Raw genomic sequence first — 54,473 nt, forward strand, 5'->3', positions numbered from 1 at the left:
CCCTTTAAATGAAACCCATTGAGTTAACTAGCTATAGAGCTAAGGCTATCAACCAACTTCAATTAGCAAAAAGGGCGCTCTAGCGCCCTATCGTTTTCTAAATATCCGGTGCTCAACCATCACACCGATGATCTCGATGTGCTGCCGGTCGGAGTGCATGGGCGGGTAATCGTCATTGAGCGGTACCAGCTCAAACACCTCTTGCCCATTCTCATCAATGCCGCGGGGCCGGTACTTCTTGAAGGTGGCCTCTTCACCACCGTTCTTGGCCACGACATAGTCGCCAGGGCGAGGTGACTCATCAGGGTCAACGATGATCAGGTCCCCCTCATTGAAGAACGGGGTCATGGAATTGCCGCGCAACCAAAGGCCAAACCCGCAAGGGCCAACGTCGACACTGGCAGACACATACTCAACATTGCCATCGAAAGTTGTGGCCTGCTCACACACCTCCCGCCAATTACCAGCCTGGACATAACTCAGGATCGGTACCCGATTTCCTTGAGGGATCACTGCTGGTTCGACGTTTGAAAGCTCGGGCGAGCCTTTCCCCGTTGAAAGCCAGTGAGGGGATACCCCAAACACTTTCGCAAGTGCAATCAGATAATCCCCGCTGGGTGAATGCTCACCACTTTCCCATTGCGATACCGAAGCCCTGCTAGCTCCAACAAGCTCACCCAGCTTTTGCTGGGTAAGTCCTTGTTTCTTCCTTAGTTCTTTGATGCGTTCACTTTTCATGTTTAGCACTCTAAACAAAACAATGTCAAAAGTGCTTGCGCCAAATGTTAAGCGGTCTTACCATCGCAAAACGTAAGTAGTTTTGACACTGTTAAGCAGTCTGACACTGGAGGTTCTGTGAAAAAGAATGATGTCCTTGAGTATTTCGGTGGTGTGAGCAAAGCAGCCAATGCACTTGGGATCACCAGGTCCGCAGTATCCCAATGGGACGAAATTATCCCGGAAAGTAGCGCTTACAAGCTCGAGTCACTGACCGGTGGCAAGTTGAAAGCCGCCCCCTCCCAACCTCGCACAGCACAATAAGGCACCCATGCCACCTCGACATATCAACCCTGCCGTGTCGTCAGCACCTGCGGCAACCGTCAGCGCGATCAATCTGGTGATCTCCCCCGACACCCCGCCACTGATGCCCATCGCCAAGTTTGCCGAGTGGGTGGGGGTTTCTGTCGATACCGCCCGCCACTGGGTCAAGACCGGCCGCCTCGATGTGATGGAAAAGACACGCGGCAACGAGCTGGTGATGGTCAAGGTGCATGTGTTCATCGCTAAGCAGATGGCGGGGTCCGTGTTGGCCCCCCAGTTCAAACGCGTGGGTTAACCATAGCGACCTTTTGAGGGAAATCAGAGTGTCAAACAAGCACCATTTTTCACACCGCCACTTTGCCGCCGCCTGCGATGCCTTCAAGGATGCGCACAACATCAGCCAACTGGAGCGAGAGCTCGGTATGAAAAGCGGTGTGTTGCACAACAAGTTCAATCCCGCGTGCACAAGCCACAAGTTAACTGCTGTTGATCTGATCGCCCTCTATCGCGCTACCAGTGATGACGGGCTGTTTGATGGCTTGATGTTTGACTGTCACCTGACGGCCGTTCGCCTGCCTGCCGCTGCCTCCGCCGCCCCAGAGGCTCGCGCCCAGCAGGCTCTCAATGCCGGCGCCCAGATCATGGGCGTCACCGCCCAAGCGACCACCATTCTTGCCGGTGACCGCGTCACCAAATCCAACAGAAACACCGTCGTCGGCGGCTTGTGGGCTGGCATTGAGCACCTGGTGCTGCTGGCAACCGAGGTCGAAGACCGCTTTCACGCCGTCCCTGGTCTTGCGTGTGCTGCCGACATGGCCCGCGCAGCCCTCGGCGCATAGGAGACCAGACCATGAGATTTCCGTGCCCGCATTGCGGATCACGAAGTGCCATACGCAGCACCAACCGCATGAGCCCCCTCACCGGGATCCTGCGCTGCCGCTGCAACAACGACGATTGCGGTTTTGTGTTCCAGGTCGGCGTGGAAGTGACGGGGTATTACGTCGCCAGCGCCCTCCCAAACCCAGCTATCAATCTGCCCAAGCTCAGCGGCGTCGGCCGCCACTGGGAACCGGGGGTGAACTTCAAGGACGTTGCCCCGCTGCGCTCAACCATCCACCCGTTCAAGGCAGTGAATGCAGCACGTAGCCAGCTCCAGCCGGGGGCAAAGGATAAGGAGAAAGAAGAGGCTTAGACAACACATGAGGGGGGAGCTCTCCCCCTCGTTTTTACACCATGACCATGCAAGGGGGACACATGCAACAGCAACAAATCAACCACGACGAACGCAATCTGGCTGGCCTGACGCCAACCGAACAAGTGGCCATGAATACGGCGGGCTGCCTGCTGCTGCGCGAACTGTTCGGCAAAACGCGCTCCAGTCTGGATACCGACTGGCTGGCCATGAGCCAGGCCAAAAAAGCGGCCATCTGTGCCATCGCCCGCCAGCCACGGGGCGAGCTGATGACCGCAACCCTATCAGCCCTGCCCCATGCACAACGCGAGGCAGTCAGGATGGCGGTGATCGCGCTCGAGTACCAGGGGGAGTTTCGCTGCGGCTGTGACGCCAAGGTGTGGCACCCGGCGCCGACCACCAGAGCCATCGGGGATATCGAGAGAGAGAAGAAGGAGAGAGCCGCGCAGCTGCGCATGAAACGGGCCGTCATGGCCGCCAGCCAGATAACCCAGAACGGCCCGCGAGCAATCGGGCAATAAAAAGCCCGCTTAACGGAGCAGCAACTCCAAGCGGGCCTTCAATCATCAACTAGGAAAATTGACATGCCAACTTTAGCGATCCCTTGCGCTATGCGCAACCTTCGAATCCAACAACGCAAGCTTGCGGGCCGTTATGGCTCCCGTCTTAGCCAACATCCGAACGGTGTGGCGCTTATCGAGCGCTCCACGGCGCTGGCGTGGGCCTCCCTGTTCAGTTGCATCACCCCCTGCACCACTTCACAAGGAGCCTGACCATGACCGCACAGCCGAGCCAAATCAATCTGTTGAACCACCATGCTGCCAAGCGCCTGCGTCAGTTGCGGGAGCAGTTAGCCCTGAGCCGCCCCAAGTTTGCCGATCTGCTGGGCATTCCGCCCACCACGCTCAAGAACTACGAGCTGGGATACCGCGAGATCGGCGGCTACCTGTTCCTGCTGATCGCCAACCATCCGGCGCTGGCCCAGCACGGCCAGTGGTTGCTGACCGGCACCAATGCCAACCAACAGCAGGGGGCATAACCATGGCCGCCGTTATCACTCGTCACACCGAACCGAGCATCAAGGCCGCCAGCGCCTACCTGGTGCAGCAGGGTTACACCAACTGCGGTACCACCTGGCTACGCGGCCAGAACGGGTACGCCCGCATGGAGCGTCTGACCTCTGGCTTTATCCGCATCATCGAGGGGGTTGCATGAGCATCGACGCCATTCATATCGCCAGGCGCGCCGAACAGGCCGTACTGCCGCTGCTGACCGAGCTGCTGGCCAGCACTGAGCAGTCAAACCGCATCGCTCTGGGCGAGCTCTATTCAGGGGATGAGTACATCCAGGTGCAGCTGGTCGTGACCAGCCGCCCTGCAGATCTGCTCGATGACGACTCAGTGATGGGGGATGAGGAATGACAGACCTGTTTGAACTGGAAGCCCCGCAGGATGCCCAGAACACCACCGAGGCGGGCCCCGCCCACATGCAGCCGCCTGCACAGGTCAGTCAACTGACCAAGCACTGGGAAGCAGCAAGGGACGAATTTGGAAATTCGCGCCATGTCATAACCAGATCCAGCGTCGGGGAACTGTTGGCACTCGGTGCCATCCGCGCCGTGTACTGGCTGGCCGTCGGCAGCGCCGAGCTGGCACTAGCAAGGGAGATCTCCGAGTGGTGGGCTAGTCACAATCCAATACACAGGCTGGGGGAGACCATCAAATGAGCCACCGCCTGATCTCCGAACTGCAAACCCGTGTGGATAGATGGTTCGACACCCTGATGGGCGATGAGGCCCGTTTGCGCTCGTATCAGCGCCGCCTGCTGGAAATGCGCCAGCTATCCCCTCGCCCACGCTGCACGGTCTACCTGACCCTGCGCCAGTGTGTCGCAGCCAGAAAGATGGCGAGGCATGCCCGCCATACGCTGGCCTCATGCCGGAACAATATCAGGGAGTTGTCTGCACATGAGTAACTTCAACCTCTTCAACGAGATCGTGGTGGACAACTTCGCCGGTGGCGGCGGCGCTTCAACTGGAATCGAGATGGCGCTGGGCCGCAGCCCGGAGATTGCCATCAACCACGACCAAGACGCGATCTCCATGCACACCGTCAACCACCCGACCACAGAGCACTATTGTGAGTCTGTGTGGGATATCGTGCCGCGAGATGTGGTGGCAGGCCGCCCTGTTGGTCTGGTCTGGCTATCTCCCGACTGCAAGCACTTCTCCAAGGCCAAGGGCTCGACCCCGGTCAGCAAGAAGATCCGAGGCTTGGCGTGGGTCACCCTACGCTGGGCTGCGACTGTTCGCCCCCGGGTGATCATGCTGGAGAACGTCGAGGAATTTCAGACCTGGGGGCCGCTGCTGATCGACTCTGAGGGCAACGCCCGCCCGGACCCGGCCAAGAAGGGCCGCACCTTCAACAGTTTCATCAACGCACTACGTCGCCAAGGCTACAAGGTGGAATGGCGTGAGCTCCGCGCCTGCGACTATGGCACCCCCACCATCCGCAAGCGCCTGTTCCTGATCGCTCGCCGTGACGGTGCCCCTATTGTTTGGCCCAAACCAACCTATGGTGACCCGCATAGCAAGGAAGTGAAGGCCGGCAAGCTGAAACCATGGCGTACCGCCGCCGACATCATCGACTGGTCAATCCCATGCCACAGTATTTTCCTCACCCAGGAAGAGGCCAAAGCCCAGGGGCTCAACGTTAAGCGCCCCTTGGCAGAAGCCACGATGCGCCGGATTGCCAAAGGGGTGGAGCGGTTCGTCATCGACGCCGCCGAGCCGTTCATCGTGAAGTGCAATCACACCAGCAACCGCACTGTCTACGACGCTTTCCGTGGTCAAGGGCTCCATGAGCCTCTACAGACAGTCACCGCAGCCACGGGGTTTGCTCTGGTGCAACCACAACTTGCCCCCTTCATCACTGAGCATGCCAACGCCAGTCATCAGCGCAATATGCCTGCGGATGAGCCGCTGCGTACCATCTGCGCCGAAGTGAAAGGCGGCCATTTCGCTCTGGTGGCGCCGGTCATCGCTCGCCAGTTCGGCAACTCGGTCGGCCAATCCGTAGAAGATCCGCTGGGCACAGTTATGGCCAAGGCAGACAAAAGCCAGCTGGTGACCGCCTTCCTGGCCAAACACTACACCGGCGTCGTGGGTGCAGAGCTGACCCAGCCACTGCCGACTGTGACCACGGTTGACCACAATGCGCTGGTCACCAGCCACCTGGTAAAACTGCACGGTACCTGCCAGCACGGCCAGCCGGTAACTGAGCCCATGCCCACCGTCACCGCCGGCGGGCTGCATATCGGCGAGGTTCGGGCCTTCCTGCTCAAGTATTACGGCACCGACTCAACCATCCCCTGTTCTGAGCCGCTGCATACCGTGACAACACGGGACCGCTTCGGACTGGTCACCGTGCGCGGTGAAGATTACCAGATCGTCGATATAGGGATGCGCATGCTGGAGCCGCACGAGCTGTTTGCCGCCCAAGGTTTCCCGGCTGACTACGTGATCAACCACGACGCCTCCGGCAAGAAGTTCACCAAAACAGCGCAGGTGGCTCGCTGCGGCAATGCCGTATGCCCGCCACTGGCTGCGGCTCTGGTGCGCGCCAACCTGCCAGAGATGTGCGCAGATGCGCAGGAGGCGGCGGCATGAAAAGAAGCCACATCAAGTTGCAAGGTCACGATCGCCAATGAATCACCAGAACAACACAGGGCCAGCCGCCGAGGCTGGCCAATTTGGTTTTGCCATCAGCCGTCTGCCGACGCCAAAACCGAACCAGCTTCCGCTGTCAAAAAGAACACTCAAGGCCCGCATCGACGCCCTCGCCAACGCCATGCCGGGTACCAAGCTGGAGGCCGCCTTTGTGGGCGCCCCTGGTGAATCCGATCTGGTCTGGGCGGTGCAACTGCTCGACGGCCTTTCCATGCAGTTCACCCAGGTGCTGTTCAAGCAGTACGTGCGCCGCCGCAAAGATGGCACCGCTCGCAACTGCCGCAGCGCAAACATCTGGCTGCGGGAGCGGGTTAAGTGGGTCCGCTCCCTGGTGATGACGCTGCCGGTCGATGCCCAGCACCTGCGCGACGAAGAAGGCCGCAAGCGGGTCGCCCACCAGTTCGCCAACCAGACCGCCGCCATCTGGAAAAACATCGAGCAGAACACCACAGCCGGTGAACTGGATCTGATGGAGACATGGGAATCCATCAAGCAGCCAGCCAACCAATGGGCATTCATCGGCAAGATGCCGAAATTCAAAACCAAAGAGGCAAGGGAGAACTGGATCCTGAGCGTGATGGTGCGCCTGCTATCTGCCAAGTGGTGGGAGAAGCGCATCAACCGCTGCTGGGACAGGCTGCAGGAGCACATCGCCATTCTGCTGGGCAAGGTGCGCAAGGGCGTCTCTGCCTACATCTCTAACGCCACCATGAAGGTGGTGCGCGAGCGCAAGCGGGCCATGATGCGCTGGCTGGCCGAGTCGGAGGTGATGAACGAGCAGCACGACTTGGTTGTCTCGATGAAGGACTGCTGGGAAGCGAGCAATGCCAACCCGGTCAACCGCCGAGCCGAGATGATGACCCGCATGCGCGGCTTTGAAGACTACGCCGAGGAGCAGGGCCATGTCGGGGTGTTCTTCACCTGGACAGCCCCGAGCCGCTTTCACGCTTGGAAGACGGGCCGCAACGGCAAGACCATCGAAAATGACAAGTACCAGGGAGCAACCCCGCGCGACACCTGCGCCTATCTGGGCCAGCTCTGGAGCCGGGCCCGCTCATATCTGAAACGATGGGGCGTGCCTGTCTATGGCTTCCGCGTCTGCGAACCTCATCACGACGGTACGCCGCACTGGCACATGCTTTTGTTTATGCGCCCCAGCGACCGGAATGAGGTGATCAGCACCCTTCAGCGTTACGCCCTGACCGATGACCTGTTGGAGCTGGAGCGCAACAACCTGGGCATTCCCTTCACCGACTTTACCCCACGCTTCGACTGGAAGGAGATCGACCCGTCCAAGGGCGATGCCACCGGCTACATCGCTGCCTATATCGCCAAGAACATCGACGGCGAACACGTTGATGGTGATGACGAGGCAGGTACCAAAGCTGACCAGGGCGCCCAGCATGCCTGCGCCTGGGCCAGTTGGTGGGGGATCCGCACCTTCCAGCAGATCGGCGGCGCCCCGGTCGGGGTGTGGCGGGAGCTGCGCCGTATCAGCAACGCCAAGAAGCATGGCGACCTGGTGGGGCCACCCAAGCCGGTGCTGCAAGACCCGCGCTTTGAGGCGGCCCGTTTCGCAGCCGATCACGGAATCTTCCGCTGCTACCTGGAAGCCATGGGCGGCGCCATGGCCACCCGTGCCGATCACCCCATCAAGCTGGCCCACCTCATCGAGGAACAGGCCAACAGCTATGGCGAAGGCATCAAGCGCTTGATGGGGCTGCACACCGCCCGCCTAGGTATCAAGACCCGCCTGCAGGGGTGGGAAGTGGTACCAGCAGGCACCTATGAGGCCGCCAAGGCCGCCGGGGGTTCGGTTGGGGGTGTTGGGGTTAAGTCGGGCGGCAGCCCGGCTCCTTGGAGCTCTGACAATAACTGTACGCAGCCGGATCCAGCGGCGTTCGCGGATCAGTTGATGGCAGAGCAGTGGGGTTTATCTCCCTTCTCTATCAGCCGGTTACGAGCCGGATCCAGCGTGAGCGCAGACGGTTACACCCTCTGGCTGGAGAACGGCCAGTTGCAGTCCAGCCGCCACGGTCGTCCGGACGATGACGAGGCCAAACTGGCGCAGGAGTGGCAACGAGAAGGGGCCGAGCAGCCCACCATGCAGGGCCAACCAGATGAATACGCCATCCCCGCAGACGATCAGGACTGGCCGACGCTGATCAAGCTCTGCGGCGATGTGTATCAGGTGCAGGGCCATGCCGGCGCGCACCGCTGGATCGAGATGCTGCCGGAGCCTTACCGCAGTGAGATGTGGCGGGTGCTGGAGGGGCTGGACGTACCGGAGTGGCTGCAGGAACAGGACGACTACAGCGAACAAGAAGAGTGGGAGGCATAACGTGAACCACAATAGCCAAGGCGCCAGCGCCCAGACCGTCAGCAGGGACGAATACCGCCGCCTGGATAACCGGGTGACCTGCATCCTCCAGCAGCGCTGGCCTGCCAAGGAGATCAGCCAGTGGGTGGCCATGCTGCAGGGCAAGCAGCAGGCCGTGGCCTGCGCCATCCTGATCCGCCGCCATCCACGCCCCGCGCTGCTGGCCCTGCCGGCCATCGCCGTCGAAGTTCCGAACCACTTTCAGGCCAAGGACAGCCTCCCCACCGTGACGGTGCTCTCTGCTGATGGCCAGTACGTTGGCAAGCGCCACGTGGTAGAGGGCCGCACTCCGGTCGCCATCGACCAGAGCGGTACCATCCGCTGCGCCAGAACGGCCCGCACACTCTGGATAGCCCCGGGCAGCAGCATAGATCGCGCCAACCCGGGCGCAGCCGCACAACTCAATCCAACCTACCAGCCAGCACTGCACCAAGTAGTGACTGACCATCGCAAGGAGACAGCATGAACCCAGCCACCAAACGCAAGCAGGAGCAACGGGCCAGGCGGGCTGCACTCGGTATCAAGCGGGTGGAGGTGGAGCTCTCAGAACGAGAGCGCCAGCAGCTGGACCACCTACGCATCGCCCGGGCGGGAGCCGGTGAGCCTTACACTGCCGATGAGTACATCAGCACCCTGATCCGGCGTGACTGGGAGCGCTGGTTGGAGCAACAAGCAGAGCTGGCCTCGCAGATTTGTCCCAACTGCGAGTACGCCCTACCGGAGGGTTGCAGCGGCACCTTCAAGGGCGAGGTGGCATGCTGGCACACAAATGGGGATAAAGCCTTGGCTCTGTGACCGGTCACAAGCATCAAGGCACAACCGATCTCTACGCCTAAGCGTGACCGGACAGATTGCTCCAATTACCATGGCGACACAGAGCAGTCATCGATTGATGTCTGCTCTGTAGATTTACCCTCATTTGGAGATAGCAAAGTGCCCAATATTCCTGATCTTGCATGCGCATTCATCGACAACTTGACTCTGATTTCTCCCCCTCCCAGTGCAATTTGGCTTATAGGCTCATACGCCAATGATCGTGCCACTCTCAATTCAGATGTTGACCTGTTGGTTTTCGGGTCAGAGGCATTCCTCAACAGCCTAAAGCACCAAATTCCGGAATCACGAGATATAGACTGCTTTGTCGTCTTTAACGGTGTCGATTTTCGTAACCCCTGGCGACAGGATAGACAGGGCTCACTTAACAGATGGGAGTGGAAATGCGAGTCTGAGCGACTCAGCACATACAAAGGAACCTCATTTACTAAAAGTGATGATGAAGATGAGGCATACGTGGAAGAACGCATTGAACGTGCCGTTCTACTTTGGCCCATCTGAACCTTTAGATGCAATAAAGTTCAATGTCTTGTTCTTACTTCACCACCGGCAGCTCGCCGAGCTCGGTGGTATAGCGGGGGCTTAACTGCTCCCGCTTCATCATCCACTCCTTGGTGTCTCGTCCGCGGGCCGCGAAGTAGACCTTCCCCAACCGCCCCTGGTTGATCTTGTCGATGACCTGCATCAGCGCCTCGCTGCGCGGGGATTGCTGCTGTGCGGCGAACAGGTCGCCCTGCTGCATGCTGGCGGGGGTGAAGTCGGCCAGCATGACGCCCCCTTTCTGGTAACGCTGCTCGGCGCGCCAAATGCGGGGGAGCAATTCCGGGATCAAGGCCAGCAAGGCCCGAGTGTCATGAGTGGGCATCGCCAACTTGGTGCTCACCTGGTTGCCGTAATAGGGCTCCCGGTCGCTGAACGGGCTGGTGCGAATGAACAGAGTCACATGCCGGCAGCACATCCCCTCCCCCCGCAGCTTCTCGGCGGCGCGCTCCATGTAGCCGGCCAGCGCCTGGTGCATGGGGCCGATCTGGGTGATGCGCTCCCCGAAGGAGCGTGAGCAGATAATCTGCTGCTTGGCCTGGGCCTCTTGCTCCAGTTCGGCGCAGGGGATCCCTCGTAACTCCTGCACGGTGCGCTCGACCACCACGCCATACCGACGCCGCAAGCTCTTGGGATCGGCCGCCACCAGGTCGGCCACTGTCTTGATGCCCTGAGCCTCCAGCTTGGCGGTGAGCCGCCGGCCAATACCCCATATCTCGTCCACCGAGGTGATGGCCATCAGCTTGGCGCGGCGCCCTTCGTCCCGCAGATCGACCACCCCACCGGTGGCTGGCCACTTCTTGGCGGCGTAGTTGGCGAGCTTGGCCAGGGTCTTGGTCGGGGCGATGCCCACCCCGACGGTGAGCCCTGTCCACTGCTGCACCCGCTCGCGGACTTGGCGGCCATAGGCCACCAGATCACCGGCCCAGGACTCGCTCAGTTCGATAAAGGCCTCGTCAATGCTGTAGACCTCCACCGCCGGGGCCATCCCTTCCAGAATGCTCATCACCCGGTTCGACATGTCGCCATAGAGGGCGTAGTTGCTGGAGAACCAGATCCCGCCCATGGCCTCGAAGAACTGGCGGATCTGGAAGTACGGCACCCCCATCTTGATGCCTAGCGCCTTGGCCTCCACCGAACGGGCCACCACGCAGCCATCGTTGTTTGAGAGCACCACGATGGGCCTCCCCTTGAGGTCGGGCCGAAACAGCCGCTCGCAACTGGCGTAGAAGTTGTTCACGTCGACCAGGGCGACGGTGCAGTGCTTGTTCATGGGGTTGCCATCTTATGCACGACAAACGCCACTACCCCGAAAATCTCCAGCTCCTGCCCCTCACTGAAATGGATGGGCCGATAGGTCGGGTTACCCGGGAGCAGCGCCACCGTGGGTTCAAGCTGCAGCTTCTTCACCGTGAACTCGCCATCCACCGCGGCAACCACCACGCAGCCATGCAGCGCCTTGCGGCTGCGGTCCACGACCAGCAGGTCGCCATCGCGGATCCCGTGGTCGACCATGCTGTCACCGGCCGCCCGCACGAAGTAGGTAGCCGCCGGGTGGGCAACACACAGCTGGTTGAGATCGATAGTCTGCTCGGTGTAGTCCTGCGCAGGCGACGGAAAACCGCAGGCTACCGGGGAGAGGAACAGGGGCAGCTCCAACAAGGGAGCATCTGGGGTGGGTTGAGCAAACATACGGGGCATCTCGATTAACTGTATAAAAACACAGTATAGCAACCAACCCAGAGAGGATCACCGTTTAGCGTTTGGCTCCATCGACCACTCACACAACCAACATTTACAGAAAGAAAAATATTACAAGAATTTAAATACCATATAAGATAGATTAATTCATGACCACATATTGAACAGTGCATTTAGGTTTGATATGAGAGTAAAATCAACTCTTCTTACTTAAAATTGAAATATAAAACTTAATTGAAAATAACAAAAAACATATTTTTTATTTGGGTGAAATATGAAAAAATATCTTTATCTTAGTGAGAAATGGTACTGTGAAGCGTGGGTAAATGGTGGTGAGATCCCAATAAAACTTGCAAGCACATATTTAAGTGATGAGCGTAATGGAATCCTAACTCCAGATGAGAACCTAATTCATAAAAGTGAATATCCGGTACCTAGCCTGATGCAATATGGAATTTTAATCCAAGGGGTTAAAAACTTTACAATAACGAACTCATACCATGGAACCCAGAGAATCCCTGATATTATTGGCGCTGATTATTATAAAGAAGATGGATTGATACTATCTTTTTGTAATGTATTTAACCCTGAGATAGCAAAACGAATGGGAAAAGTTGCATGCGTTGAAATACTCGACATAAACACATTAAAGGATATTATAAGCAAGCAATTATCTTGCGATGTAATTGCGGATGATTGCAAATATACTAAAAACCACGAAAGAAATCACTTTCTCAAGTCAGTCAATGATGAATGGCAACATGAATATAGGTTGTTTTGGAAATTACTAGAAAATAAAAATGTAACATTACCACCTGATATAGCTAGAGTTGTGCCGTTGCCAGAAAAGTAAAGCACTGACAGAGAGACTACTAGGAGTGCGTGAAAGGAACTGACAGAAAGTGAAGGATCGGAAAGAGGATCTGAGGCTCGGCTCGCGGCCAGTGCTGGTGCAGGGCGCCATCGTCTGTCACCAATCTTTCAAGTGCATGGAAATCGACACATAAAGTGGGCAGGCGAGGCGGGGTCCCGATTGCGCGCCAGCGGTGCTGGCAGGGGTCGGCAGGCGGCGCCTGCCGCTCTGGGACGATGCTCGAGAATCAGTGAGTATGCTGGGCGCTGTTAGCGGGTAGATGCGGTAGCGGAGCACTCAAGCCGCCAGATGAGATACAAAACTAAGCCCCCTCAGATGAGGGGGCTTTTCTTACGCCATACGACGCACACAAACTCCAAGCGCTTGGTGTAACTCTAGCCTCGCCTATTCCGCCTGTACTGTCAGATCTGACAGTCGGTAGGGGTTGAAGCGGATAATCTCTTCCCCTGCCCAGTCATTGAGCGCCAGCAGGCTGGCCTTGATGCTGTCGATCTCGTTGATGTCGAACACCTGGGCGGCCTTGGTCACATCGCCGAAGCCGCCGGTACTGTTCGGCATCACCCCCATCAGCTGGGGCGGTACCCGGTGAGTCGCCAGCTGGTCATCCCGGCTCACGTTCTTGATGCTGAGAAAATCATCCTTGGCTGCCACCTCGGCCACCGGGATCAGCTTCACCCCGTCCTTGCTGCCGCCCGGGGTGTAGAGCAGCAGGTTGCGGAAGTTGCCGGGGCCCTTACTCTGGCGCAGCGCTTCTTTCAGCTTGGCGATATCCCCCTCGTTCTGCACCGCATCGGTGATGTGCATGATGAAGCCGGCATGGCTGCCGTTCTCGTAGTAGCGGCGGCGAAACAGGGTGGCCGACTCGTTGAGCAGGGTGGAGTTGAGCCCGCCGACATAGTCAGGGATGCCGTAGATCTCCTGGTTGATGTCGGCCTCCAATACATGGCCCACACGCCCCGCGGGCAGGGCCTGCTCCTGCCCTGGCTGGGCAATCCACCAATAGGCATCCAGATCCAGTCCGCGCCGAGTGTACTTGGCGCGCAGATGGTCATAGCGCAGCACCCCACCGATCCGGTTCTGCACCGCCTGCAGGTAGCCGTTGCCGAAGATCAGATAGTCCAGCGCCAGCCCGGTGAAACTGGCCAGGTTCAGCTTCGGATGGGGGATGAAGCACGAACGCAGGATGTTGCGTTTCACCTGGATGGCCGAGGCATGGTGCACCCCGGCCCGATAGACCCGCGATAAACCATTGAGCGAGAGCGGCGGCTCATACCAACGGCCGTTGTGCATCGCCTCCAGATAGTCGAACACCTCCCGCTGGGAGAGCACCGGTACCGGCTCACCAAAGCTGAACGCCTCGATGGCCTCGGCTCCGGGTTGTTGGGTCGCCGTCACCGGCGAGGTATGGCGCTGCTGGCGGCGCTTTGTCATGCGAAAATCTCCATCATGCTGGTATTAGCACCGGTGGCACCTGCCAGCGGCTCATGTAACAGGGCCTGCATCGTCGCCCAAGCGATGTCTGCGTGGCTGGTTTCTTCGGAGCGGCTGGCCTCAAAGGTCGGCATCTTGCCGCCTGCGGTCACGGCGCGGCGGATACTCATAAAGGCGGCCGCCAGATCGGTCCAGCCGCTGTCGAACTCCAGCCGCCCCTTGTTCATCACATCCTGCGCCTTCATCACCATCTGGATTTTCACGCTCGGGTTGTACTGGATGGCCGTCACCGCCGGATAGAACTGCTTCACCAGCTGATAAACCCCCTCCCCGATGCCAGTGGTATCGATACCGATGTACCCCACGTTGTAGCGATCGCACATGGCCCGGATGGCTCGCGCCTGGGCGTCGAAGTCCATACCGCTCCAGCGGTGGCGCTCGAGCACCCGGAACTTGCCACCAGGTACTGCCGGCGGGGCCAGTACGACACACCCTGCGCTGTCACTACCGACAGCGCCTTTGGCGGGGTCATAACCGATCCACACCGACCTGTTGCCCAGCGGGCGCAGGGCAAAGGGCTTGTAGTCGTCCCACAACTCCCAGCTGTCCACCATGCAGCGCTGCAAAGTCGCGAGCGGGAACACGCTGGACGTATCGTCCATGAACTCGCACATCAACAGGTTGCGATATTCCTCCTCGGAGTACTCGCCACGTAGCTGATCCAGGTCAAACAGGTCGCAGCCGCCGCGCACCGCATCCTCGACCGTGACGATCTGCCTCCACTGGCCATCGGCGCACAGCTTGCCGCCAGACAAATTGGCGTGGCTGAGGTCAATCTCGACCCGGTCAGCCTTGGGCTTGCCACGGTTGAAATTTTCCCCTGACCAGAACTTATAAGCGGGATGGGAGAGGCTGGACGGGGTGGAGATGTAGGTCTGGCGCCACTTCTTGTGCATCGCCATGCCCGACGCCACCTTGCGAAAATCCTGAAAACCATGGATCCAGAAATACTCATCCATGTAGATGTTGCCGTGATAGCCCTGAGCGGTGCGCGTATTGGTACCGAGAAAATACATGTGAGCCCCGTTCGGCAGCACCATGGGGTCGCCCTTGAGATCAACTCCCTCCTCTTTGGCAAACTGGATGATGTATTGCTTGAACATGTGGGCCTGCGCCTTGCTGGCCGACAGAAATATCTGATTGCGTCCAGTGACCAAGGCATCGATGAACGCCTCGAAGGCAAAATAAAACGTCGCCCCGATCTGGCGCGACTTGAGCAGGTCGCGGATCCGGTGCAGCTTGCCCGCCTCGTACCAGGTGCGTTGATAGCCAAACATGGTCGACTCGAATCGCTCGATTAACCGTTCCTGCTGCTCGGGCTCGACCACATTGCGCTCGGGCGTCTTCTTTGGCCCCTTGTTGCGGTTCGCCACCTTGGGATTGAGGTCGGCCTCATTGCCGCCATTGCTGTACTTGTTGACCCGGGCAATCCGCTCAAGCTGGCGGCCCAGCAGGTCAATCTCCTTGAAGTCGCCGCCGCTTTTCACATCCTTGGCAATCAACTGGCACATCCGCGATTCGATGGCGAAGTCGACCCGGTCAATGGGTTTGATGTCATCCCAGCCGTCGCGCTTCTTCCAGGTCGAGACTGTCCCCTCCGGCGTTTGCAGCAATTCAGCAATGGCGCGGAGCTGGTAGCCCTGAAAGAACAGGTGCATGGCCTGCCGTCTGGGTTCGATATGGGGGAAAACTAAGGGTGTTGTCGTCATGGCGCCAGTCTACCGACCCAAGCAAACCCTCTGACGCCCGCGCCAGTGTATCCGCCGTAGATACACTGGCCGCTGATTGCGCGATCCCGCCTGTCACCCAGACCATAACCGCGACATCACCATCCAATCACCAAAGGGATCCCAGCTCATGGCTAAGTCCAAATTTTTCCGTGTTGCCGTCGAAGGGGGCACGACCGATGGCCGCACCATCACCCGCGAATGGATTGAACAGATGGCCAAGCGCTACAGCCAGTCCACCTACGGCGCCCGGGTCAATATGGAACACATTCGAGGCTTCGACCCCAACGGTCAGTTCAAGATGTACGGCGACATCACCGCAGCCAAGACCGAAGAGGTCGACATGGAAGGTGAGAAGCGCCTGGCCCTGTTCGTACAGATCGACCCGACCCCTGAATTGGTCGAACTGAACAAGAAGCGCCAGAAGGTGTTCACCTCTGTCGAAATCCACCCGAACCTGAACGAGAAAGGCGCCTACCTGATGGGGCTGGCCGTCACCGACAGCCCGGCCAGCCTCGGCACCGAAATGCTCCAATTCTGCAGCAAGGCCTCGACCAACCCGCTGGCCGAGCGCAAACAGCACAAGGAGTGCCTGTTCACCGCGGCGCTGGAAACCGTCATCGAATTCGAAAACGAAGCCGACAAAGGCCCCGGCCTGCTGGAACGGGTCACCGCGCTGTTTTCCACCCACACGAAGCAATCCACCGCGGACTTAAGCGATGTGCATCAGGCCGTCGAGGCCGTGGCCAAAGAAGTGACCGCCATCGATAACGACCTGCAGAAGAAGTTCAGCGAGCAGGCCCTGACCATCACCGCACTGACCAGCCAACAGGAAGCCACTGCCAAGGCACTGGCCAACCTCACAGCCCAGCTGGAAGACCAGGAAGATTTCAGCCACAAACGCCAGCCCGCCACTGGCGCCCAAGGCACCACCATCGAAACCGATTGCTAAGGACCCCATCCATGCGTAATGAAACCCGCCAGAAGTTCAACGAGTTCACCGGCAAGGTAGCCAAACTCAACGCCATCACCAGCGCCATGGTGCAATTCAACGTGCAGCCCAGTGTCCAACAGACCCTGGAAACCAAGATGCAGGAGTCGGTCGCCTTCCTCGCCATGATCAACATGGTGCCGGTGGATGAACTCAAGGGGCAGAAAGTCGGCATCGGTATCAGCAGCACCATCGCGGGCCGAACCAATACCGATACCAAAGACCGCCAGCCCAACAACCCGGCCGCCCTGTATGACCACAACTACGAGTGCGCCCAGACCAACTACGACACCATGATCGGCTATGCCCAGCTCGATTCGTGGGCCAAGTTCCCTGACTTCCAGACCCGTATCCGCGACGCCATCATCACCCGCCAGGGACTGGATCGCATCATGATTGGCTGGCACGGCACCAGTGCGGCACCAGACACTGATCGCAATGCCAACCCCTTGCTGCAAGACGTCAACATCGGCTGGCTGCAGCACATTCGCACGGATGCCCCGGCCCAGGTCATGAGCGAAGGCATTGATGGCAGCGGCAAGATCTACGTGGATGCCGCCGACGGCGACTACAAGAACCTCGACGCCCTGGTGTTCGACGCCGTCAACGAGCTGATCAAACCCTGGTTCCAGGACGACACCGAACTGGTGGTCATCTGCGGCCGTAAGCTGCTGTCCGACAAGTATTTCCCCATCATCAACGACGCCAGCGACAACCAGAACAAGCTGGCCGGTCAGGTGCTCGTGAGCCAGAAGCAGATCGGCGGCCTCAAGGCCGTGCGCGTCCCCTTCTTCCCCGACAACGCCCTGCTGATCACCAAGCTCAGCAACCTCTCCATCTACTGGCAAGACGGTGCCCGCCGCCGCCACATTGAGGAAGAACCCAAGCGCAACCGTATCGTCAACTACGAAAGCTCCAACGACGCCTACGTGGTGGTGGATTACGACTGTGTCGCTCTGGTCGAAAACATCGTCATGGGGCCGAACCCGGCCCCCGGCGCATAAGGGGGTGACATGACTCCCGCTCGTCGACACCGCGAAAAAGCACTGGCCGCCCTGCAAGGGGCGGCCTCTCCTCAATTCGACCAGGTACGCGCCAACGCCTATGAACTCCAGCTGATGCAGTTGGCCGAACACCGCCGCACCCTCAAGGGCATCCAGAGCATCGAGCGCAAGATAGACGCCAAGCGCCCCATGCTGACCGTCTACAAACCTTGGATTGATGGCCTGTTGGCCGCCGACCGAGGCGGACAAGATGACGTCCTGGTCACCGTCATGCTCTGGCACCTCGACACTGGCGATCTCGAAGGGGCTTTCCCTATGGCCGACTACGTGATCCGCCATGGCCTCAGCACCCCGGACCGCTACGAGCGCACCGCCGCCACCATGATTGCCGAAGAGGTGGCCGACACAGCCATCAAGCTGCAAGAGGCAGGCAATGGCCCCATCTGCGGGTTGCTCTATACGTACCTCGGCCTGCTTGAACCCTGCGACATCTTCGACCAGGTGCGCGCCAAGCTGCACAAGGCCGTGGGCCGCGCCGCGCTGGCCGAAGGGCACAAGCCGCAAGCCGCCGAGCACTACCGCCGCGCCATCGAACTGCACGACAAGGTGGGCATCAAGAAGGAGCTCGAAGTGCTCGAGCGCGAGCTGAAAAAAGAACAAGGAGAGAGCCATGCCGCGCTATCGCAATAAACCGGTTGAGATCGAAGCCCTGCAATGGACGGGTCACAACCTCACAGAGATCCAAAGGCTCGTGAAGCCATGTCACCTGTTCTTTGACCAAGAGGGCATGAAGTTCCGCACTGCGATAGGAACGATACCAGCCAATATTGGCGACTTCATTGTCAAGGCAGTGGACGGTAGTTGTTGCCCTTGCCCTCCGAAATTATTCGCCGCCGTCTATGAGCGAGTCACACCAGAACAGCAGCCCGACGCCCAAGGCGGCGGCAGCTAACCGAGCGAACCCCGCACCCTGGGCGGCTCGGGCCTGACGAATGCGTTTCGCATACCAGACGGCCCGACCACCGCCCAACAAGCGGAGAAGGAACAACATGAGCACCGGATTCATTGCCAATGCACCAACTGCACCAGCCGAAGGAGAGATAACCTCCAACCCTTTCTGGCCGGCGATCTCGCTGTCTGATCTACGCGAAACCGTCCGGCTCGATGGCACCGTCACCACCGCACGCCTCACCCATGCAGTGATCGACGCCATCACCAGCGTCAACCGGGATCTGGCTGATTGGCGCACTGCCCGCCAGGACGAAGGCCACACCACTCTGGCCGCCGTGCCGAGCGAGCGCATCAACAACGAATCGGTGTACCTGCACAGCTACCGGCGCGCCGTCTATGCCATGGCCCGCGCCAACCTGCTGGAACGCTACACCGACTACAGCGCCACCGGTGACGGCGTCAAAGGGGCCGATGCCAAGATCGTGAGCTCTGACGACCTCTACCGGGATGCCCGTTTTGCCATCCGCGACATCCTCGGCACCACCCACAACACGGTGGAGCTGATCTGATGCAACTGCGCAGCCAACAGGGCGACACCCTCGATCTCATCCTGTTCCGGCACTACGGCTACACCGCAGGCATCACTGAGCAAGTGCTCAACCTCAACCCCGGTTTGGCCGCGCTCGGCCCCATCATCCCGACCGGGACCCTTATCACAATGCCAGCGGCCCCCACCCAGGCCGAGCAACCGCTGATCCAGCTATGGGACTGACCCATGAGAACACCGACATGAGCCGCCTCGACGACGAACTCGAACGACTGGCCGACATCAGCGAACAGAAAATCGCTGCCCGCATTCATGCCGCCCGCATCAGTGGCACCGGCCCTCACTACTGCATCGACTGCGAAAACCCCATCCCGCAGGCCCGCCGTGAAGCGATCCGGGGCTGCGAACGCTGTGCCGAGTGCCAGACCATCCATGAATTCCAAACCGCTCGCCATTACGGCGGCAAACGATAACAACAGGAGAGCACGATGCCAGAACCGATCTCATCCAGTGCAGCAACCAGCACCCTCACCGGTCTGGCGCTGCTGTCACTGTTCCCCGGCCTTGATATCGAAGTGGTACTGGCAGCATTCGCCGGAGCCATGGTATTCATCGCCACCACCACCGAACTCGGCAATCTGCGCAAAGCAGGGCTGTTTGTCGCGGCCTTCATCATCGGGATCCTCTTTGCCGATCAGGTAGCCGCCATCATGACAACCGTTCTACCTGCCAAGGCTGCCGGCAGCCCGCGTGCTATCGGTGCCTTGCTGGCATCGGCGATGGCCGTCCATTTGTTGCAATGGGCCTTGCGCAAAGCGCCGGAAGACCTGTTCAAACTCCGCAAAGGGGGCTGACATGCTGACCATCCTCTACGCCATGATCTGCGCCGCCATCGCCCTGCGACTGGCTACCTTCAACCGCAACGGGGGCGACTACCGCCCCCTGCCTGCCATGCTGGCATGGGTCATCACTGTGGCCGCCGGCTCCGTGCCACTGCGCGCCATGCTGGGTGCCTTGCCATCACCGGATCCCGCCGCTGTCCTGTTGGCCGCCGTGCTGCTCACTGCCCTGATCGGTTCTCGCGGCTCCGTCATGCGCCTGCTGCCACGCCGTCGCCAGCAACCGACCACCGCCAGCCACCTGAACGGGAGGTATCAACCATGAGTCTGAAAAAAGGGGATACCGGCACCACCGTAGCCGATCTGCAGCGTCGCCTGACCAAAGCCGGCTATCCGGTCGAGCCGGACGGCTGGTTTGGCGATGCCACCGAGCTCGCCCTGCTCGCCTTCCAGCGGGACTACATGATCACCGCCATCGGCCAGGCAGGCCCGCGCACCCTGGCCGCCCTGCTCGGCAGCGAGCGCGGCAACCAGCTGACCGTCAACCATATGCAGGCCGGTGCCGATCTGCTGGCCGTGCCACTGGCCATCATGGCCAGCGTCGCCCAGGTCGAGAGCATCGGCGAAGGTTTCACCGACGCCACGCGCCCCGTAGTGCTGTTCGAGCGGCATGTGTTCTACAAGCAACTCACCAAGCACCAGGGCAAGGCCACCGCTGACCAGATGGCCGCCAATTACCCCAACCTGGTCAACCCCAGGCGCGGCGGCTATGCCGGCGGCGCGGCAGAATGGGAACGGCTGCAACTGGCCCTCAGTCTGTGTCGGGTTGCCGCCATCGAGTCGGCCAGCTGGGGCATGTTTCAGATCATGGGCTACCACTGGCAGGCGCTGGGCTTTACCTCGGCCAGCGACTGGATGGGTGCCATGCAGCGAAGCGAGGTCGAACACCTCACAGCTCTGTGCCGCTTCATCCAACAAGACGCAGTCATGCACAAGGCGCTGCAGGGGCGAAAATGGGCCGACTTCGCCCGCCGCTACAACGGTCCCGCTTACAAAGACAACGACTACGACACCAAGCTGGCCAAGGCATACGACCACTTTGCCAAGGTTTACCAGGTGAAGGAGGTGGCAGATGCCTCGGCCTAAGTGCGGTCACTTGTCAGGGAAAACCTGCATCAAGCTGGGTGCGAAATGTCTGGAGTTGCGCTGGTTTGGTGGCTGCGTGGTCTGTCCGTTCAGAGGATGTGGCCAGAAAAAGCCGCAGCCAACCCCCCCCCCCGAGGAAACCGTAATGACATTACTGCGCTCCCCCATCACCTGGTTGCTGATCGCTCTGGCCATCGCCTTGGGCGGCTGGGGCTGGTCGGCCACCTCGGCCGCCACTGCAGCGGGCCAGGTCACCACCCTGCAAGCGGACCTCAAGGCAGCCGACGACAAGGCCAAAGAGGCCGAACATCGTGAAAAGCTCAAAGACGGGACTATCAGCACCCTCACCAGTGAGCTGGACACCCAGGCAACCGCTGCCGCACAGCTGCAGCGCCAGCTTGGCGATCTGACCATCACGGCCGCGACTCGCGCCGACACAATCAAGAGGCTCAAACGTGAAAATGCCGAGCTCCAAGCCTGGGCTGATAGCCCTCTGCCTGATCCTGTTGTCAGGCTGCTCCAGCGCCCCGCCCTCACCGGCGCCGCAGATTATCAGGCTTACCTGTCAAAGCCTGACACCCTGCCAACTGCCACCGGCCAACCCGGCCAATAACGGCGATCTACTCGACCAGCTGACCCAGACCGAGGCCGCCTGGGCCAGCTGCGCCGCCCAGGTCGACAGCCTTATCGCCTGCCAACAACGAAACCCGAACGGGAGGGAATATGGAAAAACCAAAACAGATCCGTGAGGTGCTGACCCGCTGCGTGCCGCACCTCAAGACCAATCCGGACAAGCTGCACATCTTCATCGCCCCGGGCAATGTCGAAAGCACCGGCGCCCGCTCGCTCTCGTTCGAGTGGCAATACCCGCTCACCATCGGCATCGAGGACTTTGCCGGTCACCCGGATCAGATCATGGTGCCGCTGCTGGCCTGGCTGCGCCAACACCAGCCCGAACTGATGACCAACGACGAGCTGCGCAAGGATGGCATCACCTTCGAGGCCGAATACCTCGCGAGCGACCTAATGGACCTCATCATCACCGTCAAGCTGACCGAGCGGGTTCGCGTGTGGCAGAACGAACAGGGGATTGGCTGGGAGCACCTGCCGGAGCCGCCAGAAGACCCCTACGACGGCATCACCTGGGAATTGTTCCAGCACGAGGACAACTGACGATGGCCGCCGACGACCTGAGCCGCCTGACCAGCTGGGCCGATGGCCTGCTGGTCAGCATGGAACCCGCCGCCCGCCGCCAATTAGCCGAGGACATGGCGCGCAAGCTGCGAGACAGCCAAGCCAGTCGGATCCGGGCCAACATCCTGCCAGATGGATCCCCCATGGCCCCCCGCAAGCCTCAGCCCAAGTTGAAGAAAGGCCGGGGAAGATTGCGCCACAAGATGTTCTTCAAAATCAGCAATAAAACCTGGCTCAAGGCCCGAGCCAGTGAACATCAAGCTGTGGTCGAGTTTGTCGGCACGGCCAATCGCATTGCCACCATTCACCAATATGGCCTCAAAGACCGTATCAAGGGTCGTGAGATTTCATACCCGGTGCGGGGGCTGCTTGGCATTACAGCACAAGAGTACGACCAGCTCGAAACCACCTTGCTCGCTCACCTCACCAACGGGTTGTAATCATCGCGGCCAGTGTATCCACCGTGGATACACTGGCCGCAACTCGCCTTGCCTGCCATTGCCCAAAACAATGGCCCCATGCAACCGACCCCGACTGAACTCCAACGCCTGATAGACAACCTGATCCGCATCGGCACCGTCACCGCCGTGCGCTCCGGGGAATGTCGCGTCAAGACCGGCGACCTTGAAACCAACTGGCGGCCCTACGCAGCAGCGCGGGCCGGGAAGAATCGCACCCGCAGTCGCCTCTCCATCAACGAGCAGGTACTGCTGCTGTCGGTCAGCGGCGATCTGCGTAATGCCTACATTGTCGGCCCCATCAATTGCGCCGCCTTCCCCGAACCGCTGGCGAATGATGACAACCCGGATCTCGACCGCACCGAATACAGCGACGGCGCAGTGATCGAATACAACCCGCAAACCGGCGAGCTCAATGCCAACGGCATCATGGCGGCCAGGATCAAGGCCAGCGTCAGCGTGACCTTCGACGCCCCCAAGGTCATCTGCACCAACCTGCTGCAGGCCAAGCGGGTGATGAGTGAAACCGCCAAAGTCGGTGCAGTCGAGGTCACCACCCACGGCCATGAAAATGTACAACCAGGCAGTGGCCAGTCAGGGGGCCCGATATGAACTGGCTCGGCATGAACGCTGCCAGCGGGCGCACCATCAGCGCCACCGACCACATCATCCAGTCGGTGCGCGACATCCTCATCACCCCGGTGGGCTCCCGCGTCATGCGCCGCGACTACGGCAGCGAGCTGTTTTACCTCATCGACCATCCCCAGCATCAGGCGACCCGCCTGCGCCTGATGGCTGCCACCGTGCAGGCCCTCATCAACTGGGAACCCCGCATTACTATCACCCGAGTCGATGTGCTAGGCGGCGACATGAATGGCGCCCTCACCGTCGAACTCACCTGGCAGCGCAAAGATGGCGGCGCGCCGGAATCTGCCAGCTTCACCATCCCAACCGGAGCCGTCCAGTGAGCACCATCACCCTCTCCCAACTGCCCCAACCCGATGTGATCGAGCTGCTGGATTACGAAGCCATCTTGGCCGAGCGCAAGGCGTATCTCATCAGCCTCTATCCGACAGACCAACAAGCCAGCATCACCGCCACCCTGGCGCTCGAGTCCGAGCCCATCACCAAGCTGCTGCAAGAGAATGCCTACCGGGAGCTGATCCTGCGCCAACGCATCAACGATGCGGCAGTGGCCAACATGCTGGCGTGGGCCAAGGGGAGCGACCTCGACAACCTGGTGGCCAACTGGAATGTGCAGCGCCTCATCATCCAACCGGGTGACCCCATCGCCAGCCCGCCGGTACCGGAAATCAAAGAAGATGACGAAGCCCTGATCCTGCGCGCGCTGATGGCGTGGGATGGCCTCAGCGTAGCGGGCCCGACGGGCGCCTATGAATATTTTGCCCTCTCGGCAGACGGCAAGGTGGCTGACGCCAAAGGATCCAGTCCAGCCCCTGCAGAGGCACTGGTCACCATCCTCAGCACTGAAGGGGACGGCAGCGCCGACGCAGCGCTGATCACCAAGGTCACCCAAGCCCTGAGCCATGAAGACAAGCGCCCTGTAGCCGACCGGCTCACCGTGCAGAGCGCCGGCATCATCCACTACACCATCACCGCCAAGCTGCACATCAGCAGCCAGGGGGCAGAGGGTGACGTGATCCTGCTGGCAGCCCGTGACAAGCTCGCCGCCTTTATCAACCCGCGTCGCCGCATCGGGGTAGAGGTGCCGCGCTCTGCCATTGATGCCGCCCTGCACGTGCAGGGGGTAAGCAAGGTTGACCTGATAGGCTGGGACGACATCATCCCCAGCGCCACCCAAGCCGCCTACTGCACCGGCTTCACGGTTGGGCGAGCCCTATGAATACTCTGCTGCCGCCCAGCACCACCCGCACCGAACGCAACCTGGCCACGGCGGGCGCAGCCGCCCAGCTGTTGCCGATCCCGTTTCGCACGCTCTGGTCACCCTGGACTTGTCCCGCTCACCTGCTGCCCTATCTGGCTGCCAGCTGGAGCGTCGATCGCTGGGATGACAAATGGCCAGAAGCCACCAAACGCCAGGTCATCGCCAACAGCTACTTTGTGCATAGCCGCAAGGGCACCATCGGAGCCATTCGTCGGGTGGTGGAACCCCTCGGCTTTCTGATCAAGGTGCTGGAGTGGTGGCAAGAAACCCCACATGCCACGCCAGGCACTTTCAAGCTCGACATCGGCGTACTCGACACCGGTATTACCGAAGCCATGTACCAGGAGCTGGAGCGGCTGATTGCCGACGCCAAACCCATGACCCGCCACCTGACCGGCCTTGCCATCAGCATGGAGACCCGCGGCCCGCTCTATCTTGGGGCCGCTTGTTACCTCGGCGACGAGCTGACCATCTACCCCTACAGCCCCGAAGCCATCGAGATCCACGGCCAGCAGTGGCACGGCGGCATCCTGCACACCATCGACACCCTCACCATTCAACCGCAACCGACAGGAGGTGCCGCTTGAGCGCCATCTATTTCGCCATCCCCACCCAGGCGGGGCAGGCCAAAATCGCCAACGCCATCGCGCTGGGGATCCCGCTGAAAATCACCCACATGGCGGTGGGCGACGGCAACGGCCAGCCGGTCACCCCCAACCCGGCACAGAACACCCTGGTGCGCGAGCAACGCCGCGCCCCACTCAACACCCTGTTTCAAGACCCGCTCAACCCGGCGCAACTGGTGGCCGAGCAGATCATCCCTGAGACCGTTGGCGGGTGGTGGATCCGTGAAGTGGGCCTGTTCGATGACAGCGGCACCCTGATTGCCATTGCCAACAGCCCGGACACCTACAAGCCTCAGCTGTCGGAAGGTTCAGGCCGCACCCAGACCATCCGCATGGTGCTGATCGTCAGCGACACCAGCGCGGTAGAGCTCAAGATTGACCCGTCCGTGGTGCTGGCCACCCGCAAATATGTCGATGATGTGATGAAGCTGCACCGAGAGGGTCGAGATCATCCTGCGAGCACTAAAACGGAAAAGGGCATGCTTCGGCTGGCCACTGAGGCAGAAGCCATCGCCGGTGAACGGGAAGATTGCGCCGTGGCCCCCAAGCAGATGCGGGCCGCTATGGAAGCCCTGCTCGATGCTGTTTTACCCATCGGCCAGTTCATTTACTACGATGGTCCGACCGTACCGAACGACCGATTCATTGTCTGGAAAGCGCAAGCCTTTGACATGTTGATGTACCCCAAGCTGGCCGCCAAATACCCATCGGGTCGTTTGCCCGCAGACCTGCGTGGCGAGTTCATTCGCGGTGCCGACGAGGGCAGAGGCATTGTGAATGGGCTGCTCCCACTGATGAGCAAACCGGATCAGACTCGCGCCCATACTCACCAGTTTCAAAACCGTTTCGGGGCAAACCAGATTGCCCTGACATCCATTGATGGGCGCATAGGCACAACGGCCCTGCAGCCCGTCGATAACGACTCGGTGCACGTTGCCACCGTACCGATGGCCGGTGCGGCCTCGTTTTCCATTGCCGTTGCCGCGTCTGGTGGGTCAGAAACGACGCCACGCTATGTCGCTGCCCTGATCCTGTGCCGAGCCAAGTAAGGAGCCACCATGATTGAAATTGACGAAAAGGGGTTTGCCACATCATCAGGTGTCATGACAGTGCATCGTATCAGTGATACGACCCGCGAATGGTTGGGCCCCCATGATGAATACATGAGCATTGGCACCGGCTTGGCACGAGGTAGCTACCTGACTGGGCCAGATGAACTTGTTGCACTCGGCTGCGTGTGGTGCAGGGCTCTGGATGACAGTGGTTGGCACCAGGTTGAAGACCACCGCGGGAAACTGGCCTACGACACAGCAACCAGGGCTGCGAGCGAACTTACGGCACTTGGCCCTGTGCCAAAGACGCATACCCTGCTGGTACCCGCTTCGCCATTCGACCGCTGGAATGGGCAAGCATGGGAGCTGGATGAGGCGGCTGAGCTGCAAGCAAAACTGAGTGCGGCACAATCCGAACAATCCAGGCGTATCGCCGTCGCCAGCCAGCAAATCGCCATCATCAGCCCAGCCGTCGACGGCGGCTACGCCAAGCCGGAGCACACCCAGCTGCTGGCAGACTGGCAGCGCTATCGCTACGGTCTGACGCTGATGTCAGAGCAACCCGACTGGCCTGGATCACCGCAGTGGCCCACCGAGCCGGCCAAGCTCATCTAGCAGCACCATCACGACACACCCCGCCCCGTGCGGGGTGTATTGTTACCGCCGCCGCTTGCACTCTTGTCACCGCCGTTCCAGTGTATCCACGCCAGATACACTGGCCGCCGCTCGCCTGCCATCCCCTGCCACTGCATCCTGACCCTGCTCGCATCACATGCACCAAGCTCCGTCCGGACAACAGGAGAACCTATGGCACTGGACCAATTTCACCACGGCGTACGCGTCGTGGAAGCCAACGAAGGCACCCGCACCATCCGCACCGTCGCCACGGCGGTGATCGGCATGGTCTGCACCGCCGCCGATGCGGATGCCGCCTACTTCCCGCTCGATAAGCCGGTACTGATTGCCAACTTGCCGGCGGCCATTGCCAAAGCGGGCAGCGAGGGCAACCTCAAGAAGTCGCTACAAACCATCTATGACACCGTCAACACCATCGTCATTGCCGTGCGCGTGGCGGATGGTGCTGACGCGGCCGCCCTGACCAGCAATATCATCGGTACCATCAAGCCCAATGGCAGCTACACCGGCCTCAAGGCGCTGGAGCGGGCCGCCCCGATGACCGGCATCAAGCCGCGCATCCTCTGCGTGCCGGACAACTGCACCTTGCCGGTGGCTACTGCGCTGGGTGGTGTGGCCAAGAAGCTGCGCGCCTTTGCCTACGTACCGACCATCGCCGACACCGTCGAGGCGGCCCTGGCCTACCGCGAAAACTTCGCCAGCCGCGAACTGATGCCGATCCATGGTGACTGGACTGCGTGGGACGTTGCGGCCAATGCCAGCGTCAAGCTCGATGCCTGCCTCAAGGCCGCCGCCATGCGGGCACTCATCGACAAGGAAATCGGCTGGCACAAGACCCTGTCGAACGTCGGTGTGACCGGGGTGGACGGCATGACCAAAGCGCTGTTCTGGGATCTGCAAGACCCCGACACCGAGGTCGGCCTCCTCAATGCCAACGAGATCACTGCTCTGATCCGTGCCGACGGTTTCCGTTACTGGGGCAACCGCACCTGTTCCGATGACCCGCTGTTCGCCTTCGAGAACTACACCCGCACCGCCCAGATCCTGGCCGACACCATGGCCGAGGCGCATATGTGGGCCAACGACAAGCCCATGACCCCCACCCTGGTGAAAGACATCATCGAGGGCCTCAAGGCCAAGGGCCGCGAACTGGTGACCGGTGGATACCTGCTCGGCTTTGACTGCTGGTACAACGAAGAGCTCAACGACAAAGACACTCTTAAGGCCGGCAAGCTGCGCATTGATTACAACTACACCCCGGTACCGCCGCTTGAAGACCTCGGCTTCCAGCAGCGCATCACCGACCACTACCTCATCGACTTCGGCGTCCGCGTCGCGGCCGCAGCATAAGGAGTAACCATGGCACTGCCACGCAAACTCAAACACGGCAATATCTTCATGGATGGCGAGAATTGGATAGGCGTCGCCGAAGACTTCACACCGGCCAAGCTGAGCCAGAAATTCGAAGCCTATCGCGGCGGCGGCATGATGGGCGCCGCCAACATTCACATGGGGCTGGAAGATGGCGCCCTCGACACCTCCTTCACCTTCGGTGGCGCAGAGGCGGCCCTGGTCAAGCGCATGGGCCTCGCCAAGATTGACGGCGTCGCCCTTCGCTTCGCCGGCTCATTCCAGCGCGACGACACCGGCGAAGTGGTCGCCGTCGAAATCGTCCAGCGCGGCCGCTTCAAAGAGCTCGACCGGGGCACCTTCAAGAGCGGCGACAACTCCCAGAGCAAGGTCAGTATGGTCAACACCTACTACAAGGAGACCATGAACGGCGTTGTTCTTTGCGAAATCGATCTGCTCAACATGATCTGGATAGTCGATGGCGTCGACCTGATGGCCGAGCACCGCAAAGCCATCGGCCTCTAACCCACCCAAAAACCCAACGGGCGGTCAACAGCCGCCCTCACCACATCAACATCAGGAACAAGCACCATGGAAAACAAGACCGTAACCCTCGACCAGACCATCCAGCGCGGCGACACCACCATCACCGAAGTACAGCTGCGCAAGCCCAAGGCAGGCGAAATGCGCGGCCTCAACATGGCCGACGTGCTGCAGATGGACGTCAACGCTCTCACCAAACTGCTGCCCCGTATCACCACCCCGATCCTGACCGAAGCCGAGATCGGCAACCTGGACCCGGCTGACTTGCTGCAGCTGGGTAGTGAGGTAGCCGGTTTTTTGATGCCGAAGAAAATGGGTTACCTGGCTGCGTAGATGACCTGATGGCAGAGATTGCCATCATCGCCCACTGGCCGCCGTCCGACATGGCGGCCATGGAAATCAGCGAGCTGATGGGCTGGCACCAACGCCTCGTTGAGATTCACAACCGCATCAACGGGGCAGAAGAACAATGAACCCTCTCAAACTTCAAATCCTGCTCGGGGCGGTCGACAAGCTCACCGCCCCCCTCAAAGCAGTCAGCGGCCAGAGCCGCACGACAGCTCAAGACCTGCTCGTCACCAAGAAGCGCATCAAAGAACTGGAAACCCAAAGCAGCCAGATTGACGGCTATCGCACCCTAGGCCGCCAGATTGGCGCCACCCGCGCCCAACTTAACCAAGCCCAGCGTGATGCCCAGCAGATGGCCCAGCAGTTCGCCAAGGTAGAGCAGCCGACCAAGGCCATGACCCGCGCTATGGAGCAGGCCAAGCAGAAGGTGCGCGACCTCTCCCAGCAAGAGCGTGAAATGGTCGCCCGTCACGGCAGCCTGAAACGGGCCATGAACGAGGCTGGCATCAACACCAAACAGTTGGGGGATCACCAGCGCCGCCTCAAGACTGACCTGGTAGCCGCCAACGGCCAGCTCGATCAGCAGCGCGCCAAGCTCGGCCAGCTGGCTGACCAGCAAAAGCGCCTCAACCAGGTCAAAGCTAACTACCGGCAGACCCAGGAGCTGCGTGGCCAGATGGCAGGCCACGGCGCCACCGCCATCGCAGCCGGTACCGCGATCGGCATGCCGGTTTACAGTGCCATCAAGGAGTATTCCAGCTTCGAGGATGCCATGAAGGGAGTGGCCAAGCAGGTAGATGGCGCCAGAACAGATTCTGGGGAGCTCACCTCCGTCTACTACGACATGGCCAAAGAGATAAAGGCAATTTCAGAAGAGCTCCCCCAGCTCAACGGCGCAATCGACATCGCAGCCCTGGTTGAAGGGGCCGCCCGCATGGGGGTGCAAGGTAAAGACAACTTGCTCAACTTCGCCAAAACCGCCGCCAAGGCGGCCACCGCCTTTGAGCTGCCAGCCGGTCAGCTCGCCGAAGACATGGGCAAGATTGCCAACCTCTACAAGATCCCCATCGGCAACATCGAACAGCTCGGCGATGCCATCAACTACCTCGACGACAACGCCCAATCCAAGGGGGCAGACATCATCGACGTGCTGCAACGTCTGGGGGGCGTCGCCGACAAGCTCGACTACCGAAAAGCCGCGGCGCTGGGCTCCACCTTCCTCAGCCTGGGGGCTGCCCCAGAGATCGCCGCCAGCGCTTCCAACGCCATGGTGCGCGAGCTATCCATTGCCACCATGCAGAGCAAACGCTTCCAGGCTGGCATGCAGGCGATCGGCCTGAAATCGACCGACGTGGAGAAAGCCATGGCCACCGACGCCATGGGTACCATCACCAAGGTGCTGGAGAAAATCAAAAAGCTCAAAGCAGAAGACCAGCTCAGGGTCACCACCCAGATATTCGGCAAGGAATACGGCAAAGATGCGGCCAAGCTCTCCAACAACCTGGACGAGCTCTATCGCCAGCTGAAACTGGTGAATGCCGAGAAATCGAAGGGCTCGATGCAACGTGAATCCGACATCGACAAAGACTCGCTCTCATCCCAATGGCTGATCCTGCAGGCCGGGATAAAGAACGTGAAGGCAGACCTTGGCGAGCTGCTGCGTGGCTCCCTGATGGACATCATCAAATTCACCAAAGAGATCGTCGCCGGTACCCGGAACTGGGTTGAAGCAAATCCCGAGCTGGCGAACACCCTGGTCAGGATTGCGGCCGTGACATCCATCATCGCCATTGCACTGGGCGGGCTGTCGTTGACCATCGCAGCCCTGCTTGGTCCACTGGCCATCATGAAACTCATTTTTGGAGTGTTAGGGATAAAGGGCACGGTATTGGGCACCGTGCTTAAATGGCTACTGGCTCCGTTCAGGCTATTGCTTGGTGTCGTGCGCTTGTTGACTGGTGCATTTATCCGAATGGGCATCGCTCTGCTCACCAACCCACTCACCTGGCTCATCGGACTAGTCGCCGCCCTCGCCTATGGTGCATACCTGCTCTACACGAATTGGGATGGGGTGTCCGCATGGTTTACCGAACTCTGGGCCAAGTGCAAGGGCCCTGCGCTGGCTTGGTGGGAGCTGGTCAAAGAGCTGGCCAGCTGGACGCCTATCGGCTTGTTCATGACCTCATGGGACAAGGTATGGCTCTTCTTCGACACCCTACCAGATGGCGCAGTCAATAAGGGCAAAGCCATCGTGCAGGGACTGATTGACGGCATCACTGCCAAGTGGAAGACCCTGATGGATAAAATCAAAGCTTTCACCCAGTACCTGCCGGACTGGTTCACCGGCGGCAACGTCACCATAGGCCAAGACAAAACCCAAGGCCAGAGCTACCTCACCGGTAACTACAACCAGCCAGCCATGGCGGGAGGTTACAGCTACGGCCCCCGCATTGTACCGACACAGGTCCCCAAACCAGTCGCAGCCAAGGGGGGGAACTCTACTACCCATCATCAGTGGACCATCGTGCAGCAGCCAGGGGAATCACCTGATGATCTCGTTCGCAAGATTGACCAGCGGCTAGACCAGCGCGATCGGCAGGCCGCCGCCCGTGCCCGCGCTACTCTCGGCGATCGCAACTAAGGAGCAACCACCATGATGATGACCCTGGGCTGGTTCGTGTTTCAGCGCTCGACCGTTGCCCCCCTCTCCCAGCAAGACGAATGGGCATGGCGCCACCCGGGCAACAACCGGGTCGGCGCCCGCCCTGCTTACCAGTTCCTCGGCCCTGACGACGAAACCAGCACCTTTAGTGGGGAGCTATACCCAGAGCTGACCGGCGGCCCAGTCTCCCTCGATATGCTGCGCCAGATGGGTGACAGCGGCGAAGCCTTCCCCCTGATCCAGGGCGATGGTGTGATGCGCGGCTCCTTCGTCATCGAGGGCATCAGCACCACCCGCACCGAGTTTTTCCAAGATGGCGCCGCCCGCAAGATAGAGTTCAGCATCAAGCTCAAGCGGGTGGACGACAACGACAACTCCTTGGGCAGTACCCTCCTCAATCGCACCGCGGGTAATCTGTTTGGCCGCCTCGGAGTGGGCAAGCTGATCGGCAGTATCGGCAGCAAACTCGGGGGGATCCTCTGATGGGCGCCTTCGACCAGTTCGGCAGTCGCCTGGCCGAGAATCTGGGCATTACCAACCCACTCGACGCCCAGCGCCAAGGTCACCCGGTGCCGGTTTACCAGGTACTGGTCGATGGTAAAGACATCTCAGCAGCCATTCGCCCGCGCCTGATGTCGATGACCATCACCGATAACCGGGGCTTCACCGCCGACACCATCGAGATCACCCTCGACGATAGTGACGGTCAGCTCGACATGCCGCGCCGGGGTGCCACCCTGCGGGCCCTCATCGGCTGGCAAGGTAGCGCCTTGGTCGACAAGGGGACCTACAAGATCGATGAAGTGGAACACGGCGGGGCCCCGGACGTGCTCACCATCAGGGGCAAATCGGCCGACCTGCGCGGCGGCATGAACAAGCTTCGCGAACGCAGCTGGCACCAAACCACCATCAGCAGCATCGTCGACCAGGTCGCCGCACCCTACCAGCTCACCCCCTGCGTGGGTGACTCCCTCAAGGGCCAGCTGATCGACCACATAGACCAGACCAACGAGAGCGATCTCGCCTTCCTAACCCGGCTGGCGGGGCAGTGTGATGCCATCGCTACAATCAAGTCTGGCCGCCTGATGTTCATCAAGGCAGGCCAGGGCACAACTGCCAAGGGCCAGCCGCTGCCGCCCGCCACCATCACCCGCAGGGACGGCGATCAGCACCGCTTCTCCGTGGCAGACCGCGACGCCTACACCGGCGTGACGGCTTACTGGCAAGACAACAAGGCAGCCGAGAAAAAGAAAATCGAAGTGAAGCGCAAGAAGAAGGCCAAACCGAAACCGGAGCGGCCACTGCCACCGGGTGTCGTCGTCAACAAGAAGGGACACGAACTGCTGGTCGGCGACAGCGAGAACGTCAAAGAGCTGCGCCATGTTTACGCCAACCAGACCAACGCCATGCGGGCCGCCCGTGCAGAGTGGGAACGGATCCAGCGCGGGGTGGCTGAGTTCGACATCACCCTGGCCAAGGGCCGACCTGAGTTCTACCCGGAGCAACCCACCACCGTCAGCGGCTTCAAACCCGACATCGACGCCGCCCCCTGGTTGCTCACCCAGGTGGTGCACGACCTCACCAACCAGGGCTACACCAATCGCCTACAACTCGAAGTGAAGTTAGAAGAGCTGCCAGAATAATTCCCGAATGCGAAAAGGACCCCACAATGTGGGGCCCTTTTCTATCTGCCTGACTACGTACCGAGACATGGCCAGGGAAAGCGCCGCATGAAGTACACCACCAGGCAGATGCGGCATCATACAAGAAGGAACATTCAGCACCAAAAACATAGCGTGTGGTCGGTACAGTCTAAAACTCTGCCGCCACTTTGCCGCCACCTTGTGCCAGAAAAACTTAAGGCCACCCGTCTGGGTGGCCTTAAGTCATTGAATTCTAAATGGTGCCCGGGGTCGGACTCGAACCGACACGTCTTTCAACGGCGGATTTTGAATCCGCTGCGTCTACCGATTTCGCCACCCGGGCAACTGCGAGGGATTATACGAATGGCGCTTGGGCATGCAAGGTGTTTTTCTCGCACAGGCTCCCGTTTGCTCATTTATTCAACGCCTTGCCGATGTTAGGCCAGTTACATAGAATGCCCGCATCATATTAATGGAATAAGCACCATGGCCAAGCGCAAGACAGTCCCTTCTCCCCAGACTCCTCCTCCACAGCACAAGTACCCTTCCGCCGGCCTGCTGCGCCGCCTGGGGGCCCTGCTCTATGACTACTTGGTCGTCATCGCGTTGCTGATCATCGCCGGCTTTATCGGCATGGGAGTGGCCCAGCTGCTGCTGGCCACCGGCCTGGCCACCATTCCCGAAGGGAGAGATGCCAGCTGGCTGCTGACCAGCCCGCTCTACAGTGCCTGGCTGGCCCTGGTGATCTGCGGTTTCTACACCTGGTTCTGGACCCGTGCCGGTCAGACTATCGGCATGCGTGCCTGGCGTTTGCGCATCCAGAATGAGGATGGCAGCAACATCCGCATCACTCAGGCCCTGATCCGGCTCGCCACCGCCGCCTTCGGGCTCGGCAACTTGCTTTGCGTGTTCAACCGCGAGCGCCCGCGTGCCTTCCAGGATATCTGGTCCGAGTGTGAGGTCGTGGTGTTGAACAAGCAGGAAAATCTGGAGCAGCTGAACAAATAAGGCTCACTGCCAGCATGACCCGCAAGGCACCTTGCGGGTTGACGACGCAGCGCATCAGATAGAGGCACGACTCAAACAAAAAGGGCCCCCAGGGGCCCTTTTTTTTTGCTTCATCCCGCTACTGCTTTCGGCTCAGGATATAGAAGGAGATCCCGCCGAACAGCAGACTGGGCGCGATGGCCGCTAGTATGGGCGGCACCGAATAAACCAGGCTGACCGGGCCAAATACCCGATCGCTCACATAGACGGCAAAACCGGTCATGATCCCCATCAGCATCCGGGCCCCCATGCTCACCGAGCGCAGCGGCCCGAAGATGAAGGAGGAGGCCAACAGTATCATCGCCACCACCGAGAGCGGGGAGAGCAGCTTGCGCCACATCTCCAGCTTGTAGCGACCGGCGTCCTGCTTGTTCGCATCCAGATAGCCGATGTAGTCACGCAGGCCCGAGATGGGCAGGTTCTCGGGATCGATGCTGACCACCCCCAGCTGCTTGGGCGTCAGCTCCGAGCTCCACTCCAGCTGCGCATGTTGCTCGTCCTGGATCTGCTTGGGATCGTCGAAACGGGTGACGTGCACCTGCTTGAGCAGCCAGTGATGCTGCTCGAACACCCCCTCCTCCGCCTGAATGACGTCGATCAGGTTGCGGGATGGCGTGAAGCGATACAGGGTGATCCCGGTCAGGGCGCCGTCGTTACGCACCCCGTTGATATTGACGAAGTTGTTGCCATCTCGGGCCCAGACCCCATAGGCAGAGACGGTCAAACGCCCCTCCGACATGGAGCCAGCCTTGATGTCATCCGCCATCCGCTTGGCAACCGGGGCAACGTATTCTCCCATCAGCCCCACCAGCAGCATCAGCGGGATCGCCGTCTTGAGCGCCGCCATCACTATGCTGAGCTTGGAGCGCCCCGCCGCCTGCATCACCACCAGTTCGGAACTGGTCGCCAGCTGGCCGAGACCGATCAGGCCACCGAGCAGGGCGGCCAGCGGGAAGAACAACACCGCTTCTTTGGGCATGGAAAGCAGCACGAAATAGAGCGCATTGAGCATGTCATAGTTGCCTTCCCCCACGGCTTTGAGCTGCTCCACGTACTTGATGAGCGCCGCCAGTCCGACCAGGGTCAGCTCGCACAGCAGGATCGACATGAAAATGACCCGGCCGATATATCTGTCGAGAATCCCAAACATCAGCCGAGCCTCCTATGTTGTTGCATCATGCTGATTTTCTCTTGAAAAAGTGGCCCTTCACCCCGTTCCACCAGCTGGTTCCCTGCAAATTGAGCGGCAAGCCGATCAGCAGCAGATAGACCAGCGGCACCAGGAACATGCCGGGCCAGTGGGGCAGACGCCCGCTGTCGATGGCCGAGCGGGCGGCACTGAGCAACAGGAAGTAGGACAGATAGAGCAAGATGGCCGGCAGCAACTTGGCGTAACGGCCCTGGCGAGGATTAACCCTGGCCAGTGGCACCACCAGGAAGGTGAGCACCAAGATCGACAAGGGCAGCGACAGGCGCCACTGCAGCTCGGCCATCAACTGATTGTCCTGGGTCCCCAGCAACGCCATGGTCGGCTTGGCCGCCGCCTTGCGGTTGGAGCGCTCCATCTCCTGCTGACGGATCACCAAGCTGTACTCGCTAAACTCCGAGACCTGGAACTGCTTGCCGGTGAACTGACCCTCGTAGCGAGAGCCGTCGATCAAGGTCAGCCACTGCAAGCCATTACTGTCGGCGGTGACATGACCCTCGCTGGCGACCACCACGGAGGGCGGCGATGTGCCTTCGGCCCGTTGCAGCACGAAGATCTTCTGCAACTGGGAGCCCTTGTCGTTCAGATCCTGGATATAGGCAACCAGCCGTCCCTTGTCGAGCTCCATGAAGCGTCCCGCCTGCAGGAAGGAGATGCCCGGGTCGGCCTTGAACTCATCGATCACCTGATACTCACGCTCCTTGGCCTGAGGGGCGACCCAGCCGGTGTTGAAGGCCGCTACTACGGCCGTCAACAAGGCCAGCAGCATGGCGCTGCGCATCACGAAGCGGTGGCTGAAACCCACCGCATGCATCACCGTCATCTCGCTTTCGGCGTACAAACGACCATGAGCAAACAAAATGGCCAGAAACAGACTGATAGGCAGCATCAACAGCGCCATATTGGGCAGGTTGAGCAGCAGCAGGGTGGAAACCAGGCGCGTCGGCACCTCGCCATCGGCGGCATCGCCGATGATCTGGATAAATTGCTGACTGACGAAGATAAGCAGCAGCACGAACAACACCGCCAGCTGGGTTTTCAGGGTCTCCCTGAACAAATATCGGAAAACGATCACAGTCATTCCCAAGTAAACTTGTGTTTTTAGTCGAATGCCTGAAAAATAGGGCCCTATATTGGATTTTTACCAGTTTGAACTGCGGAGCCTGTGGCTGTTCGCTCCGCCTCTGATACCCCAACAAGCACCGCATTATTCAATAAAAGGTGCCTTTTGTCTTTAGGATGTAGGAGATTCCATGGAGTTCAGTGTAAAGAGTGGCAGTCCTGAGAAGCAACGTAGTGCCTGCGTCGTGGTCGGCGTATTTGAGCCCCGTCGCCTCTCTCCGGTCGCCGAACAGCTGGACAAGATCAGCGACGGCTACATCAGCTCGCTGCTGCGCCGCGGCGATCTGGAAGGCAAACCAGGCCAGATGCTGTTGCTGCATCAAGTACCGGGCGTGCTCAGCGAGCGCGTACTGCTGGTCGGTTGCGGCAAGGAGCGGGAACTCGACGAACGCCAGTACAAGCAGATCATCAACAAGACCATCACCACCCTCAACGAGACCGGGTCCATGGAAGCCGTCTGCTTCCTGACCGAGCTGCACGTCAAGGGGCGGGATACTTACTGGAAGGTACGCCAGGCGGTGGAAACCACCAAGGCGGGCCTCTACAGCTTCGATCAGTTCAAGACCAACAAGGCCGAGCCGCGCCGCCCGCTGCGCAAGCTGGTGTTCAACGTGCCGACCCGTCGGGAACTGACCATCGGTGAGCGCGCCATCGCCCACGGCCTGGCTGTGGCGAAAGGGGTGCGCGTCTGTCGCGACGTGGCGAACATGCCGCCCAACGTCTGCAACCCGGCCTATCTGGCCTCCCAGGCGCGCCGTCTGGCGGATGCCTACGACAACATCAGCACCAAGGTGATCGGTGAGCAGGAGATGGCCGAGCTCGGCATGAACTCCTATCTGGCGGTGGCCCGCGGCTCCGACAACGAAGCCATGATGGCCATCATCGAGTACAAGGGCAACGGCGATGCCAAGCCCATCGTACTGGTCGGCAAGGGACTGACCTTCGACTCCGGTGGCATCTCCATCAAGCCGGCCGAAGGCATGGACGAGATGAAGTACGACATGGGTGGCGCCGCCTCCGTGCTCGGTACCATGCACGCCCTTGCCCAGTTGCAACTGCCCATCAACGTCATCGGCGTGCTGGCGGGTTGCGAGAACATGCCGGGTGGCAACGCCTATCGCCCGGGTGACATCCTCACCACCATGTCCGGCCAGACCGTCGAGGTGCTCAACACCGACGCGGAAGGTCGCCTGGTACTGTGCGATGCCCTCACCTATGTGGACCGCTACGATCCCGAGGTCGTCATCGACGTGGCGACCCTGACCGGGGCCTGCATCATCGCCCTTGGCCACCACACCTCGGGTCTGCTGGCGAACCACAACCCATTGGCCCACGAGCTGCTCAACGCCTCCGAGCAGGCTGGCGATCGCGCCTGGCGCCTGCCGCTGTTCGACGAGTACCAGGAACAGCTGGAGAGCCCGTTCGCCGACATGACCAACCTCGGGGGCCGTCCGGCCGGCACCATCACCGCTGCCGCCTTCCTGTCGCGCTTCACCAAGAAGTACAACTGGGCGCACCTGGATATCGCAGGCACCGCCTGGAAGAGCGGCAAGGACAAGGGCTCCACCGGTCGTCCGGTGCCCCTGCTGACCCAGTTCCTGTTGAACCGGGCTGGCGTGGCGGACGCCGACGACAAGGAGTGATGCCTCATCGCCCAGACAGGCTCTGAGTGGCGAGCAGGCGTTACCCTGTATCACAAGGAAGAGGCTCGCCTCTTCCTTGTTTCATTGAGAGAACCGGGGGTCAGCGCCTGACAGACCACCCCACCGACGGCCAATCGCTGTCCGTCACAGCCAAACGGGACCCAACCTGATGAGCCAAGTGACTTTTTACCTGATGAACGAACAGGATGACCAGCAAGGCAGTGCCTGTGAGCGACTCGCCTGCCAGTTGACGGCCGATGGCTGGAACACGGGGCACATCTACCTGTTCTGCGCCGATGAGGCCCAGGCCATGCGCCTCGACGAGCTGCTGTGGCAACTGCCGCCAGATCGCTTCGTGCCGCACCAGCTGCAGGGCGAGACGGGGCAGGCACCGGTGGAAATCGGCTGTCAGCCGCCGAAGCGGCGCTATGCCTGCCTCATCAATCTGGCCGGGCAGACACCTTTGTTTGCAGGACACTTCGCTCAAGTGGTAGATTTTGTCCCCACTGACGAAACGCAAAAGCAGCAAGCCCGCGAGCGCTACAAGCACTATCGCCAGGCAGGCCACGCCCTCGAGATGAGGGATCAACCCGCCCTTGCCGCCCCGGATCCGGCGCAGCCCTGACTGCCGCCCCTTGTGATCCAGAACCCATCAACATCAGCATCCATTCATCCAGATTACGGCGAGACCATGGAAAAGACTTTTAATCACAACGCCATCGAACAGGCGCTCTACCAACACTGGGAATCCCAGGGTTACTTCAAGCCCCACGGTGACACCAGCAAAGACTCCTTCTGTATCATGATCCCGCCGCCGAACGTCACCGGCAGCCTGCACATGGGTCACGCCTTCCAGCAGACCCTGATGGACACCCTGATCCGCTACAACCGCATGCAGGGCAAGAACACCCTGTGGCAGGCGGGCTGTGACCACGCCGGCATCGCCACCCAGATGGTGGTGGAGCGCAAGATCGCCGCCGAAGAGGGCAAGACCCGTCACGACTACGGTCGCGAGGCGTTCATCGACAAGATCTGGCAGTGGAAGGAAGAGTCTGGTGGCACCATCTCCCGCCAGATGCGCCGTCTGGGCGACTCCGTGGATTGGGAGCGCGAGCGCTTCACCATGGATGAGGGTCTGTCCGAAGCCGTGCAGGAAGTGTTCGTGCGGCTGTACGAAGATGGCCTGATGTACCGTGGCAAGCGTCTGGTGAACTGGGATCCCAAGCTCAACACCGCCATCTCCGATCTGGAAGTGGAAAACCGCGAGATCAAGGGCCACATGTGGCACCTGCGTTACCCGCTGGCGAACGGTGCCAAGACTGCCGAGGGTCAGGATCACCTGATCGTCGCCACCACCCGCCCCGAGACCATGCTGGGTGACACCGCCGTCGCCGTAAACCCGGAAGATCCACGCTATAAAGCACTAATCGGACAGCATATTCTGCTGCCGCTGGTGAACCGTCTGATCCCCATCGTCGCCGATGAACACGCCGACATGGAGAAGGGCACCGGTTGCGTGAAGATCACCCCGGCCCACGACTTCAACGATAACGAAGTGGGCAAGCGCCACAACCTGCCGATGATCAACATCTTCACCCTGGACGCCCACGTGCGCGCCGAGGCAGAAGTGGTCGATTGCAACGGCAACCCCAGCACCGCCTATGACGCCGCCCTGCCGAGCGAGTTCGCAGGTCTTGAGCGCTTCGCCGCCCGCAAGGCCATCCTGGCCAAGCTGGACGAGCTGGGCCTGTTGGCCGAAACCAAGGATCACGTGCTGCAACAGCCCTACGGCGATCGCGGTGGCGTGCCCATCGAACCCATGCTGACCGACCAGTGGTATGTGCGCGTGGCCCCCATGGCCAAGGACGCCATCGCGGCGGTGGAAGATGGCCGCATCCAGTTCGTGCCCAAGCAGTACGAGAACATGTACTTCTCCTGGATGCGCGACATTCAGGACTGGTGCGTCTCCCGTCAACTGTGGTGGGGTCACCGCATCCCGGCCTGGTATGACGAGGCCGGCAAGGTCTACGTCGGTCGCGACGAGGCCGAGGTGCGCGCCAAGCACAATATTCCGTCCGTGACCGTGCTGCGTCAGGACGAAGACGTGCTGGACACCTGGTTCAGCTCCGCCCTGTGGACCTTCTCCACCCTGGGCTGGCCGAACAACACCGAGGCGCTCAAGACCTTCCACCCGACCGACGTGCTGATGAGCGGCTTCGACATCATCTTCTTCTGGATTGCCCGGATGATCATGATGACCATGCACTTCATCAAGAACGAGGATGGCACCCCGCAGGTTCCCTTCAAGACCGTCTACATCACCGGCCTCATCCGTGATGAAGAGGGCCAGAAGATGTCCAAATCCAAGGGCAACGTGCTGGACCCGCTCGACATGATCGACGGCATCAGCCTGGAAGACCTGCTGGAGAAGCGCACCGGCAACATGATGCAGCCGCAGATGGCCGAGAAGATCGGCAAGCGTACCGCCAAGCAGTTCCCGGAAGGGATCGACGCCCACGGCACCGACGCCCTGCGCTTCACCCTGGCGGCGCTGGCCTCGACCGGCCGTGACATCAACTGGGACATGAAGCGCCTGGATGGTTACAACAACTTCTGCAACAAGCTGTGGAACGCCTCCCGCTACGTGCTGATGAACACCGAAGAGCAGGATTGTGGCCTCAGCGGCGGCGAGATGCAGTTCAGCCTGGCGGATCGCTGGATCCAGTCCCAGCTGCAGGTTGCCATCCGCGATTTCCGTACCGCCCTCGACACCTATCGCTTCGACATGGCCGCCGGCATCCTGTACGAGTTTATCTGGAACCAGTTCTGTGACTGGTATCTGGAGCTGACCAAGCCGGTGCTGGGCAAGGGCTCGGAAGCTGAGCAGCGTGCCACCCGCCACACCCTTGTGACTGTGCTGGAAACCTTGCTGCGTCTGGCGCACCCCATCATTCCGTTCATCACCGAGACCATCTGGAAGTCGGTGGCGCCGCTGACCGGCATTCATGCCGACACCATCATGCTGCAAGCCTTCCCCGAGTTCGACGGCGCCAAGCTCGACGAAACCGCCATGGCAGATCAGGAGTGGGTGAAGGAGTTCATCGTCGGTATCCGCAACATCCGCGCCGAGATGAACGTGGCACCGAGCGTACAACTCAATGTGCTGCTCACATGCGACGCCAAGGATGCCGAGCGCGCCCAGGACAACGAGGCCTTCCTCAAGTCCCTGGCACGTCTGGAGTCCATCCGCGTGCTGGGCGAAGGTGAAACCGCTCCGCTGTCGGTGAAGAAGCTGATCGGCAACACCGAGTTGATGATCCCGATGGCCGGTCTCATCGACAAGGAAGCCGAGCTGGCCCGCCTGGCCAAAGAAGTAGCCAAGCTGGCCGGTGAATGCGCCCGCATCGAAGGCAAGCTCGGCAACGAGGCCTTCGTGGCCAAGGCGCCGGATGCCGTCATCGCCAAGGAGCGCGAGAAGCTGGAAGAGTACCGTCTCCAACTGACCAAGCTGGAAGCCCAGCAACTGGAAATCGCCGCCCTGTAAGCGAGCCTTGCCTGCAAAAAAGCCCCCGTTTATCGGGGGCTTTTTATTTTGCGGCGGCCAAACGGGGTCATGAAACGGCGCCTCATGGGGGATGGCGGCGTGGCCACCGGGTATCGGCTGCGTTTTTCCCGCCCGAAAAATTGAAAAATTCACGAACCAAATCACCCGCTTTCACAAGCGCATCGCCCGTAAATTCATTACACTGCCAGCGATCTTTTCTATTTGGAGTGCTGTCGCAGTATGGAAATATTGATCCTGCTTGGATTGATTTTGCTCAATGGCGTGTTCGCCATGTCGGAAATCGCCATCGTCACCGCGCGCAAGGCGCGCCTCAGCAAGATGGCGAATGAAGGGAGCCGCTCTGCCGCCATTGCGCTCAAGCTGGGCGAGAATCCGACCCACTTCCTCTCTGCCGTCCAGATAGGCATTACCAGTATCGGCCTGCTCAACGGTATCTACGGTGAATCCCTGCTGGCCCAACCGTTCGCACTCTGGTTGCAGGAGTGGGGTCTGTCTGCCAACAGCAGCAGCCTGCTCGCCACCATCATAGTGGTGGTGCTGGTCACCTACCTCTCCATCGTCGTCGGCGAACTGGTGCCCAAACGCCTCGGTCAGCTCAACGCCGAGCGCATCGCCTGCCTGGTTGCGCGCCCCATGCTGTGGCTGGCGACCCTGACCCGCCCCTTCGTCTGGCTGCTGTCGGCCTCCACCCACGCCAGCCTGCGCCTGCTGCGGGTCGATCAGAACAACAGTAACAACGTCACCCAGGAAGAGATCCACGCCATGCTGGTGGAAGGCTCCGAGGCCGGCATCATCGAGGATCAGGAACACACCATGCTAAGGAATGTGTTCCGTCTCGACGAGCGCAGCCTGGCCTCCCTGATGGTGCCCCGCAGCGACATCCGTTATCTGGACCTGTCCTTGCCGCTCGAGACCAACCTGCAGCGACTGGTGGAGTATCGCCACAGCTTCTTCCCGGTCTGTGACGGCAGCCTGTCGGATCTGGTGGGCATCCTCAACGTCAACAAGGTGCTGCACGCCTACATCAAGGGGGAGCCCATCGATCTGGCGACCCTGACCCAGGATGGCAGCCTGTTGCCGGAGACCCTCAACGGCCTGGAGTTGCTCAATCATTTCCGCGCCCACTCCGAGCACATGGTGCTGGTGGTGGACGAATATGGCGAGCTGCAGGGGCTGGTCACTCAGCAGGATCTGCTGGAGACCCTGGCCGGTGACTTCCAGCAGGAAGATGGCGAGGACAACTGGGCCTTCCAGCGCGCCGACGGCAGCTGGCTGCTCGATGGCCTCATTCCCCTGCCGGAGCTGAAGGACTGTCTGGAGCTGGTACGACTGCCGGAAGAAGAAAAACATCACTATCACACCCTTGGAGGGCTTATTATGCTGCTCCTTGGTCGCCTTCCCCGGACCGGAGACATCGTCACCCTGGAACAGTGGCAACTGGAAATTGTAGATATGGACGGCCTGCGCATCGACAAGGTGCTTGCCATGCCCTTGACCGACCAACCCAGCTAATCTGCGGAGTTTGCACGTATGGAGCAGTTTTACCACCTGGCTCACGCCTTCATTAATCAGGATCTGGCGACCTTGTCCGATCCCAAGATGGTCTTCATGGTCTATATCGTCCTGCTGACCTTCCTGGTGTTGGAGAATGGCTTCATCCCGACCGCCTTCCTGCCAGGCGATACGCTGCTGATCCTGACTGGCGTGCTCATCTATCAGGGCGTGCTACCGCTGGCGATCATCCCGCTGCTGATCATGGCCACCTTCGTCGGCACCTGGTGCGGTTACATGCAGGGGCGCTTCCTCGGCCATACCCAGATGTACCACAGGCTGATGTCCCACCTGGATGACAAGCACAAGGAGAAGGTGCACTACCTGCTCAACAAATACGGCATCATCACCCTGATCACCGCCCGCTACATCGCCTTCGTGCGCACCGCCTATCCCTACATCGTCGGCGCCAGCGAGATCCCGCAGGGACGCTTCCTCATCGTCAACCTGGTCAGCTCCATCATGTGGATCTGCCCGCTGGTGGGCCTGGGTTATTACCTGAGCCACACCAAGCTGGCCGCGCAGTATGAGTCCCAGTTCCTCAGCATCATCCTCTGTCTGCCACTGGTGCTGCTGGTCGGCGGGCTGATCGCGCTGATCTGGCGCTGGCTGAGCAAGCGCAAGGCCGCCGCCTCCAAGGAGTGACATCCGGGGTGAGGCAAAAAACAGGGTCGCCAACAGGCGGCCCTTTTTTATGGAAAAAAATAACGAAATCCCTGCTGGTGCTCTTGTAAAGCGAGGGCAAAAATGAGTGAATCTAGCGCCTTTTTTCGCTGTGGATGGAGTCGGTTGTATGGGGTGTCGGATTCGCGCAATCGCGCTGCTGTGTGGGTTGGTTGGCTTGCTTGGAATACCTGCGGCACAGGCGGCGCCAGACCCTGCCAAGTTGAAGTTGCAATCGGGCAGCGCCCTGGTGATGGACGTCAACACCGGTAAAACGCTCTATCAGAAGAATCCGTCACGGGTGCGTCCCATCGCCTCCCTCACCAAGCTGATGACGGCCCTGGTGGTACTGGATGCCAAGCAGAGCCTGAACCAGGTGCTGACCATCGATCAAAACGACAGAGACAACATCAAGCACACCTACTCTCGCGTCCGTTTTGGTACCAAGGTAACCCGCCACGATGCCCTGCACCTGGCGCTGATGTCCTCCGAGAACCGAATGGCCTCGGCGCTTGCGCGTCACTACCCCGGTGGCCGCGCGGCCTTCATTCGCGCCATGAACAACAAGGCCAAGCAGCTCGGCATGCGCAACAGCCGCTTCTATGACTCCACCGGCCTGTCGACCCGCAACGTCTCTACCGCCCAGGATCTGGCCAAGCTCATCTCGGCGGCCTATCGCCAGCCATTGATCCGCCAGTTCACGCAGGACAGCAACATGGAGATGCGCTTTGCGACGCCGGCCTACAGCCTGATGTTCAACAACACCAACCCGCTGGTGAAGAACCCGGACTGGGACGTGCGCCTCTCCAAGACCGGTTACACCGACGAGGCGGGCCGCTGCCTGCTGATGCGGGCCAAGCCGGACAACAAGGAGCTGGCCATCGTACTGCTCAACTCGGTGGGCAAGCGCACCCCGATCGGCGATGCCAACCGCATTCGCAAGTGGCTCAAAAGCTAAGCGGATCACGGAAATGGAAAAAAGGATGCCTCGGCATCCTTTTTTATTGCCCAGCGCCCGCCATACCAGCCTGAATCCATGTCAGAGGGGTGGCCGGCGTCTCTGTCATGGTATCGAGATAGGAGGCGCTCACAGGCTCCTCCTGCCTGCTTGAGCATATCCCCCGAGGATGACAGGCGTCCCTGTGATGATATGGAGACAGGATGTGTTCGGTGACAAGGGGTCTTGTCATGGTACGGACATAGGGTGTGCTCACGAGCCGCTATGCCTGCCTGAGCCAGCGCCCCAAAGGTTGGGCACGCACATATGAGAGGGTCGGGGCTAGAACGCGCTCAGAGCAGCCTGAGAGAGGGTTTTGCACGGTAGAAGGGAGGTGCCGGGACTTGTCGGCCAGACGACAACACGGCTCATTAGACAGAGGAAAATAGACTTCAATAAGGAAACAGCAGCATAACTTAATGCTAAAAACCGAATTTGGCACATAAAAAAACAGCCCCGACCGAAGTCGAGGCTGTCTATATGGTGCGCCCGGGAGGATTCGAACCTCCGACCACCTGGTTCGTAGCCAGGTACTCTATCCAGCTGAGCTACGGGCGCTCATCAACTTTTAACACTGCCTTCAGAAATGGTGCGCCCGGGAGGATTCGAACCTCCGACCACCTGGTTCGTAGCCAGGTACTCTATCCAGCTGAGCTACGGGCGCTCACAAACTTTTGACACTGCTTTCAACATGGTGCGCCCGGGAGGATTCGAACCTCCGACCACCTGGTTCGTAGCCAGGTACTCTATCCAGCTGAGCTACGGGCGCTCATAAATCATTGATTTCGTTTTAAATGGTGCGCCCGGGAGGATTCGAACCTCCGACCACCTGGTTCGTAGCCAGGTACTCTATCCAGCTGAGCTACGGGCGCCCTGATTTAAAACGATAAAAAAAGCTTACTTATCAGTAAGCCTTTTTCAAAGTGTCGACTTGCTGATGGTCAACACATGACTCTTGCTTGAGTCGTAATATGGTGCGCCCGGGAGGATTCGAACCTCCGACCACCTGGTTCGTAGCCAGGTACTCTATCCAGCTGAGCTACGGGCGCAAATGGCGGAGAAGGGGGGATTCGAACCCCCGATGCGGGTATAAGCCGCATACTCCCTTAGCAGGGGAGCGCCTTCAGCCTCTCGGCCACCTCTCCGTTTGCGGGGCTGATAATACTTCACAGGGATTTTTAGTCAAACACTTTTTTGGAGAAAACAGCGCGTTCGCTCAGCATTTGGCCAAAGAGTGGAATATTCAAGCAATATGGGCACTTACCCCGTAATTTCATGCCCTGCTGGGCCTTTTCTCCGGGCCCAGAAAAACAAAAGGCGACACGGTAGGTGTCGCCTAATAGCAGCCATGAGTGCGGCTTAGAAAGCCGGTTGGCCTGGCACTTTCTCAGCTTGTATCCGCATGTAGATCTCTTCGCGGTGCACGGAGACCTCTTTCGGTGCGTTCACACCGATACGAACCTGATTGCCTTTAACGCCCAGTACGGTGACCGTCACTTCGTCACCAATCATCAGGGTTTCCCCAACACGACGAGTCAAAATAAGCATTCGCTTGCTCCTGTATCCTGTTTTGTATTTATATCGATATGCGACATTATCTTACAAAGATACCGATATGGTAAATGGTTGAAACTAAATCAATCAGGGATTGTTCCCCAAGGGCTGCTCATGAGGCTCATTATCCAGCCCGAACGCGGCGTGCAACGACCGCACTGCCAGCTCCAGGTACTTCTCGTCAATCACCACCGATATTTTGATTTCCGAGGTAGAGATCAACTGCATGTTGATCCCCTCCTCGCCCAATACCTTGAACATGGTGCGTGCGACACCCGGATGATTCCACATACCGACCCCGACGATGGAGACCTTGGCGATCTCCCCGTTGCCCTGCACGCAGGCGGCCCCCAACTCGGTGGCGGTCTCCTCCAGCAGCGCCCGGGCCCGGCGATAGTCATCGCGATTCACCGTGAAGGTGAAATCGGCGGTGCCATCTCCCAGGGTGTTCTGCACTATCATGTCGACATCAATGTTGGCATCGCTGATCGGATTGAGGATCTGCGCTGCCACAGTGGGCCTGTCCGGCACACCCAGAATGGTCAGGCTAGCCTCGTTGCGATTGAACGCGATGCCAGATACCAGGGGTGCTTCCATCCTCTCACCTCCATATGTGATTAAGGTTCCCTCTCCGTCGACAAAGCTCGACAGCACCCGCAGTGGCACGCGGTACTTGCCCGCGAACTCCACCGAACGGATCTGCAGCACCTTGGCCCCCAGGCTTGCCATCTCCAGCATCTCCTCGAAGGTGATGGTCGAGAGGCGACGAGCCTTGGGCTCGATACGCGGATCCGTGGTATAGACCCCATCCACATCGGTAAAGATCTGGCATTCATCGGCCTTGATGGCTGCCGCCACCGCCACCGCCGTGGTGTCAGAGCCGCCACGTCCCAGGGTGGTGATGGCATTGTGCTCATCACGTCCCTGGAAACCGGCGATCACCACCACCTTGCCCGCCCCCAGCGCAGCCCGAACCTGTTCGGTATCGATGTGGCTGATGCGCGCCTTGCCATAGGCGGAGTCGGTATGAATACGAACCTGGTCACCGGTCATTGAGACCGCAGGACAACCCCGTTTGTTCAACGCGATCGCCAGCAGAGCAATGGTGACCTGCTCACCGGTGGAGACCAGCACATCCATCTCACGCCGGTTGGCATCCGGATCCAGCTGCTGGGCCATGCCCAGCAACCGGTTGGTTTCGCCCGACATGGCGGAGACAACCACCACCACGTCGTGTCCCTGGGCCCGGCTCAGCTGAACCCGTTCAGCCACCGCCGCGATCCGCTCCAGCGTGCCGACCGAGGTGCCGCCGTACTTCTGTACATAAAGTGCCACAGATCACCTCGCCCGTTTACAGGCGCTCTTCCAACCAGGAGTGAACGGATTGCAGTGCCGCCGGCACGGCTTCTGGCTGGGTACCCCCTGCCTGTGCCATGTCCGGACGACCGCCGCCCTTGCCACCCACCTGCTGGGCCACCAGGTTGACCAGCTCGCCGGCCTTGACCTTGCCGGTCAGATCCTTGGTAACACCGGCGATCAGGTTGACCTTGTCATCGCTGCTGGTTGCCAGCAACACGACGCCGGATTTCATCTGATTCTTCAGCTCATCCAGCATGCCGCGCAGGGACTTGGGATCGACCTCTTCCAGCGCCGCGATCAGCACCTTCTGACCGTTGATCTCGATCACCTGGCTCAGCAGGTCGCTACCCGCCTGCGCCGCCAGCTTGGCCTTGAGCTGTTCCAGCTCACGCTCCATGAATTTGGACTTGTCCATCAGCTGACGCACCTTGTCGGCGATGGAGAACTGATCTCCCTTCACCAGGGCGGCAGCCTCTTCGATCTGCTCCCCCAGCTGATGCATGAAGTCGATGGCACCCTTGCCGGTCACCGCTTCGATACGACGCACCCCGGCGGCGATGCCGCTCTCGGCGATGATCTTGAAGAAACCGATGTCACCGGTGCGCTTGGCGTGAGTACCGCCACACAGCTCGGTGGAGTAGTCGCCCATGCGCACTACCCGCACGTCGTCTTCGTATTTCTCGCCAAACAGTGCCATGGCACCGGCGGACTTGGCCGCCTCCAGATCCATGACCTGGGTAGCGATATCGTGGTTGGCACGGATCTGGGCGTTGACCAGCTCCTCAACCCGGCGAATGGTCGCCATGGTCAGGCCTTCGAAATGGGAGAAGTCAAAGCGCATGCGCTCGGCGCCGACCAGTGAGCCCTTCTGGGTCACATGATCGCCCAATGCCTGACGCAGGGCGGCATGTAGCAGGTGAGTCACCGAGTGGTTCAGGGCGATGGCCTGACGGCGATCGCCATCCACCACGGCTTCAACCTCGGCGCCCTTCTCCAGCGTGCCCAGCTCCAGATAACCCTTGTGAATGATGGCCTTGCCAGCCTTCTGGGTATCGGTCACGGCGAAAATGCCGTCATCCACCTTGAGGATGCCGCTGTCGCCCACCTGACCACCGGACTCGGCGTAGAAAGGGGTCTCGGCCAGCACGATCACCGCTTCTTCACCGGCGATGAGGCCGTTGACTTCGATGCCATCCTTGTAGATGCCGACTACCTGAGTCGTTTGGCTCAGTTGCTTGTAACCGGTAAATGGGGTTTCGAAATCGAGTTTCAACACCTCGTTGTAGTTCACGCCGAAACTGGAGGCTTCTTTCGCGCGAGCGCGCTGCTTCTCCATCTCGACCTTGAAACCTTCTTCGTCGATGCCGATCTCGCGCTCACGCACCACGTCGGCGGTGAGATCTGCCGGGAAGCCGTAGGTGTCATATAGCTTGAACACCACTTCACCCGGGATCACCTTGGCATCGCCCAGGTTGGCCAGCACGTCTTCCAGCAGCAGCAGACCACGATCCAAAGTGCGGACGAACTGCTCCTCTTCGATGCGCAGCACGCGCTCGACCAGCGGCAGCTGAGCGATCAGCTCGGCCGCCACGTCCTTCATCTGCACCGCCAGTTCGGCAGCCAGCTTGTAGAAGAACACCTCGGTGGCACCCAGCTTGCGACCGTGACGCACGGCGCGGCGGATGATGCGACGCAGCACATAGCCACGCCCTTCGTTGGACGGCATCACACCGTCAGCCACCAGGAAGGCGCAGGAGCGGATGTGGTCGGCGATGACGCGCAGGGATTGATTGCTCAGATCCTCGGTACCAACGATCTCGGCGGCCTTCTTGATCAACGCCTGGAAGATGTCGATCTCGTAGTTGGAGTGCACGCCCTGCATGATGGCGGCGATACGCTCCAGGCCCATGCCGGTGTCGACGGATGGACGGGGCAGCGGTTCCATGGTGCCGTCAGCCTGACGGTTGAACTGCATGAACACCACGTTCCAGATCTCGATGAAACGGTCGCCGTCTTCTTCCGGTGAGCCGGGAGGGCCACCCCAGAGGTGATCGCCGTGGTCGTAGAAGATCTCGGTGCAAGGACCGCAGGGGCCGGTATCGCCCATCTGCCAGAAGTTATCGGAGGCAAAAGCTGCGCCCTTGTTGTCACCGATGCGCACGATGCGCTCGACCGGCACACCGATCTCGTTGGCCCAGATGTTGAAGGCTTCGTCATCTGTTTCATACACGGTGACCAGCAGGCGCTCTTTGGGCAACTGGAGGGTACCGGTCAGGAATTCCCAAGCAAAACGGATGGCGTCCTGCTTGAAGTAATCACCGAAGCTGAAGTTGCCCAGCATCTCGAAGAAGGTGTGGTGACGGGCGGTGTAGCCGACGTTTTCCAGGTCATTGTGCTTACCGCCAGCCCGCACGCAACGCTGGGCCGTAGTGGCTCGGTTGTAGGCACGCTTGTCGGCGCCAAGGAACACGTCCTTGAACTGGTTCATACCTGCGTTGGTGAACAACAGGGTCGGGTCGTTATGCGGCACCAGCGAGCTGGAGGAAACAACCTGGTGCCCCTGGGAGCGGAAATACTCGAGAAACGCTGCGCGTAGCTCTGACGTGGACATATGCATGGAAAATCCTGCTTGATTCGGATACGGACTTTTAATCGCAATAATGTAAGTTTTCTGCGGGGTAAAGTAAAACGCGCAGGCCCGTCATGGGCGAAAAAGCACACATCGCCGAGGGAGTGCCAGATTGGCAGGGGAAGGACTATCGTACGGGAGGAGGAGGACACGGCAGGAGGGTGCCGTTTATGGCCAAGGGCCGGGCGAATATGAACTGACTCGGCAGAAGCCACAAGACATGCCACTTTGCCGGGTTTCATATTCGGCCATCTTGTTGCACCTGCGTATCGCCAAATGCTCAGGACATGACTGGCCTGGCCGGACAGTTACTCACCCCGCTCCTGCATGGCCGAGATCGCATAACGGGCCTGATCCTGATTAAAACCCCGCCCGAGCAGATATTTGAGCCACTTCATGCGCAATTTGAAGTCTTCCAGGTCGCTCGCCCTGGCCCGGCGCTGCAACAACTCGAACGCCAGCTCGAACCAGTCCAGCTCAGGTTGATCGAATGCCGTTTCAATCTGGCTATCGCACAGCCCCTTGCGGCGCAGCTCGAAGCGGATCTTAATGGGCCCATGGCCCTTGCTCGCGCCGGCTCGCACCGCCATGGCGCCATAGCGTTCGTCATCGATCCAGTGGTAGCCACGGCAATAGTCGAGTACCGCTCCTATCACCTCGTCATTGAAGCTATGTTTGCGCAGCCGGTTGGCCAGCTCGGACTCGGCACTCTCCCGGCGCGCCAGACTGCGCATGGCAAAGGCGCGGGCCGCGGCAAACATCTCTTCGAATGAGGGTTCTGGGAGGACTGGGATATCGGCGGATTCTGACATGGATTCATCGACCATAAATGACAAGGCCGGGGGTTAGCCCGGCCTTTCTGTTACTAGAGTTCCTCGCCTTCGGGCTCGAACTCGTCGGCCTCGATGGCGGCAGGCTTGCCATCCACCGGCGCGGCGCCCGAGAGCAGCAGCTCACGCAGTCTGGCTTCCACTTCGGCGGCCATGGCCTTGTTCTCGGTGAACAGCTTCATGACGTTGGCCTTGCCCTGGCCGATCTTCTCGCCATTGTAGCTGTACCAGGCACCCGCCTTGTCGATCAGCTTGTGCTTGACGCCCAAGTCCACCAGCTCACCCTCTTTGGAGATGCCGGCACCGTAGAAGATCTGGAATTCAGCCTGCTTGAAGGGCGGCGCCACCTTGTTCTTGACGACCTTGACACGGGTCTCGTTACCGACCACTTCGTCACCATCCTTGATGGCACCGATACGGCGGATGTCGAGACGCACGGAAGCGTAGAACTTCAAGGCGTTACCACCGGTGGTGGTCTCCGGGCTACCGAACATGACGCCGATCTTCATCCGGATCTGGTTGATGAAGATGCACAGGCAGTTGGCGTTCTTGATGTTGGCAGTCAGCTTACGCAGGGCCTGAGACATCAGACGGGCTTGCAGGCCGACGTGGGAATCCCCCATCTCGCCTTCGATTTCCGCTTTCGGTGTCAGGGCGGCCACGGAGTCGACGATGATGACGTCGACCGCGTTGGAGCGCACCAGCATGTCGCAGATCTCCAGCGCCTGTTCACCCGTATCAGGCTGGGAGATCAGCAGCTCATCGACGTTGACGCCCAGCTTGGCGGCATAAATGGGATCGAGCGCGTGTTCCGCATCGACGAAGGCGCAGGTTTTGCCCTTCTTCTGGGCTTCCGCGATGACCTGCAGGGTCAGAGTCGTCTTACCGGATGATTCCGGACCGTAGATCTCGACGATACGACCGCACGGCAGACCACCGATCCCCAGCGCAACGTCCAGGGAGAGGGAGCCGGTGGAGATGGCTTCGATATCCATGGTCTTGCTGTCGCCCAGACGCATGATGGAGCCCTTGCCGAACTGCTTTTCAATCTGGCCCAGCGCAGCCGCCAGTGCCTTCTGTTTGTTCTGATCCATGCCAATCTCCGCTGGGAATCGTGATGAAGAAGTGAAGTCGGGTTAAGTATACTGTTTATGCATACAGTATCAAGCCCAATTTATCTGAGTAGGGCCAGCAGACCGGACAATGCCTGTCTGACCGCCTGTTGTCGAACCTGCCGCCGGTCGCCATCGAAGCGGGCCAGCAAGGAGTGCTGACGGCCGCTCTGATCCGCCCAGGCGAACCAGATGGTACCCACCGGCTTGTCGTCACTGCCGCCCCCGGGCCCAGCAATCCCGCTGATGGCCACGCAGATCCCGGCACTGGAGCGGGCCAGTCCCCCCCTTGCCATCTCCAGCACCACGGCCTCGCTGACGGCGCCATGACGCAACAGGCTATCGACGCTGACCCCCAGCATCTGCTGCTTGGCCTCGTTGGTGTAGGTGACGAAGCCCCGATCGAACCAGCCGGAGCTGCCCGCGATGTCGGTGATGGCGGTGGCGACGCCGCCGCCGGTACAGGATTCCGCCGTGGCGGCCAACCAGCCTCGCGCCATCAGCGCCTCACCCAACTCCTGAGATAAGCGGGCGATCTCTGCCTCAAGTCCCATCATCATGCCCTCACTGGCCAAATCAGCGCTCATTATGCAGTCGCCTCCCAGCCCTCGCAACCAACCGCAGGCTCCGGTGACAACGACCCCGGTCCTGGGACAACGGCTGTCGCAGGCTTGCCCCATAACGACCGGCACATCAACTAGTTGTCGTTGCTTAAGCTCCAGTACATGGCTGCTTTCTATAATCAGCAAGCACCGCCATGACCGCGGTTTTTATCCGATGGAACTAGGAGAAAGACAGATGAAGCATCAATTCAAAGTCGCCATGACCGCTCTGGCGATGTGTTTTGCCACCAACACCTTCGCCGCGGACAGCGCTCCCGAGCTGCAAACCGAAACCACCCTAGCGCAAGAGTTGAACCTGTCCAGCGCACAAGTGGAACAGATCAAAGGCCTGCGTGAGCAAGCCGCCAAGGAGTTGGGCTCGGTCAAGCTCGACGCCATCGGTCAGGATGTGATCATCAACATGATCAAGACCGGCAAGTGGGACGAAGCCGCCGCCAAGAAGCAGTTGCAGACCATCAGCAACATCCAGGCGGAAGCCCGCTACTATCGCGCCCATTACCTGTTTGAGGTGAGCAAGGTGCTGACCGCCGAGCAGAAAACCAAGCTGCACGAGATGCTGAGCGGCAGCGAAGCCATGTACTAAGAGCCCCGTCTCTGTGCAAGATCCCCGCGCCTGTGGCGGGGATCTTGTCATCCCTTCTCCCCTCCACGCTCGCCCTACGACCGGGCTGAACAAGACGGCGCCGCCTCATCCCTGGCGACGCGCAGCACCAGCAGCTTGCCCAGCGCGCTCACAGAACTGGCTCTTGCACCGCCCCAAAACGAACAGATAATCTCGCCTCCAGCATGTAGAATGGCCTCCAGATTCAGACCCATCAAGGCAGACGTTTGCCCGCAAGAGCACCTTCTGGAAGAGAACATGACAGCACAACACCAAGCTTCCGGCGCCATCCTCAGCGCCCACACCCCCATGATGCAGCAGTACCTTGGCCTCAAGGCCGAGAACCCGGAGATCCTGTTGTTCTACCGGATGGGTGACTTCTATGAACTCTTCTATGACGACGCCCGCAAGGCCTCCCAACTGCTCGATATCTCTCTGACCAAGCGTGGCCAGTCGGCAGGCAGCCCCATTCCCATGGCGGGTGTGCCCTACCATGCCATCGAGGGTTATCTGGCCAAGCTGGTGCAGCTCGGCGAGTCTGCCGCCATCTGCGAGCAGGTGGGGGAT

General features: G+C 60.0%; 66 protein-coding genes and 7 tRNA genes (1 of these 73 only partly in view). 53 read left to right on the plus strand and 20 right to left on the minus strand.

Going from position 1 to position 54,473, the window contains the following annotated elements; translation table 11 throughout:
* Positions 1 to 87 precede the first annotated feature (87 nt).
* A complete protein-coding gene (locus BN1137_RS05235) occupies positions 88 to 738 on the minus strand; it encodes a LexA family protein (protein ID WP_050717583.1) in 651 nt (216 codons plus the stop codon).
* A 117-nt stretch (positions 739 to 855) separates the two neighbouring features.
* Between BN1137_RS05235 and BN1137_RS21815 the strand changes: the two genes are divergently transcribed.
* From BN1137_RS21815 to BN1137_RS23145, 16 genes are all read left to right on the plus strand, one after another.
* Entirely contained in the window at positions 856 to 1,041 is a 186-nt protein-coding gene (locus BN1137_RS21815) for a Cro/CI family transcriptional regulator (protein ID WP_083443369.1), read from the plus strand.
* Positions 1,042 to 1,048: 7 nt separating this feature from the next.
* Entirely contained in the window at positions 1,049 to 1,336 is a 288-nt protein-coding gene (locus tag BN1137_RS22325) for a hypothetical protein (RefSeq protein ID WP_157433635.1), read from the plus strand.
* 28 nt (positions 1,337 to 1,364) lie between these two features.
* Positions 1,365 to 1,880 (plus strand): phage regulatory CII family protein, encoded by a 516-nt coding sequence (locus tag BN1137_RS05245; RefSeq protein ID WP_050717585.1) that lies wholly within the window; start codon positions 1,365 to 1,367, stop codon positions 1,878 to 1,880.
* An 11-nt stretch (positions 1,881 to 1,891) separates the two neighbouring features.
* Positions 1,892 to 2,233, plus strand: a complete 342-nt coding sequence (locus tag BN1137_RS21820; RefSeq protein WP_083443371.1) for an Ogr/Delta-like zinc finger protein — start codon at positions 1,892 to 1,894, stop codon at positions 2,231 to 2,233.
* A gap of 62 nt (positions 2,234 to 2,295) precedes the next feature.
* Positions 2,296 to 2,754, plus strand: a complete 459-nt coding sequence (locus tag BN1137_RS05255) for a hypothetical protein (protein WP_050717586.1) — start codon at positions 2,296 to 2,298, stop codon at positions 2,752 to 2,754.
* Between the two features lie 90 nt (positions 2,755 to 2,844).
* Positions 2,845 to 3,006: a hypothetical protein gene (locus tag BN1137_RS21825; RefSeq protein ID WP_232306896.1), complete on the plus strand. Its 162-nt coding sequence runs from the start codon at positions 2,845 to 2,847 to the stop codon at positions 3,004 to 3,006.
* Positions 3,007 to 3,008: 2 nt separating this feature from the next.
* Positions 3,009 to 3,272 carry a helix-turn-helix domain-containing protein gene (locus BN1137_RS05260; protein WP_050717587.1) on the plus strand — a complete coding sequence of 88 codons (264 nt, stop codon included), beginning with the start codon at positions 3,009 to 3,011 and terminating at the stop codon, positions 3,270 to 3,272.
* 2 nt (positions 3,273 to 3,274) lie between these two features.
* Complete coding sequence (locus BN1137_RS22700) at positions 3,275 to 3,448, plus strand: hypothetical protein (RefSeq protein ID WP_181014759.1); 174 nt, start codon at positions 3,275 to 3,277, stop codon at positions 3,446 to 3,448.
* A complete protein-coding gene (locus BN1137_RS05265) occupies positions 3,445 to 3,654 on the plus strand; it encodes a hypothetical protein (RefSeq protein ID WP_050717588.1) in 210 nt (69 codons plus the stop codon). Before BN1137_RS22700 ends, BN1137_RS05265 begins: the two co-directional genes overlap by 4 nt.
* On the plus strand, positions 3,651 to 3,959 hold the full coding sequence (locus BN1137_RS05270; RefSeq protein WP_050717589.1) for a hypothetical protein: 309 nt from the start codon (positions 3,651 to 3,653) through the stop codon (positions 3,957 to 3,959). Before BN1137_RS05265 ends, BN1137_RS05270 begins: the two co-directional genes overlap by 4 nt.
* Positions 3,956 to 4,207 (plus strand): hypothetical protein, encoded by a 252-nt coding sequence (locus BN1137_RS05275; protein ID WP_050717590.1) that lies wholly within the window; start codon positions 3,956 to 3,958, stop codon positions 4,205 to 4,207. Before BN1137_RS05270 ends, BN1137_RS05275 begins: the two co-directional genes overlap by 4 nt.
* A complete protein-coding gene (locus BN1137_RS05280) occupies positions 4,200 to 5,900 on the plus strand; it encodes a DNA cytosine methyltransferase (RefSeq protein WP_050717591.1) in 1,701 nt (566 codons plus the stop codon). Before BN1137_RS05275 ends, BN1137_RS05280 begins: the two co-directional genes overlap by 8 nt.
* A gap of 37 nt (positions 5,901 to 5,937) precedes the next feature.
* Positions 5,938 to 8,301 carry a replication endonuclease gene (locus BN1137_RS05285; RefSeq protein ID WP_198150595.1) on the plus strand — a complete coding sequence of 788 codons (2,364 nt, stop codon included), beginning with the start codon at positions 5,938 to 5,940 and terminating at the stop codon, positions 8,299 to 8,301.
* A 1-nt stretch (position 8,302) separates the two neighbouring features.
* On the plus strand, positions 8,303 to 8,806 hold the full coding sequence (locus BN1137_RS05290) for a hypothetical protein (RefSeq protein ID WP_050717592.1): 504 nt from the start codon (positions 8,303 to 8,305) through the stop codon (positions 8,804 to 8,806).
* Positions 8,803 to 9,135 (plus strand): hypothetical protein, encoded by a 333-nt coding sequence (locus tag BN1137_RS05295; RefSeq protein ID WP_050717593.1) that lies wholly within the window; start codon positions 8,803 to 8,805, stop codon positions 9,133 to 9,135. Before BN1137_RS05290 ends, BN1137_RS05295 begins: the two co-directional genes overlap by 4 nt.
* Positions 9,136 to 9,273: 138 nt before the next feature.
* Positions 9,274 to 9,675 (plus strand): nucleotidyltransferase domain-containing protein, encoded by a 402-nt coding sequence (locus BN1137_RS23145; protein WP_198150596.1) that lies wholly within the window; start codon positions 9,274 to 9,276, stop codon positions 9,673 to 9,675.
* Between the two features lie 34 nt (positions 9,676 to 9,709).
* On the opposite strand, the gene umuC is transcribed toward BN1137_RS23145, so the two are convergent.
* Both umuC and umuD read right to left on the minus strand, forming a co-directional pair.
* Complete coding sequence (gene umuC, locus BN1137_RS05300) at positions 9,710 to 10,987, minus strand: translesion error-prone DNA polymerase V subunit UmuC (RefSeq protein ID WP_050717594.1); 1,278 nt, start codon at positions 10,985 to 10,987, stop codon at positions 9,710 to 9,712.
* Positions 10,984 to 11,406 (minus strand): translesion error-prone DNA polymerase V autoproteolytic subunit, encoded by a 423-nt coding sequence (gene umuD / locus BN1137_RS05305; protein WP_050717595.1) that lies wholly within the window; start codon positions 11,404 to 11,406, stop codon positions 10,984 to 10,986. The genes umuC and umuD overlap by 4 nt, the downstream gene beginning before the upstream one ends.
* Before the next feature lie 283 nt (positions 11,407 to 11,689).
* Between umuD and BN1137_RS21835 the strand changes: the two genes are divergently transcribed.
* Positions 11,690 to 12,268: a hypothetical protein gene (locus BN1137_RS21835; RefSeq protein ID WP_083443374.1), complete on the plus strand. Its 579-nt coding sequence runs from the start codon at positions 11,690 to 11,692 to the stop codon at positions 12,266 to 12,268.
* Between the two features lie 405 nt (positions 12,269 to 12,673).
* On the opposite strand, the gene BN1137_RS05310 is transcribed toward BN1137_RS21835, so the two are convergent.
* Positions 12,674 to 13,720: a phage portal protein gene (locus BN1137_RS05310; RefSeq protein WP_050717596.1), complete on the minus strand. Its 1,047-nt coding sequence runs from the start codon at positions 13,718 to 13,720 to the stop codon at positions 12,674 to 12,676.
* Entirely contained in the window at positions 13,717 to 15,489 is a 1,773-nt protein-coding gene (locus BN1137_RS05315) for a terminase ATPase subunit family protein (RefSeq protein WP_050717597.1), read from the minus strand. Before BN1137_RS05315 ends, BN1137_RS05310 begins: the two co-directional genes overlap by 4 nt.
* A 148-nt stretch (positions 15,490 to 15,637) precedes the next feature.
* Here BN1137_RS05315 and BN1137_RS05320 point away from each other — a divergent pair, with 148 nt between their 5' ends.
* The 27 genes from BN1137_RS05320 (at position 15,638) to BN1137_RS05440 (ending at position 33,403) form a co-directional block, all read left to right on the plus strand.
* A complete protein-coding gene (locus BN1137_RS05320) occupies positions 15,638 to 16,459 on the plus strand; it encodes a GPO family capsid scaffolding protein (protein WP_050717598.1) in 822 nt (273 codons plus the stop codon).
* A gap of 11 nt (positions 16,460 to 16,470) precedes the next feature.
* A complete protein-coding gene (locus BN1137_RS05325) occupies positions 16,471 to 17,502 on the plus strand; it encodes a phage major capsid protein, P2 family (protein ID WP_050717599.1) in 1,032 nt (343 codons plus the stop codon).
* Between the two features lie 9 nt (positions 17,503 to 17,511).
* Entirely contained in the window at positions 17,512 to 18,192 is a 681-nt protein-coding gene (gene gpM, locus BN1137_RS05330; protein ID WP_050717600.1) for a phage terminase small subunit, read from the plus strand.
* A complete protein-coding gene (locus BN1137_RS05335; protein WP_050717601.1) occupies positions 18,173 to 18,454 on the plus strand; it encodes a hypothetical protein in 282 nt (93 codons plus the stop codon). The genes gpM and BN1137_RS05335 overlap by 20 nt, the downstream gene beginning before the upstream one ends.
* Before the next feature lie 97 nt (positions 18,455 to 18,551).
* Positions 18,552 to 19,022 carry a head completion/stabilization protein gene (locus tag BN1137_RS05340; RefSeq protein ID WP_050717602.1) on the plus strand — a complete coding sequence of 157 codons (471 nt, stop codon included), beginning with the start codon at positions 18,552 to 18,554 and terminating at the stop codon, positions 19,020 to 19,022.
* Positions 19,022 to 19,225: a tail protein X gene (locus tag BN1137_RS05345; RefSeq protein WP_042640309.1), complete on the plus strand. Its 204-nt coding sequence runs from the start codon at positions 19,022 to 19,024 to the stop codon at positions 19,223 to 19,225. Before BN1137_RS05340 ends, BN1137_RS05345 begins: the two co-directional genes overlap by 1 nt.
* A 17-nt stretch (positions 19,226 to 19,242) precedes the next feature.
* A complete protein-coding gene (locus BN1137_RS05350) occupies positions 19,243 to 19,473 on the plus strand; it encodes a TraR/DksA C4-type zinc finger protein (RefSeq protein WP_198150600.1) in 231 nt (76 codons plus the stop codon).
* Between the two features lie 15 nt (positions 19,474 to 19,488).
* Positions 19,489 to 19,854 carry a putative holin gene (locus BN1137_RS05355; protein WP_050717604.1) on the plus strand — a complete coding sequence of 122 codons (366 nt, stop codon included), beginning with the start codon at positions 19,489 to 19,491 and terminating at the stop codon, positions 19,852 to 19,854.
* 1 nt (position 19,855) lies between these two features.
* Positions 19,856 to 20,164, plus strand: a complete 309-nt coding sequence (locus BN1137_RS05360; protein ID WP_050717605.1) for a phage holin family protein — start codon at positions 19,856 to 19,858, stop codon at positions 20,162 to 20,164.
* A complete protein-coding gene (locus BN1137_RS05365) occupies positions 20,161 to 20,985 on the plus strand; it encodes an N-acetylmuramidase domain-containing protein (protein ID WP_050717606.1) in 825 nt (274 codons plus the stop codon). The genes BN1137_RS05360 and BN1137_RS05365 overlap by 4 nt, the downstream gene beginning before the upstream one ends.
* A gap of 145 nt (positions 20,986 to 21,130) precedes the next feature.
* Positions 21,131 to 21,598 carry an Rz-like lysis system protein LysB gene (lysB, locus tag BN1137_RS05370; RefSeq protein ID WP_050717607.1) on the plus strand — a complete coding sequence of 156 codons (468 nt, stop codon included), beginning with the start codon at positions 21,131 to 21,133 and terminating at the stop codon, positions 21,596 to 21,598.
* Complete coding sequence (gene lysC, locus BN1137_RS22825; protein ID WP_232306897.1) at positions 21,492 to 21,734, plus strand: Rz1-like lysis system protein LysC; 243 nt, start codon at positions 21,492 to 21,494, stop codon at positions 21,732 to 21,734. The genes lysB and lysC overlap by 107 nt, the downstream gene beginning before the upstream one ends.
* Entirely contained in the window at positions 21,709 to 22,158 is a 450-nt protein-coding gene (locus BN1137_RS05375) for a phage tail protein (RefSeq protein WP_050717608.1), read from the plus strand. Before lysC ends, BN1137_RS05375 begins: the two co-directional genes overlap by 26 nt.
* A 2-nt stretch (positions 22,159 to 22,160) precedes the next feature.
* Positions 22,161 to 22,619, plus strand: a complete 459-nt coding sequence (locus tag BN1137_RS05380) for a phage virion morphogenesis protein (protein ID WP_050717609.1) — start codon at positions 22,161 to 22,163, stop codon at positions 22,617 to 22,619.
* A gap of 78 nt (positions 22,620 to 22,697) precedes the next feature.
* Positions 22,698 to 23,249, plus strand: coding sequence for a phage baseplate assembly protein V (locus BN1137_RS05385; RefSeq protein WP_050717862.1), 552 nt, complete (start codon positions 22,698 to 22,700; stop codon positions 23,247 to 23,249).
* A complete protein-coding gene (locus tag BN1137_RS05390; protein ID WP_050717610.1) occupies positions 23,246 to 23,605 on the plus strand; it encodes a GPW/gp25 family protein in 360 nt (119 codons plus the stop codon). Before BN1137_RS05385 ends, BN1137_RS05390 begins: the two co-directional genes overlap by 4 nt.
* Positions 23,602 to 24,501 (plus strand): baseplate J/gp47 family protein, encoded by a 900-nt coding sequence (locus tag BN1137_RS05395; RefSeq protein WP_050717611.1) that lies wholly within the window; start codon positions 23,602 to 23,604, stop codon positions 24,499 to 24,501. The genes BN1137_RS05390 and BN1137_RS05395 overlap by 4 nt, the downstream gene beginning before the upstream one ends.
* Positions 24,498 to 25,130 (plus strand): phage tail protein I, encoded by a 633-nt coding sequence (locus BN1137_RS05400; RefSeq protein ID WP_050717612.1) that lies wholly within the window; start codon positions 24,498 to 24,500, stop codon positions 25,128 to 25,130. The genes BN1137_RS05395 and BN1137_RS05400 overlap by 4 nt, the downstream gene beginning before the upstream one ends.
* On the plus strand, positions 25,127 to 26,218 hold the full coding sequence (locus tag BN1137_RS22830) for a phage tail protein (protein ID WP_083443375.1): 1,092 nt from the start codon (positions 25,127 to 25,129) through the stop codon (positions 26,216 to 26,218). Before BN1137_RS05400 ends, BN1137_RS22830 begins: the two co-directional genes overlap by 4 nt.
* Before the next feature lie 9 nt (positions 26,219 to 26,227).
* Positions 26,228 to 26,836, plus strand: a complete 609-nt coding sequence (locus BN1137_RS05410; protein WP_050717613.1) for a tail fiber assembly protein — start codon at positions 26,228 to 26,230, stop codon at positions 26,834 to 26,836.
* A gap of 192 nt (positions 26,837 to 27,028) precedes the next feature.
* Positions 27,029 to 28,207, plus strand: coding sequence for a phage tail sheath protein (locus BN1137_RS05415; protein WP_050717614.1), 1,179 nt, complete (start codon positions 27,029 to 27,031; stop codon positions 28,205 to 28,207).
* A 9-nt stretch (positions 28,208 to 28,216) separates the two neighbouring features.
* Entirely contained in the window at positions 28,217 to 28,732 is a 516-nt protein-coding gene (locus BN1137_RS05420; protein WP_050717615.1) for a phage major tail tube protein, read from the plus strand.
* A 66-nt stretch (positions 28,733 to 28,798) separates the two neighbouring features.
* The gene (locus tag BN1137_RS05425) at positions 28,799 to 29,083 is read left to right on the plus strand and encodes a phage tail assembly protein (protein ID WP_050717616.1); all 285 of its coding nucleotides are present in this window, start codon (positions 28,799 to 28,801) and stop codon (positions 29,081 to 29,083) included.
* An 8-nt stretch (positions 29,084 to 29,091) separates the two neighbouring features.
* Positions 29,092 to 29,223, plus strand: a complete 132-nt coding sequence (locus BN1137_RS21845; protein ID WP_083443376.1) for a GpE family phage tail protein — start codon at positions 29,092 to 29,094, stop codon at positions 29,221 to 29,223.
* A complete protein-coding gene (locus BN1137_RS05430) occupies positions 29,220 to 31,739 on the plus strand; it encodes a phage tail tape measure protein (RefSeq protein WP_050717617.1) in 2,520 nt (839 codons plus the stop codon). Before BN1137_RS21845 ends, BN1137_RS05430 begins: the two co-directional genes overlap by 4 nt.
* A gap of 12 nt (positions 31,740 to 31,751) precedes the next feature.
* A complete protein-coding gene (locus tag BN1137_RS05435; protein WP_050717618.1) occupies positions 31,752 to 32,243 on the plus strand; it encodes a phage tail protein in 492 nt (163 codons plus the stop codon).
* Positions 32,243 to 33,403, plus strand: coding sequence for a phage late control D family protein (locus tag BN1137_RS05440; RefSeq protein ID WP_050717619.1), 1,161 nt, complete (start codon positions 32,243 to 32,245; stop codon positions 33,401 to 33,403). Before BN1137_RS05435 ends, BN1137_RS05440 begins: the two co-directional genes overlap by 1 nt.
* 258 nt (positions 33,404 to 33,661) lie before the next feature.
* On the opposite strand, the gene BN1137_RS05445 is transcribed toward BN1137_RS05440, so the two are convergent.
* Positions 33,662 to 33,746 (minus strand) — tRNA-Leu (locus BN1137_RS05445).
* A gap of 143 nt (positions 33,747 to 33,889) precedes the next feature.
* Here BN1137_RS05445 and BN1137_RS05450 point away from each other — a divergent pair.
* A complete protein-coding gene (locus tag BN1137_RS05450) occupies positions 33,890 to 34,411 on the plus strand; it encodes an RDD family protein (RefSeq protein WP_050717620.1) in 522 nt (173 codons plus the stop codon).
* Between the two features lie 118 nt (positions 34,412 to 34,529).
* On the opposite strand, the gene lptG is transcribed toward BN1137_RS05450, so the two are convergent.
* Positions 34,530 to 35,600, minus strand: a complete 1,071-nt coding sequence (gene lptG, locus BN1137_RS05455; protein WP_050717621.1) for an LPS export ABC transporter permease LptG — start codon at positions 35,598 to 35,600, stop codon at positions 34,530 to 34,532.
* Between the two features lie 25 nt (positions 35,601 to 35,625).
* Entirely contained in the window at positions 35,626 to 36,738 is a 1,113-nt protein-coding gene (gene lptF / locus BN1137_RS05460) for an LPS export ABC transporter permease LptF (RefSeq protein ID WP_050717622.1), read from the minus strand.
* Between the two features lie 172 nt (positions 36,739 to 36,910).
* On the opposite strand from lptF, the gene pepA reads away from it, so the two are divergent.
* From pepA to pbpG, 6 genes are all read left to right on the plus strand, one after another.
* Positions 36,911 to 38,422, plus strand: coding sequence for a leucyl aminopeptidase (gene pepA / locus BN1137_RS05465; RefSeq protein ID WP_050717623.1), 1,512 nt, complete (start codon positions 36,911 to 36,913; stop codon positions 38,420 to 38,422).
* Between the two features lie 169 nt (positions 38,423 to 38,591).
* The gene (locus BN1137_RS05470; protein ID WP_050717624.1) at positions 38,592 to 39,047 is read left to right on the plus strand and encodes a DNA polymerase III subunit chi; all 456 of its coding nucleotides are present in this window, start codon (positions 38,592 to 38,594) and stop codon (positions 39,045 to 39,047) included.
* 66 nt (positions 39,048 to 39,113) lie between these two features.
* On the plus strand, positions 39,114 to 41,966 hold the full coding sequence (locus tag BN1137_RS05475) for a valine--tRNA ligase (RefSeq protein WP_050717625.1): 2,853 nt from the start codon (positions 39,114 to 39,116) through the stop codon (positions 41,964 to 41,966).
* A gap of 240 nt (positions 41,967 to 42,206) precedes the next feature.
* Complete coding sequence (locus BN1137_RS05480; protein WP_050717626.1) at positions 42,207 to 43,499, plus strand: hemolysin family protein; 1,293 nt, start codon at positions 42,207 to 42,209, stop codon at positions 43,497 to 43,499.
* Positions 43,500 to 43,517: 18 nt separating this feature from the next.
* The gene (locus tag BN1137_RS05485) at positions 43,518 to 44,183 is read left to right on the plus strand and encodes a DedA family protein (RefSeq protein WP_050717627.1); all 666 of its coding nucleotides are present in this window, start codon (positions 43,518 to 43,520) and stop codon (positions 44,181 to 44,183) included.
* A 148-nt stretch (positions 44,184 to 44,331) separates the two neighbouring features.
* A complete protein-coding gene (gene pbpG / locus BN1137_RS05490) occupies positions 44,332 to 45,159 on the plus strand; it encodes a D-alanyl-D-alanine endopeptidase (RefSeq protein ID WP_050717628.1) in 828 nt (275 codons plus the stop codon).
* A 520-nt stretch (positions 45,160 to 45,679) separates the two neighbouring features.
* Here pbpG and BN1137_RS05495 read toward each other — a convergent pair.
* From BN1137_RS05495 to pncC, 12 genes are all read right to left on the minus strand, one after another.
* Positions 45,680 to 45,756, minus strand: a tRNA-Arg gene (locus tag BN1137_RS05495).
* Positions 45,757 to 45,785: 29 nt separating this feature from the next.
* Positions 45,786 to 45,862 (minus strand) — tRNA-Arg (locus tag BN1137_RS05500).
* A 28-nt stretch (positions 45,863 to 45,890) separates the two neighbouring features.
* A tRNA-Arg gene (locus BN1137_RS05505) sits at positions 45,891 to 45,967 on the minus strand.
* Positions 45,968 to 45,993: 26 nt separating this feature from the next.
* Positions 45,994 to 46,070 (minus strand) — tRNA-Arg (locus BN1137_RS05510).
* A 100-nt stretch (positions 46,071 to 46,170) separates the two neighbouring features.
* A tRNA-Arg gene (locus tag BN1137_RS05515) sits at positions 46,171 to 46,247 on the minus strand.
* A 3-nt stretch (positions 46,248 to 46,250) separates the two neighbouring features.
* Positions 46,251 to 46,343 (minus strand) — tRNA-Ser (locus BN1137_RS05520).
* A 214-nt stretch (positions 46,344 to 46,557) separates the two neighbouring features.
* A complete protein-coding gene (gene csrA / locus BN1137_RS05525) occupies positions 46,558 to 46,746 on the minus strand; it encodes a carbon storage regulator CsrA (protein ID WP_042643141.1) in 189 nt (62 codons plus the stop codon).
* Between the two features lie 93 nt (positions 46,747 to 46,839).
* Entirely contained in the window at positions 46,840 to 48,087 is a 1,248-nt protein-coding gene (locus BN1137_RS05530; protein WP_050717629.1) for an aspartate kinase, read from the minus strand.
* Positions 48,088 to 48,103: 16 nt separating this feature from the next.
* Positions 48,104 to 50,728, minus strand: a complete 2,625-nt coding sequence (gene alaS / locus BN1137_RS05535; RefSeq protein WP_050717630.1) for an alanine--tRNA ligase — start codon at positions 50,726 to 50,728, stop codon at positions 48,104 to 48,106.
* Positions 50,729 to 51,048: 320 nt separating this feature from the next.
* The gene (locus BN1137_RS05540) at positions 51,049 to 51,567 is read right to left on the minus strand and encodes a regulatory protein RecX (protein WP_050717631.1); all 519 of its coding nucleotides are present in this window, start codon (positions 51,565 to 51,567) and stop codon (positions 51,049 to 51,051) included.
* Positions 51,568 to 51,605: 38 nt separating this feature from the next.
* Positions 51,606 to 52,664, minus strand: coding sequence for a recombinase RecA (gene recA / locus BN1137_RS05545; RefSeq protein WP_050717632.1), 1,059 nt, complete (start codon positions 52,662 to 52,664; stop codon positions 51,606 to 51,608).
* 80 nt (positions 52,665 to 52,744) lie between these two features.
* Positions 52,745 to 53,236, minus strand: coding sequence for a nicotinamide-nucleotide amidase (pncC, locus tag BN1137_RS05550; RefSeq protein ID WP_050717863.1), 492 nt, complete (start codon positions 53,234 to 53,236; stop codon positions 52,745 to 52,747).
* A 244-nt stretch (positions 53,237 to 53,480) separates the two neighbouring features.
* Between pncC and BN1137_RS05555 the strand changes: the two genes are divergently transcribed.
* Positions 53,481 to 53,888, plus strand: coding sequence for a Spy/CpxP family protein refolding chaperone (locus BN1137_RS05555; RefSeq protein WP_232306898.1), 408 nt, complete (start codon positions 53,481 to 53,483; stop codon positions 53,886 to 53,888).
* Positions 53,889 to 54,164: 276 nt separating this feature from the next.
* Positions 54,165 to 54,473, plus strand: the beginning of a protein-coding gene (mutS, locus tag BN1137_RS05560; RefSeq protein ID WP_050717633.1) for a DNA mismatch repair protein MutS. It continues 2,268 nt past the right edge of the window; only the first 309 of its 2,577 coding nucleotides appear in the window; it begins with the start codon at positions 54,165 to 54,167; its stop codon lies beyond the right edge, outside the window.

It is taken from the genome of Aeromonas tecta (assembly GCF_000820185.1).
Lineage (GTDB): Bacteria > Pseudomonadota > Gammaproteobacteria > Enterobacterales > Aeromonadaceae > Aeromonas > Aeromonas tecta.

Excerpts from the sequence above, each read along its gene's own strand:
- BN1137_RS05235 (WP_050717583.1), bottom strand. The coding sequence starts at position 738 with ATGAAAAGTGAACGCATCAAAGAACTAAGGAAGAAACAAGGACTTACC.
- BN1137_RS22325 (WP_157433635.1), top strand. The coding sequence starts at position 1,049 with ATGCCACCTCGACATATCAACCCTGCCGTGTCGTCAGCACCTGCGGCA.
- BN1137_RS21820 (WP_083443371.1), top strand. The coding sequence starts at position 1,892 with ATGAGATTTCCGTGCCCGCATTGCGGATCACGAAGTGCCATACGCAGC.
- BN1137_RS05255 (WP_050717586.1), top strand. The coding sequence starts at position 2,296 with ATGCAACAGCAACAAATCAACCACGACGAACGCAATCTGGCTGGCCTG.
- BN1137_RS21825 (WP_232306896.1), top strand. The coding sequence starts at position 2,845 with ATGCGCAACCTTCGAATCCAACAACGCAAGCTTGCGGGCCGTTATGGC.
- BN1137_RS05260 (WP_050717587.1), top strand. The coding sequence starts at position 3,009 with ATGACCGCACAGCCGAGCCAAATCAATCTGTTGAACCACCATGCTGCC.
- BN1137_RS22700 (WP_181014759.1), top strand. The coding sequence starts at position 3,275 with ATGGCCGCCGTTATCACTCGTCACACCGAACCGAGCATCAAGGCCGCC.
- BN1137_RS05265 (WP_050717588.1), top strand. The coding sequence starts at position 3,445 with ATGAGCATCGACGCCATTCATATCGCCAGGCGCGCCGAACAGGCCGTA.
- BN1137_RS05270 (WP_050717589.1), top strand. The coding sequence starts at position 3,651 with ATGACAGACCTGTTTGAACTGGAAGCCCCGCAGGATGCCCAGAACACC.
- BN1137_RS05275 (WP_050717590.1), top strand. The coding sequence starts at position 3,956 with ATGAGCCACCGCCTGATCTCCGAACTGCAAACCCGTGTGGATAGATGG.
- BN1137_RS05280 (WP_050717591.1), top strand. The coding sequence starts at position 4,200 with ATGAGTAACTTCAACCTCTTCAACGAGATCGTGGTGGACAACTTCGCC.
- BN1137_RS05285 (WP_198150595.1), top strand. The coding sequence starts at position 5,938 with ATGAATCACCAGAACAACACAGGGCCAGCCGCCGAGGCTGGCCAATTT.
- BN1137_RS05295 (WP_050717593.1), top strand. The coding sequence starts at position 8,803 with ATGAACCCAGCCACCAAACGCAAGCAGGAGCAACGGGCCAGGCGGGCT.
- umuC (WP_050717594.1), bottom strand. The coding sequence starts at position 10,987 with ATGAACAAGCACTGCACCGTCGCCCTGGTCGACGTGAACAACTTCTAC.
- umuD (WP_050717595.1), bottom strand. The coding sequence starts at position 11,406 with ATGTTTGCTCAACCCACCCCAGATGCTCCCTTGTTGGAGCTGCCCCTG.
- BN1137_RS21835 (WP_083443374.1), top strand. The coding sequence starts at position 11,690 with ATGAAAAAATATCTTTATCTTAGTGAGAAATGGTACTGTGAAGCGTGG.
- BN1137_RS05310 (WP_050717596.1), bottom strand. The coding sequence starts at position 13,720 with ATGACAAAGCGCCGCCAGCAGCGCCATACCTCGCCGGTGACGGCGACC.
- BN1137_RS05315 (WP_050717597.1), bottom strand. The coding sequence starts at position 15,489 with ATGACGACAACACCCTTAGTTTTCCCCCATATCGAACCCAGACGGCAG.
- BN1137_RS05320 (WP_050717598.1), top strand. The coding sequence starts at position 15,638 with ATGGCTAAGTCCAAATTTTTCCGTGTTGCCGTCGAAGGGGGCACGACC.
- BN1137_RS05325 (WP_050717599.1), top strand. The coding sequence starts at position 16,471 with ATGCGTAATGAAACCCGCCAGAAGTTCAACGAGTTCACCGGCAAGGTA.
- gpM (WP_050717600.1), top strand. The coding sequence starts at position 17,512 with ATGACTCCCGCTCGTCGACACCGCGAAAAAGCACTGGCCGCCCTGCAA.
- BN1137_RS05335 (WP_050717601.1), top strand. The coding sequence starts at position 18,173 with ATGCCGCGCTATCGCAATAAACCGGTTGAGATCGAAGCCCTGCAATGG.
- BN1137_RS05340 (WP_050717602.1), top strand. The coding sequence starts at position 18,552 with ATGAGCACCGGATTCATTGCCAATGCACCAACTGCACCAGCCGAAGGA.
- BN1137_RS05345 (WP_042640309.1), top strand. The coding sequence starts at position 19,022 with ATGCAACTGCGCAGCCAACAGGGCGACACCCTCGATCTCATCCTGTTC.
- BN1137_RS05350 (WP_198150600.1), top strand. The coding sequence starts at position 19,243 with ATGAGCCGCCTCGACGACGAACTCGAACGACTGGCCGACATCAGCGAA.
- BN1137_RS05355 (WP_050717604.1), top strand. The coding sequence starts at position 19,489 with ATGCCAGAACCGATCTCATCCAGTGCAGCAACCAGCACCCTCACCGGT.
- BN1137_RS05360 (WP_050717605.1), top strand. The coding sequence starts at position 19,856 with ATGCTGACCATCCTCTACGCCATGATCTGCGCCGCCATCGCCCTGCGA.
- BN1137_RS05365 (WP_050717606.1), top strand. The coding sequence starts at position 20,161 with ATGAGTCTGAAAAAAGGGGATACCGGCACCACCGTAGCCGATCTGCAG.
- lysB (WP_050717607.1), top strand. The coding sequence starts at position 21,131 with ATGACATTACTGCGCTCCCCCATCACCTGGTTGCTGATCGCTCTGGCC.
- BN1137_RS05375 (WP_050717608.1), top strand. The coding sequence starts at position 21,709 with ATGGAAAAACCAAAACAGATCCGTGAGGTGCTGACCCGCTGCGTGCCG.
- BN1137_RS05380 (WP_050717609.1), top strand. The coding sequence starts at position 22,161 with ATGGCCGCCGACGACCTGAGCCGCCTGACCAGCTGGGCCGATGGCCTG.
- BN1137_RS05385 (WP_050717862.1), top strand. The coding sequence starts at position 22,698 with ATGCAACCGACCCCGACTGAACTCCAACGCCTGATAGACAACCTGATC.
- BN1137_RS05390 (WP_050717610.1), top strand. The coding sequence starts at position 23,246 with ATGAACTGGCTCGGCATGAACGCTGCCAGCGGGCGCACCATCAGCGCC.
- BN1137_RS05400 (WP_050717612.1), top strand. The coding sequence starts at position 24,498 with ATGAATACTCTGCTGCCGCCCAGCACCACCCGCACCGAACGCAACCTG.
- BN1137_RS05410 (WP_050717613.1), top strand. The coding sequence starts at position 26,228 with ATGATTGAAATTGACGAAAAGGGGTTTGCCACATCATCAGGTGTCATG.
- BN1137_RS05415 (WP_050717614.1), top strand. The coding sequence starts at position 27,029 with ATGGCACTGGACCAATTTCACCACGGCGTACGCGTCGTGGAAGCCAAC.
- BN1137_RS05420 (WP_050717615.1), top strand. The coding sequence starts at position 28,217 with ATGGCACTGCCACGCAAACTCAAACACGGCAATATCTTCATGGATGGC.
- BN1137_RS05425 (WP_050717616.1), top strand. The coding sequence starts at position 28,799 with ATGGAAAACAAGACCGTAACCCTCGACCAGACCATCCAGCGCGGCGAC.
- BN1137_RS21845 (WP_083443376.1), top strand. The coding sequence starts at position 29,092 with ATGGCAGAGATTGCCATCATCGCCCACTGGCCGCCGTCCGACATGGCG.
- BN1137_RS05430 (WP_050717617.1), top strand. The coding sequence starts at position 29,220 with ATGAACCCTCTCAAACTTCAAATCCTGCTCGGGGCGGTCGACAAGCTC.
- BN1137_RS05435 (WP_050717618.1), top strand. The coding sequence starts at position 31,752 with ATGATGATGACCCTGGGCTGGTTCGTGTTTCAGCGCTCGACCGTTGCC.
- BN1137_RS05440 (WP_050717619.1), top strand. The coding sequence starts at position 32,243 with ATGGGCGCCTTCGACCAGTTCGGCAGTCGCCTGGCCGAGAATCTGGGC.
- BN1137_RS05450 (WP_050717620.1), top strand. The coding sequence starts at position 33,890 with ATGGCCAAGCGCAAGACAGTCCCTTCTCCCCAGACTCCTCCTCCACAG.
- lptG (WP_050717621.1), bottom strand. The coding sequence starts at position 35,600 with ATGTTTGGGATTCTCGACAGATATATCGGCCGGGTCATTTTCATGTCG.
- lptF (WP_050717622.1), bottom strand. The coding sequence starts at position 36,738 with ATGACTGTGATCGTTTTCCGATATTTGTTCAGGGAGACCCTGAAAACC.
- pepA (WP_050717623.1), top strand. The coding sequence starts at position 36,911 with ATGGAGTTCAGTGTAAAGAGTGGCAGTCCTGAGAAGCAACGTAGTGCC.
- BN1137_RS05470 (WP_050717624.1), top strand. The coding sequence starts at position 38,592 with ATGAGCCAAGTGACTTTTTACCTGATGAACGAACAGGATGACCAGCAA.
- BN1137_RS05475 (WP_050717625.1), top strand. The coding sequence starts at position 39,114 with ATGGAAAAGACTTTTAATCACAACGCCATCGAACAGGCGCTCTACCAA.
- BN1137_RS05480 (WP_050717626.1), top strand. The coding sequence starts at position 42,207 with ATGGAAATATTGATCCTGCTTGGATTGATTTTGCTCAATGGCGTGTTC.
- BN1137_RS05485 (WP_050717627.1), top strand. The coding sequence starts at position 43,518 with ATGGAGCAGTTTTACCACCTGGCTCACGCCTTCATTAATCAGGATCTG.
- pbpG (WP_050717628.1), top strand. The coding sequence starts at position 44,332 with ATGGGGTGTCGGATTCGCGCAATCGCGCTGCTGTGTGGGTTGGTTGGC.
- csrA (WP_042643141.1), bottom strand. The coding sequence starts at position 46,746 with ATGCTTATTTTGACTCGTCGTGTTGGGGAAACCCTGATGATTGGTGAC.
- alaS (WP_050717630.1), bottom strand. The coding sequence starts at position 50,728 with ATGCATATGTCCACGTCAGAGCTACGCGCAGCGTTTCTCGAGTATTTC.
- BN1137_RS05540 (WP_050717631.1), bottom strand. The coding sequence starts at position 51,567 with ATGGTCGATGAATCCATGTCAGAATCCGCCGATATCCCAGTCCTCCCA.
- recA (WP_050717632.1), bottom strand. The coding sequence starts at position 52,664 with ATGGATCAGAACAAACAGAAGGCACTGGCGGCTGCGCTGGGCCAGATT.
- pncC (WP_050717863.1), bottom strand. The coding sequence starts at position 53,236 with ATGGGACTTGAGGCAGAGATCGCCCGCTTATCTCAGGAGTTGGGTGAG.
- BN1137_RS05555 (WP_232306898.1), top strand. The coding sequence starts at position 53,481 with ATGAAGCATCAATTCAAAGTCGCCATGACCGCTCTGGCGATGTGTTTT.